The organism is Nostoc sp. (assembly GCF_036917555.1).
Classification (GTDB): Bacteria; Cyanobacteriota; Cyanobacteriia; order Cyanobacteriales; family Nostocaceae; genus Nostoc.
Map to the genome: position 1 here is coordinate 1 of NZ_JBALDD010000053.1, position 57671 is coordinate 57671.

The following is a 57671-nucleotide window of genomic DNA, read 5'->3' on the forward strand; positions in this document are numbered from 1 at the left end:
TCACGCTCTAATTTCACAAGCAGGTCTTTTCCCATAATTGTGATATTCCGCCTCAGATGTCACATTTGTCAATACCTCTTGACCTGAATCCTTACCTGAAAAGATGCATGATTGAGAGAGCCATATTCATTCAGCAGCGTGATTAATCTCAGATTTAGGAGGTGAAGTCAGGTAAATTCTCGGATTTACTAAGAATGAATAAACTTCCATCTCCTCCACGTCCAATTCTTAAGGTTTCATCTAAGTAAGTAATATCCAAGGTGGCAGTTCTGCCAGTAGGATTATTAGCTGGGACAACCTTAAATGGGTTAAGTTGAGGAGTATTAATGCCAACAATTTTCTCAATCGATAAATAGCGTTTATCAAAATAGACGTTTAGACGTTTATTCGCTATAGGCTCTAAATATTCTTTAGCTGGCTCAAAGCTAGCTGTCACTTTGACATATCCCGATACTAGCCCCAGAGGATGTTGAACTTTAGCTAGATTGAAAAACAATTTATTTGCAACATCAATCACTTGATAAACTTTACCCAGCTTTAATCCCAATGGAAGAGAAGCTAAAGAACGGATTTCTCTGGCTGTGGAGTATTGCAGTTGCCAAGCTCCTTCTAGCAAAGAAGTAGCGTAGAGAAGAGGATTGAGATTGGGATTGACGCTCTCCAATTCCGTCGTCAATTGTTCAATCTCTGCGGCTAAGGTTTTGTCTAGCTGCAAATCGGTAACGGGAGAGCCGTTGCTCTTGGTTTGGATATTCTCAAGCTTTGCTTGTAATTTTTCCTTAATTAAAATTTGGTTATTCAATGGTTAAAGATTTTCCTTTATATATCCTGTTTCTTTAGTTCAACTTTTATGCACTTCCTGCATAAAAGTTGGATTATCTAGATGAGATTAGTCAATGAGTTGTGGGGTGGGAATTTGCGTATCGATATCCGTTTGGGAAAAAGTAGGGAGCAACCAGCTGCTCTCACCCGCCTTGAATACTTTCGCAGGTTCAACATTCAATTCAATTGCACCAGTGGCTGGATTGGTTCTAGCAAGAGACTGTGTGCCATCGACAAACTTAACGGCGATTGCTTGGGTCAGTTCTTGTGGTTGAGCGTTTGGGCCTAAAACCACTTGAGAACCTGCGGGTAAGTAAATGCCATCGCAATCCCAATCATCATCGGTGATTGTTCCTGCGCCCAGAAAGTAGAGTTGGGTTGGAGATTTTTTTGGTTTATTGGCATAGACAGCCAAAGTTTTTCCAGTTTCATTGCGGCACTGTGCCCGCTTTCTAGCTGTTTCTATGACATATTTCTGAAACTGCAATTGTGCCAGTCGCTGCTGGAATTGCTCAGGTGTATAACCAGCTTGCTCAGGTGTATCCTTTACAGTTAGAAGTTGATTGAGCGCCTGAGTTACCTCAGCATAATCAGCCCCCTTAGTGAAATCTTTGCCTGCCCAAGAGGGTTGAGCAATTAGCAGGTTCACCATCAATACCAGAGCGACAAGAACAATTTTGAGAAACTGCATATATTTCTCCTTTTTTTGAAATTAGTATTCAGTACCACTGAAACTTTACCAGATTTCAAATCCTTGAAAATTTTGATGGCGATCGCACCAACAATAGCCATAAGATTAATTAATAGCTCTACAAGCTCTCCTCAATATCCACTAAACGGTGGTAACAGTTAATTAGTAAGTGATGGCTGATGTCAAACTCTTAACTGGGTGACGGCGATATTGCCGGAAAAACATACATCCACATCGCTGCCAGGAGTGCGATCGCGTTTGCCATATTCCCCTACATAATAAAAATCATCGCCTTCAATTCGATAGTTCACGGGCAAAGGTTTGGTACAGGCTTGGCAAAATACCACTTCAGGATCTGGTTCTCCTGGTTGCAGATGCGGCAGATTCACATTCCAGAAGCTTCCTGGTTCTAGGGGACGCTTGAGTAAATCCGCTAAAACTTCAGCAGTGAATTTGGCAGCCAGATTCCAATCAAAATTCTGTTTGGCTTTGCGATACTGAGAAATAGCAACTCCGGGAATACCGTGCATCGCGGCTTCCCGCACGGCGGCAACTGTGCCAGAAATATAGGCATCGACTCCCAAATTGCCCCCAGCGTTGATACCTGAAAGTACAAATTTGACATCTGCGGGGATTTGTGTTAAGGCAATTCTCACACAATCAGCGGGAGTACCTGCGATCGCATACTCAGTCTCAGAACGTCGCTGGAGGTTGATAGCACGAGTAGTAGTAACTTGATGTCCACAGCCAGACTGATGATCGGCAGGAGCAGCGATAATAGAATTTCTGCCATTTACAGCTTTAAGCAGCGCTTGGATACCGGGGGCATCAATGCCATCGTCGTTAGTTAAAATTATGGTCATGTATATATGATATTGATTTAGCTAAAATATCAGAAAAATGCAGATATCAACCATCACATAGACATCTACAGCAGAATTCAGAATGGGCTGCGCCCCGTTGCGCTAACAGGAGTTAAATAAACACGCTTTCTACCTGGGTAATAAACGAATCGTTTTGTACATCACCTACTTGAAATCTGCTGTATGTAAATTAAATATGCATTGTCTAGAACCCTTGTAGAGACCTAGTAATATAACGTCTTTACATTCTTTTTCACTCAGATATCTAATGAGTACGGCAGGAAAAGCTACTTGCAGATATGAAAAAATATGGCGTTGTTGAACCAAAATAGAAATCATGCGATATGATTTCTAGATGGTTTGCAAATTCCGCCCTAAGCATTTGGGTTAATTCCCAAAATGGGCGGTATTTCTTGTGAGTAGTAAGGGGTTTAGCGTCAGGTTAATGCTTGCAACCGCCCTCAGAACAAGTTTGTGTAATCAAAAATACCGTACAATATACATATTTGCTGGGAATATCAGAAATTTTACACTGAAGAAAATCGGGAACGAGGTGATTTTTGCAGTGGTTCTGTAGTATTTTTGGTGCAAGTCTGTCTTAGGGATCACATAATGAAACAGCTCCTCAAACAAGTTTTTAGCAGTCAAAAACACCTCATCCGGCTAATTCTACCTTTGATAACGGTTATTTTCGCAGCCTCGCTGTTTGCTACACCTGCTTTAGCTACAGGTGTGTATCAAATACCCAGCCTGACAGCAGGGAATGACACCTGGGTTTTGGATCAAGGTGAAGTCATCAGCCGTCTGAATGAAGGCAAAATTAGCAGCGCTTTTAAGGATTTGGCAAAGCAAACAGATAAGGAAGTCAGAATTGTTACTGTTCGCCGACTCGACTACGGCGAAACACCAGAAAGCTTTAGTAAAGAACTGTTTGAAAAATGGTTTCCGACAAAAGCAGCCCAAGCTAATCAAACTTTATTGGTTCTTGATACAGTTACCAATGGTACCGCCATTATTACTGGGGATCAAGTCAAGCCAATGCTTACTGACTCTATTGCCGAAAGTGTAGCTACTGAAACAGTAAGTGTACCGTTACGCAATGGTGACAAATACAATCAGGCATTTCTCGATGCAAGCGATCGCCTTGTCGCCGTTCTCTCTGGCAAAGCCGATCCAGGGCCACCCCAAATAACTAACACTGTGCAGGTTGGAGGCACTTTCAAGAAAGCAGAAGAAACCAACCAAGGTAACGCTACTGCTTGGGTAGTAGGATTGTTAATTGCCGCCACCGTTATCCCAATGGCAACTTACTATATCTATCAGATAAATCAGCCCTCATCTAATGGGTAATGGCAGAGTTAGGAGTGGGGTTAGGAGTTATGAATTTTAAACTCTTAACTTTTAACTCCTCACTCCTAACTTTAATCTTGAACATATTCTTGCCGTGTAACTAAAGCTACCTCAGCCCGGACAAATTCTCGACCTAAATAAGCTGCATGATCTAATTGAGTTGCCAAAGTGGGCTGAGTTTCTTCAAAAATTTTCACGCAAAGTTCTTTCGCCGTTCTCGCGCTAAAAACTGTCGTATGAGTTCGTTCTACCTTTTCTCGCGCCGGAATAACCTTTCCCGTTTCAGGATCGACAGCTAAACCGCGATCGTCAATCACATTTGTAAAATGCTTGGCATAAATTAACCCTGCGTCTTGATCTAAGTAAATAATGAAATATCCACCGGGATCAAGGTCAATATGACGCTGGGAAAGTTTATCATCAATTGCGGCTAAATCTTCAACTATTAAATCCATAAGCATTATAAAAAGAAATTTTCTTTTTTCAGGGTTTTTACACTCTATATCAAGTGTAATTCGTATCTTCCTTAGTCTTCTTGATATCTTTCAGATATTTTTGATTCCTTTTACTTAAAAGTAAATCAGAGAATTTACTATAAATTATACTTTTAGCGTCAACTGAGCCGCAACTAGACTAGTGGATGAATTTACTGAAGCCATAGTTAGAAAAAAACCATATACTCACTTTGAATGAAATTTCAAAGCCCTGCTAAAGGCTTACTTACTTCAGCTTATAATCATGAATTACATCCGAAAAATAGCGCTATTCATCGGGGTAGGAGCTACAGTTGCTGTGACTCCGTTTGCTGTTCAAGCTCAAACCTGCGCTAATTCAAGCCAAACACCATTGACTAAAAGCAGACTCGATCAAATTGCTACGAATCAAGGCATACCACTATCTGAAGTTGGAGTAAAATTTGAACGGTTTGCGCTGAGTACACTCAAACCAGGTGATCCGATTGCTTCCAACAGAAGACTTTTTCCTTCACCATTAAGGCAAATAAGAATTGGTATCGGTAATGTACAACCAGATGGGGTAGTTCCGCTTGTCGTTAACTTAATACCTTTTTTTAGTTTCACTTACCCGGATAGCGTCTTTTATGAGTCAAAGGCAGTACGCGGTACTTTATTGCCTCCAAGCTATGAAAAGTATCAAATTCTTGGTTTCCTAGATGTTCTCGACAGGAGTCCTGCAACAGCTAACAATGAAAACCCAGCGATTGTTTTTCTCACCACATCCGATGTCAGAACAATAAGTTCTAAAACAATTGCTGAAGCTACTAATAGGGATATTGGAGTTTGGCATTCCATAGGATGTGAAATTGCACCACCGTCTGGTAATCTTCAGATGGGCAAGACGGAATTATTAAATCCCATTGTGTATATCCTTCCAGGAAGAGTTCCAACAGATTATGGTGGCCCCGGAAACCCTGGTAGAATTTAAAACTATTTACCAAAATGTCAATATATTTTGTCAGAGAAAAAGGTTTCCCTCTAGAGCAGCGTAGAGGATTAGAAACAATTGATCGAAATCTTGTGTTTGTTCTTGTTCAAGCATCTGTAGAACAAGTTTCACAAGCATTTAGCACTTTAAAACAAATGAATGTCTGGGTACGCAATGCGTATGAATGCGAAATTGAAATTCAGAATGAAAGCACTTTTGTTTTTCAGCTGCGGGGACATCCCTGGAGCTTAATTTATAAACCCCACATATCGTCGATACGAATTTACTTAACAGAAGAAGATGCTAGGAACATTTCAGAATCTCTGAGTACTTCTGTTATTTACTACGCTGGCAGCGATACATGCGGCACTATTGAATACCATCTTTACAGTAATGGTATTCTACAAGAAAAACTTTCTTTTGAAGAGGAATTCAAATGCGAGTTTCAGTCTCAGCTTCGCCAATTAGAAGCTAAAAATATTGAAGATGCGTACACATTTACAATGAATTTCATCCGAGAACAGGACGCTTATATTCCCTGTGTAGTTGAGGTAGAAGAACTACTAGCAGGTCAACATACAACTTTACGTATCGAGGATTTGATGCTTAATGAGGTGGAACGAATGGATTACCTAGCACAACAATAAACTATTAGAATTAGGAGTAATCTAAAATGAAATTAGTAACAAAGCACCTGTCGATTATATTTGGTGTATGTTCTGCGTTTATCATCTTCCCTATAATTCTTGACTCTGTAGCGAAAGCTCAGGAACAGTCAGTTTGTCCATCGGGGCAGGTCAAAGATTCAAATGGTTTATGTAGTCCAAGCAGTCAAGGACAAAATTCAGGAACTATGGCGAGTGCACAAGAATTTTTCCGAAGTGGGCGTAAATTGGCTAAACAAGGTCAGTCTCAAGAAGCAATTGGTGAATACACGCGAGCAATCGAGCTTGATCCTAACTATGCCGAGGCTTATTTTTATAGAGGTAATACTCTGGCTTTAGAAGGACAACCACAAAAGGGAATTGAAGATTTCCAGAAAGCTGCTGCTATTTTCACTTCAAGAGGAGAATCAGAAAGGGCACAGGCAGTACACCAACACGAAGAAATTATTCGGCGAGGCATTCAAGAGGGTGAATTTTGACGAATGGTAGCAGAAATATCGTCTCGATCGCCAACAGTTTAATTTGACGATTTTGAAAATAAGGAAAGTATCTATTTGCCGAGTAAAGCTTAATTATTCGGCAAATGTTACGAAAGTAGTTCCTTTTCCTCAAGTATTTTTCTCACTAAATGGCAACTCTGCATTAATTGCCTCAATCTGCTGCTGTTCGAGTTGATTCACTTCCTTAATATAGGGAAGTAAAATTTTTCCTAAACGATTATTGTAAAAGCGATGCAAACTGTGATTGGGCATAGCGGGGAAACCACGCCGTTTTTTGTGTCGCCCACCTGCGCCAGGGTCAAAAATTTGGATGCCGTTAGCGATCGCCCACTCAATCGGTGCATAATAGCAAGCATCAAAATGTAAGCAATCTATTTCTTGAAAACTCCCCCAATAGCGTCCATAAAGTTTGTCACCTTTAAATAAACAAAAGGACATTCCTAAAGGATGAGAGTTATCTTCTTCGCTATATGCGGCAACAAACAAGACTCGATGGCGATAATCGGTGTGTAACTGCTCAAAAAACCTCCGTGTGAGATACTTGCTACCCCACCAGCCAAACTTATCACAGGTGTCAGCATAGAATTGGTGCATCAACGGAAACAAAGACTGAGGAATTTGATCGCCACTCAGTGGTTGCAATCGTAAACCTGCTTTCTCCACAGCTTTGCGTTCTCGTTTAATATTGCGGCGCTGATTGGCGTTAAACACCTTCAAGTAATCATCAAAAGTTTTAAAGCCAGCATTTTCCCAGATATAGCTGTGGTGCAGCCAAGTTGTAAAGCCATGCCGTTCTAGCATCGGACGCCATTGGGGATCGACGTAGAGAAAATGACACCCAGAAATCCGATTTTTGGAGCAAAAGGTGTCAATTTCATGCACCATCAGCGCTGTGATTTCATCCTCATCTTCTCCTGGGGCGATTAAGAACCGATAACCTTCAGCGGGAGTAAATGGTGTCATTCCCAGCAATTTTGGGTAATATTGGACTCCGATGCGATCGGCTAACTCTGCCCATTGGTGATCGAAAATAAATTCACCAGAACTATGTCCTTTAAGATAAAGTGGCGCCGCCGCAATCAGCGTTTTATCTCGCCACAGTGTCAAGTGATTTGGCAACCAACCAGTTTTAGCCGTAACACTCTGGGAAGTTTCGAGATTATTCAGCCACTCCCATTCTAAAAATGGCGTTTTGAGTGGCATTGCCAAAGCATTCCAGGCATTTTGGGGTACTTCAGCGATTTTGTTCGTCCAAACGACAGAATAGCGAGGCTTAAGTTGTTCCACCATCTTAGAGGAGTAGGGAGTAGAGAGTAGGGAGTGGGGGAGCAGAGGAGCAGAGGAAAATAATCAATGCCCAATGCCCAATAACTTAACTTAGCGTAATCTAATCTGCTGGTCGTTGCAGGCGATAGTGCAAAAACACTTCTTGCTCAACTGTATGAACTTCTATAAGTTGTAACTTAGGAGCCAAAGCAGGTAAAAATCCTTTCCCTTCGACGGGTGTAGGTGCAGTATTACCACCTAAAATCAGCGGACAGACAGTTAGCCATAATTCATCAATTAAATCTAATTCCAGTAAGGAAGCTACTAATTCACCTCCACCTAAGACCGCCAAGCGTGTTATATGTAGAGTGGCTAGTTGCTTCAAGGCTGCGAGAATGTCAATTTCTCGCGTTGGTGTTTCAAAAACCAGAATCTTCTCAAATTCTGAAGGGTACTCCTGTACTCCAATTCCCAGAGTTGAGTGAAGCGTCTGTAAGCGTTCTTTCCACGAAAATTCTCCTGATCTTGTGGTAAGTAGCCAGCGTCTAACTGGTTGCTTAAAAAAGTGAATTTCCGGATTAAGGTTTGCAGAGTTTGTAATCACTATATGAACTGGTTGCCGAGGCTTCCCTCCTTGCGCCCGGAGTTGCACTAGAGTTGGATCGGTTACAGTAAGTGTTGTTCCATAAGCGTCTAGAGTCCCAGCACCGAACAAAACGGCATCAGAGGCAGCAATTTGTTTTTCTAAGTGTGCTTTATCAACCCTTGAGCCAAACCGAGCAGGCGATCGCTTAAAATCTGCTATCTTGCCATCTGCACTCATTGCTAAAACAACTGTAGTATGAGGACGATGTTGCAACATTAAATTGATTTGATAGTTTTAATATTTACTTTAGTCGTGTGTAGATTTTCAAAAAAACTATATCGGCAAGCTACTGTTTTATAATTTCACCACTGTATTGATATGCAACACAAATCGCTTTTACATTTAGCATATACGAGTTTTGGTATACCACATTTCTTTTTGAATTATAGCAATTTGTTATTTTTAAACATTGAAAATAACATTCTGATAATTTAATAAAATATCTCATCTAGCTGGTTTAATTGCATATCTTTTGTATTGTAGATTGCAGGTGCAAAGTGAGACACTTGATGACTAATTCCCGCCAATCTTCCTTTCGTCGAATTTTAGTAACGAGAATATTGCTGCTGTTTGTTCCAGTTTTACTTGTAGGGGAAATTGTTGCCTTGAATAAGGCACGTACTAGTATATTGAGAACTGCACGGCAAAACTTAACAGAAAGCGCTATCAGCAAAGGGGACAGAATTGGAGATGCGATCGCAATCTTAAAAGCTAATTTGCTGAGTGTAACTAAAACAACGGTTATTCCGTCGGGTTCGCCTATACAAGAGCAAGGAATTCTCACGCAGTTAAGACAACAACTTCCAGCCAGTATTGAGTGCATCCAATTAACGAATCTCCTTAACCAGAAGATAATTGCTAGTAGCTGTGGGGATCGAGAAATTGGAGAATTGAGATTACCTTTACCTAGTGACGGAATTGATGTCAAAGCAATCTTCCCGCCAAAGGCAGGAATAACTGGAAAAAGAAACACACAAAATCAACTGCAAGTAGTTTTATCTGCGCCAGTTTCCGATAGCCGAAGAAATTCAGTTTACAGCTTAAGTATTCAGTCTGCATTGTACCAACAAACCAGAAATCCGCCGGGATCGCTCACGGGCACTATGGTAGTGATTGCTGAAGATGGCACAATTTTGGCACACCCATTCACAGATTGGGTGGGAACTAATATCAATCAGCACCCTGATGCTTCCCAAATCAAGAGCATAATTAAAAATGCAATTACGGGAAAAAACGATTCGATAAATTTGTCTTTTACACAGGGCAAAGAATTAGTTGCTGGCTATACAGCTATTACAAATCCACTCAACCAAGAGCAGCAGCAAAAATGGATAATTTTAGCTGTTACTAGTGTCGATAATGCGCTTTTTGGTTTAGAGGAAATCAAATTAATTCTTATCGTTTTGACAGTTGGTTTGATTGGCACAAGTTTGTTAACATCCCTATATTTAGCTCCTTACTTGGCCCGTCCTGTAGAAGAATTGCGAGACTATGCTCTCAATATTCACTCTCACCATGCTGCACAACCAGTTCCGCACAATTTTCAAATTCGGGAATTCAATCAACTGGCCCAAGCATTAGACCAAATGGTAGAACGGCTTAAAGCTGGATCGGAAGAACTAGAAACAGCTTGGAAAGAAGCAAAAAGTGCTAACCAGATTAAAAGCCAGTTTTTGGCTACAACTTCCCATGAATTGAGAAACCCATTAAATATTATTATTAACTGTATTCGCCTGGTTGAAGAGGGCTTATGTGATGACCGGGAAGAAGAAATGGAGTTTCTCAAACGAGCTGATGAAACAACAATTCACTTGCTAGGTATTATTAATGATTTACTCGACATTTCTAAAATCGAAGCAGGTAAGCTTTCGGTCGTTTCTACACCTATTGACCTCCGACAACTCTTGTTAGAAGTAATTAATTTACAATCAGTTAATGTTCAACAAAAGGGCTTGCAATTGAAATGTGAGTTAGCTCCCAAAGTGATACCAATTAAGGCAGATGCGGGAAAACTCAAGCAGGTGCTGATTAATGTTATTGGCAACGCCACCAAGTTCACTGATACTGGAAGCATCACCATTGCTACAGAAATTCAATCTAGTAATGGTAAATCTCAGGTGGTGGTAGCTGTGAAAGATACAGGTATAGGCATTGATCCAACTCAACAGCACAAACTATTTCGCCCCTTTGTAATGGTGAATGGCACTACGACACGTCAGTTTGAAGGTACTGGACTGGGACTAGCGATTTCACGAAACTTAATCGAACTCATGGGAGGTAGCATTACTCTTGAGAGTACGGGACTTCATCAAGGTACGACACTGAAAATTACCTTACCTTTGATTGATATCTCATTGTTAGGTGTTCCAAATAAAGAAGCAAATGTTGGGGATCTGGGATTCTCCTCTGGGAATGAAGCGGTAAAAGCAAGCCGCTACCCCAGCCTACAGGAGTTTGGGGGAAGTTCCTCTTTGGGGATCAATAAGTCTGTGAAAATAGAGATAGATAAAAAAAAGTTCCCGAAGTCCCAGTTGCTAGTTGGAAATGAGACTTGCGAGATTCGTCTTTCGCCCCTGCAAACTATTTTGGTAAGTCTTCCAAAAGGAGGAGTTTGTGCAAATGGGACTTTCAAGAGGTAATTGAGTCAAAAGTCCACATTCGTCAGTACTCCTGAAACTTTTGATCCTTGACGATGCGATCGCTCAAAAAAACAGGTTTACCGCCTTGGCTAAGAGATAATGTTAGAGCAGCAAGAATTTCTACTAACTCAGTGCCTACCCAGCCAGACGAAACCTCTGAGGGAGTATTTTTGAGAATAGAGACAACAAAGGAGGAGCAAACTCGCTGCAATGGTTCTCCTGGCTCTAATTCCAGCGCTATCTGTCTTTGATTTACAGGAATAAATTGATTGCCTTGCTGTTCAAACTCACCATGTAGCAGGGTTAGGGGTGATATTGACATTTCATCAAAAATCAAGCTGCCAAGGCTCCCCACAATTCCCAGGCGTCGCTGCTTATCAGGATTCAGCCAACATAAGTGAATATAAGCTTGAAAGCCATCTGGATATGTGAGTGTCAGCCATACTAGGTCAGCTAAACTTTGAGGCAAATGAGAATCTGTGCATAAACTCACCTCTGCTCCCTGTAGCCACACAGTACCCGTTGCTTGTACTTGCACAGGAATTTGACCCAGCCAAGCGTTAAAGATTGCAATATCGTGAATGGCTAAGTCCCACAGTGCATCAACATCTTGCCGGACAGGCCCTAAATGGGTGCGGGTAGCGTAACCATAGCGTAAATCACCCAATTTACCTGCTTGTACTACAGTTTTTCCTTGCTCAACTGCTGGGTGAAATAAATAAGTATGGTCAACCGCTAGTATCAAATGATGCTGTTCTGCTAAATAGCAAAGTTCCCGACATTCTGCTGGATTGAGAGTTAGGGGTTTTTCTGCCAAAACATGGTATCCCTGTTGGAGAGAGTCTTTAATTAAAGCATAGTGGGTGGTAGCAGGAGTTGCGATCGCCACTCCTGTCAAACTTGGCACTGTCTTTAAATCCTGCCACTGAGTTGTTAATAGTATATTTTCATCTAACTTAAACTGCTGCTTGACCGCCGCTAATCGTTCTGGATGGGGGTCTACTACAGCAACTACATGTACTTGGGGATGTGCTAAAAAATTCCGCAACAGATGCACTCCCCAACGCCCAACTCCGATGACAGCAATTTTAATTTTATTTGTCATTAGTTATTTGTCATTAGTTATTTGTCATTTGTCATTTGTATACAAGGGACTAGGGACAAATGACCACTGACAATCCACTGATTATCAGTTTATCAGCCGTATTTTGGGTTCAGGGTTTTTGCTGATTAGAAATTGCTAAAAAAGCTACTTTAGCTGCGGCTTGTTCTGCGGTTTTGATTGAGCGTCCCTTACCAACTCCTAGCATATTTCCGTGCAGCCACACTTCAGCCATGAAACGTTCTTGATTGCGATGCGGTTGAGTGACTTCCACAACCCGATACTCTGGTAAAACTTTAAATTGTGCCTGAGTCCATTCTTGGAGAGCAGCTTTGTAATTAAGTCTGGCAGGATCGAGGCGAATTTCTGTTGTTAGTTGGTGGAAGTGGGGATCTAGCCAAGAGCGAATCAATTCCAGATTTTGAGTACTTAAGTAAAGCGCACCCAGAACTGCTTCAAAAGCATCTGCCAATCGTGACTCTAGACCAACTTTATCAGCAGTAGCACTACCAGCGACTAGTAAGTATAACTCCAAACCATAAACTCTGGCCAATTGGGCGAGGATGCGATCGCTCACCAATACCGAACGAATTGCCGCAAAATCCCCGACTGGACAATCGGGATAATTTTCCCATAACACAACAGCCGACACCAGCCGCACCACTGCATCACCAACAAACTCTAGCTGTTCATAATTTGCCGAATCAGAGACAGTGGGATGAGTTAGCGCTAAATCCAGCAGTTCCCACTTTATAGGTGCTTCTAGCGACAAACCAAATTTTTGGACTAAACTTTCGAGTTGCCGTTGACGGCGTGGATAGGCAAGGGGCATTACATGATAAGGGGAAGAGGGCAGGGGGGCAGGGGAAGGCAACTAGTTATCTATCTTATATCCCTAAAGTTCTTGGACTATTAATCTAGCAACTTTTCGCTACTTCTCTCTATCTAGCTTCTCTTGGATAGCTTGACGACAAAATTCAGGAGGATCGTCCTTAGCTTTTACCTCTTCCTTCATTTCCTTGGTGATACGCAAATGTAGATATTCAGTTAGTGGTTGCTCTCTGTCTGTAGTGAATGGCTTTAAGTTATCTGGATTACCTTTATTTTTAGACATTGTATAGAAATACAAATAAAGTTTTTCTCCACGTGTATATCAGTAGAGAATGTTAAATCGATGGGCCTCTTAGCCTGAGAAACTTGTTGCCCACCGATTCCCACTTTTACAAGAGGTAACTCTATTTTATGTTCACGCGCACAGAATTAGAAGTTAAAAGCTTGAGAGCGTTACGCGATTTATGCCTGATACAGTACGGCATCCAAGCAATAGGAAACCCTGCTGATAAGGCATCCTATATTAACGCACTCCTGACTTTCCCTGTTATAGCCTGCAAGCAAGTGTCAGAGAATAAAGGATTGAAGTCTCCTATGCTTTCTCAAGTAGAAGCGCTAGAAGCAACATTAGAAGCGATGGGAACACCGACACCAGAGCAGTCAGCATTACTCAAGATGACGATGGAGGGAAGGAAACTAGAGTACCCAGCACGATACAGTCAAGAGAAACTGTTTGGACTCTATCGGGTTAAATGGCATCTGGATACAGCATTAGAGATCCTGGGAATGCTTTAAATGATGAATTAGCGATGTCTACGACGAGCTTCTCTACGAGACGCTACGCGAACGCTTACGCACAAAACCCGTACAAAAAATAATAGAGTACAAACCATGAAAGGTTCATACTCCATTGCAGGGGAGAGAGCAGGACATAAGCCGGGTTCTGTTCTCTTGCGAGGGCAGTTATCTATCTGGGACGCTTGTTACCAAACGCCTCAAGCGGCTCTCATTGAGCGGAACTGGTAAAAGACCAACCGTAGTTCCTATCGCCTTGCTCCCAACCGGGGTTTACCGAGCCAGCACCTCTCGATACTGCTGGTGCGCTCTTACCGCACCTTTGCACCCTTACCAGATCAATTAAAAATGTAAAATTAAAAATTAAAAATTACTCATTTTACATTTTTAATTTTTAATTTTTAATTGTCCTGGCGGTATCTTTCTGTGGCACTATCCTCACGATCGCTCGCACTGGACGTTATCCAGCAAGTTTGGTCTTTCGGGAGTCCGGACTTTCCTCAAACCAGTAACTATGACTGATCTGCAACCGCCTGCGCCTACTCTCTCCTTAGATCCAGTGTAATCTTGGATGGCATAGTGTGTCTGGTTGCTATTGCTTTTTTTTATTCCAAGGTAGAGCGTAAGTCCAAGGTAATTTTCTGACTGTGAAAGGACAATTTATAATACTAATGGGAGGAAAATCGCCACCTGGAGCTAGACCTAAACGCACCTCAGATATCCTAAGCACCAGTTGCAGGGAAAAGTCCAACTCCTTTTTTCTACTAATAAAGTCGTTATACAACTTTTTTTGCCCTTTTTGTAGCCCATTGATATCAATTAGTGGTTTTTTTGCTAAATAGGTTCCAGCAACTTGATCGCGCTGGAAAACGTCTTCTGCTGTCACTGTTTCAGAAAGTGTTTTCTTGGGAGCAATCAGGCTAGGACTTTGGGGTACTGCTAAGTCGCGGGTTAAGTCTGGTGATTTCCGAATTACGCGGCGCGATTGCTTACTATGTTCAACGACTAAAGAACTATTATCCCAGTCAACGTATACGGCAACATTATCAGATTTATTTTCAATGCTAATTCCTAAATCTTTCAAATCGTCAATTGGGTATGAGGATTTGAGTTTAAAGGAAATTCCAATTTTATCGTCGAGATTGTGTTCTTTGAGTTGCTCCTCAACGATTCCTTTTTTAAACTCAAATTTAACTTGGTCATCGATGGATTCAATCATGCGGTTGAAAACATAAGAAACACCGATAATATAAATCGTCAAAACTACTAAATTCTGGTCGCTACTCCTCATAACTCAAAAATCTCAACTCCCGGTGCTAATGAATGTATATTTGACTTGTTGCTAATCTACAATTTTTAATTGCGCTTAATTTCTACAGAATTTTGCAGCCAGCCTCTTCGCCAAAAAAAGAATAGCAAACCAAATGCGATCGCTAACATCACTGCCCAGCAAAGTGGATAGCCCCAATACCAATTCAGTTCAGGCATATTATATGGCGATTTTTCAGTATTGAAATTCATACCATATATTCCGGCAATAAAAGTCAGTGGAATAAAAATTGTTGAAACTATCGTTAGTACCTTCATGATTTCATTCATTTTATTACTCACTGCCGAAAGGTACACATCCATTAATCCAGATGCCAGTTCTCGGTAAGTTTCCACCATATCCATCACTTGCACCGTATGGTCATAACAATCTCGCAGGTAGATTCGCACTTCTTCACTAATAAGTTCACTACCATCTCGAATCAAGGAATTAATTGCATCTCGCTGGGGCCAGATAGCACGACGTAGTTGCAGTAATTCTCGCCTAATTTGATAAATGTTTTGTAGTGTTTTTGGAGTAGGTCTGACTATTACCTCCTCTTCTAACTCTTCAATTCGCTCTCCATAAAGCTCCAGCACTGGGAAAAAGCCATCAATAATTGCATCTAATACAGCGTAAGCTAAATAATCCGCTTCCTGTTTGCGAATAGTACCTTTGTTTTTTTCAATTCGCGATCGCACTCCTTCAAAACAATCATGTTCTGGTTCCTCTTGGACTGTCAGCAAATAATTTTTCCCTAATATCAAACTCACTTGCTCGCTGTAAAAACCACATGTTTTTTCTTTTGCTACTACCATCCGGGCAATGAATAGCAATTGGTCTTCATAATCCTCTATTTTGGGACGCTCTGGTACATTAACTATATCTTCTAAAACTAGAGGAGGTAACTTAAAAACCTTACCCAATCGTTGTAATATGTCTTGACTGCCTAAACCTTGTACGTCTACCCAAGAAATCGATTCCGCCTCCAGATAGGGGACACACTCCTCTGGAGTTTCTATTTGTTCGCGGATGAAATTGGTTTGGTTATAGTCAATCAAAAAAATTATCGGTGGTGGAGCATCTGCATCAATAAAAATGGTTCCAGGTATAGTTCCTGGTTGGTGATAGAACTCATCTTCATACGCCTTGGTGACTATTTTGGGAAGGCGACGCAGTTTTCGTGCCATGCAATATTACCTAATAGTGATTAGTCATTTGTCATTTGTCATTAGTAAATAACAAAGGACATAAGAATAACTTACACGTCATTTTACAAAAATTAATATAAAGACGGTAATTTCTAAATTAAGCAATTATTTAAGTTGCTAATTTGGTGATCAGCCAGATTTAATCTAACGAATCTCAATTACGTTAGCGTAGCGGTAGCGAGTCTGTGTTCGCTTTTAGCGTCTCGTAGAGAGCGTCATTACAAATTACGAATTGGTATAGCATATTGCCTTTGAATCAGCAATGCTACAAAAAAACAGTTTGCCTTGGTAAGACAAACTGCTGAAAAAATATTTATCTGGGTGAGCAGAAGTTAGAACATGCCCATGCCGCCCATGCCACCCATGCCGCCCATGCCACCCATACCGCCCATACCACCCATACCACCCATATCAGGGGCAGGAGCAGCGGATTTCTTCTCTGGCTTTTCAACAACGATCGCTTCGGTGGTTAAGACCAAACCAGCAATGGAACCAGCGTTTTGCAAAGCTGAACGCACGACTTTGGCAGGGTCGATAATACCAGCAGCAATCAAGTCTTCAAATTCGCCAGTAGCGGCGTTGTAACCAATGTTGAAGTCGCTATCCCGGACTTTCGAGACGATCACAGAACCTTCAGCACCAGCGTTGTCTGCTATTTGGCGTAAGGGAGCTTCTAGCGCTCGTTCGACAATATCAGCCCCAATTCTTTCTTCGTCATTTTGTAGGCTGTTTTTAATCGCTTCTACCGCCTTAGCTAAGTGAATTAAGGTTGTCCCACCACCAGGAACAATACCTTCTTCTACAGCAGCTTTAGTAGCATTCAGCGCGTCTTCAATCCGCAGTTTGCGGTCTTTGAGTTCGGTTTCGGTTGCCGCACCCACTTTAATCACTGCCACGCCACCAGCAAGCTTGGCGATGCGTTCTTGCAGTTTTTCTTGATCGTAGTCAGAATCGGTTTCTTCCAACTGCCTGCGAATTTGACCGATCCGTTTTTGTACTTCTGGCTTGGTGACACTGCCAGCGACAATTGTGGTGCTTTCTTTGTCAATGGTGATTTTGCGGGCAGTTCCCAGCGCTTCTAGAGAAGCGGTATCCAAGCTTAAGCCGATTTCTTCTGAAATCAACTGTCCATCGGTGAGAATAGCAATATCTTCTAACAAAGCTTTGCGGCGATCGCCAAACCCAGGCGCTTTAATTCCAGCCACAGCCAGTACACCCCGCGCTTTGTTCACCACCAAAGTTGCCAAAGCATCACCTTCGACATCTTCAGCAATAATTAGCAAAGGTTGACCAGAACGAGCAACTTTTTCCAAAATCGGCACTAAATCTTGGATGCTGCTGATTTTTTTATCTGTCACTAAAATCCGGGCGTTTTCAAATTCGACGATTTGCCGTTCGTTGTTGGTGACGAAGTAGGGAGAAATATAACCCCTGTCAATCTGCATCCCCTCAACTACTTCTAGTTCAGTCGTCAAGGATTTAGATTCTTCAACGGTAATTACACCATCTTTGGTGACTTTTTCCATTGCTTGAGCTAACATTTGACCAACTTCTTCATCGTTACCAGCAGAGACAGTGGCAACTTGAGCGATCGCACTTCCTTCTATTGGCTTGGCTATTTTGGCAATTTCCAGTACCAATGCCTCAATAGTTTTGTCGATCCCGCGTCTCAAGCTAACAGGGTTACTACCTGCCGCGACGTTCTTCAAACCTTCTCGAATTAAGGCTTGTGCTAAAACTGTGGCGGTGGTTGTACCATCTCCAGCGACATCTTTAGTTTTTGAGGCCACTTCCTGGATGAGTCTTGCACCAGTATTTTCCAAAGGATCTTCTAATTCAATTTCCTTGGCAACAGTGATACCATCGTTGACAATTTGAGGTGCGCCAAATTTTTTCTCTAAAAGGACATTACGACCTTTGGGCCCCAAGGTGATTTTTACGGCATCAGCAAGGGCGTTAACACCCCTTTCTAGAGATCGCCGCGATTCCTCATCAAATGCAATAATTTTCGCCATGTTTTATTTCTCCAGCGCTTCCATTAGACAATTTAGCACTCACAGCGCCAGAGTGCTAATCTCTCAAGCGGCTCAAGTTACAAATGGAAATAAAAAAATTGATTAATATACAGGTGATGCTCATATTAGATACTGGCAGTAATGCTTGAATTGGGAGATGAATCTAGACAACTCCCTTAAGTCCCTTGGTATTGCCGACCCTAGCGGCACCGGCTGGTTGGCAGTAGTATTTACGTTCCTCTTGGCTTGCCTTGTAACTTGGCGTTTAATTCCGACAGTACGCAAATTCGCCTTGCGGGTAGGTTGGGCTGACCAACCCAACGCACGGCGACTCAACCGAGAACCTTTACCTAATGCAGGGGGGCTGGCTATCTACGCGGGCGTGATTGCCGCGCTGGTATTAGCTAGCCTTTTACGACCGATCGAACTCCAAAACGTATTGGCTCAGGTGCTCACTATTCTGTTGGGGGGTTCGATATTAGTCCTTGTGGGCTTTATTGACGATCAGTTTGGCTTACCGCCCTCTGTTCGATTGTGGGCGCAAATTGTCACGGCACTGTTGCTCGTAGCAAATGGCATCAGCGTCAAAGTCCTGTTTGGCACTCCCATCGACTCGCTTCTGTCCATGTTGCTAACAGTACTATGGGTAGTAGGGATTACCAACGCCATCAACTTGATGGATGGTATGGATGGCCTGGCAGGAGGAATTAGCTTTATTACCGCCATGAGTTTGTTGGGCGTTGCAGCTCAATTTAACAATCGTGCCGCGGCAATCTTGGTACTCGCAGCTTTGGGAGGTGCTGCACTAGGATTTTTGCGCCATAATTTCCATCCATCACGAATTATTATGGGTGATGCCGGAGCATACTTTTTCGGTTATGTGTTGGCAGCAACTAGTATTTTAGGCAAACTGCAACAAAACACAATTTATGCGCTAATTCCTACGGTTTTATTTCTGTTGTTACCGGTGCTAGACACCACTCAAGTATTTGTGCGGCGGTTACTAGCAGGAAATAACCCTCTGAGTACTCCAGGCAAAGATCATCTGCACCACCGCTTACTTGCTTGGGGACTTTCCCAGCGCCATGCTGCGTTCACGCTTTGGTCAATTACCTTATTTTTCAACTTGCTGGCGATGAGAATACAAGGCATGAGTTTAGCTGTGATTATGACTACCGCCATTAGTATTATCATTCTTCTAGGTTTTACTGTCTGGCAAAGGATACGCCAACAGCCTTAGTTGCTTGTAGGGTGGGTTAAGTGATCGCCTTCACCCACCATCAAACACCAGGTACAACCAGTGCAAAACTAGTCCAAAGGCCAATTTGGCGGTCTTTTGGTGTTTTTTAAAGCTTCTTCCAACATCTGACGATTGGCATCTTGAGACATTTTTTTGGTCTTGTCCATCATCACCACAGCCACTTTTGTCAAACCAGTTGTTGTCCCTTGAGGAACTTTATCTATTCCCTCAAGACCAACACTAGTCACGAGTAGCAGTCCACTCAGTACGGTGGTGCTGACATATACTTTATGGGCTAAGTTAGCTTGCTGAGTCAATTTATCTTTCATTGCTTCAATTTCCTGTTGTACTCACCCTTTTAGTCAATCAAATCGCTTAAAAAGTGCAAAAATCTGATCAGGATCTGATCAGGAGCTAATTGAGTAGAGCGATCGCAGACAAGTAATGGTAAAAATCAAGGCTTCAAAAGAAGGAATTGAAGAAATTAACAAAAAGAGAGAGGAGGAGGGATGGACGACAGACCAAAATAGCGAAGCTCTGATTATTACTAGTCAGCAGGAATTCAAAAAAGCAGTAGATAAAATTACTGATGATACACCCTTGACCATTGAAAATATTGAAACTTTGGCAACAAATAAAATTTTTACTAGTGAATCAACAAATTTAGTTTGGGAATATATTAATGAATTAAAAAACAATAGTTTGAGAAAAATTGATAGTGAATATTTTGTGAAATTCATTAAATCAAAAGAAATTCATACTAAAGGAATTACATATAGAAACTGGAAAAATTTCTTGCATAAAGAAAGAAAACCAATTGATAAAGATGTCTTTATTGCTTTCTGCGAGGCATTAGGAATAGAAAATTGGCGTGATGTTGCTGAATTACCTCCTATTGAAAGGGAGTCTAATAATCAGCCTAATCTTTTGAAGGAAGGATTGAGTTCATTTAACCATAAAACACAAATTAAATTACTTAAGACAAACTTTAGCAATCGAAATAAGCCTTTTCTAGTTGCTAATACGTGTAAGTATAGTCGAACCTGGATGCTGAGACGGTTAGAGTTGGAGATTGAAAACATCAATAGACTAAAATGCAAGCCCTTTTTCTTATCAGGTTCTAGGCACTCTTTACCAAGTATTAATGAACTCTCATCTCGCTTTGAAAGACAATATCCTAGAACAAGGCTTGTTGAATCTTTGAAAAGAGAGAATTTACTTATTGTTATTGATGATCCTTATGACTGCAAGGAAATAATTAGTAATTTTTGGCTGCCTTTAGTTGAGAAATTAACTAAAACAAAAACTCCAGGTAGAATGTTCATGTTTTTGCTACCTAATAATCAAGCCAATGTGCAGCAAATAGAATCAACGCAAATTATCGAACTACCTCCAGCTAATCCATTTGAAGAAAAAGATAAAGAAGATATAGTTAATGTATTATTGGAGATTGGGGCAAAAATGCTAAAACCGTTGTCTCAAAATGACGCAGAAAGGATTGCCGACAGCTTAATCCAAAAAAGTAATGGCGATACACTAAAATTACTTCAAGAAATTTATAATCACTTTAAATGTAGACAAACTAAATTTGCTGATATATGGCAGAGATACCCATGAATCCAGAAATAATTAAGTATACCGGAAAAATTCACCCTGCTAATGGAGGTGAGTGGAATGAGCAATTACGACGCAATTTGTATGCTTATTACCCTAGTAATTCTCTGAAAGAAGCTGTAAATTTAGCAATCAAACTAAATCGGCCATTGCTGCTAGAAGGAGAACCAGGTTGTGGCAAAAGCGAACTTGCTCGTGCTGTTTTCTATGAATTTAGTAAACAATATACTAATTATGAATGGGATTATCGTCTTTGGAATGTGCAGTCAACTAGCAAAGCTCAAGATGGATTTTATAGCTACGACTATATTGGCAGGTTACAAGCTGCACAACTGGCAAAAGTAGAAATTAAAGACGATAAATCTGACCCAGCTAATCCGAAAGATTATCTTGAACTGGGGCCGTTAGGTCACGCTTTTAATAAATATTATTTAGATGAAAAAGAGAATCAAGAAAATCCTAAATATCGAACTATAGTTTTAATTGACGAAATTGATAAAGCTGATACAGATTTTCCCAATGACCTGTTACTGGCTTTAGAAGACCAATGTTTTGAAATCAAAGATTTGCGTCCTCCGAAATGGTTAGAAGCTAATCCTGAAGCACCACCGATAGTTTTTATTACATCTAATCAAGAAAAAGAACTACCTAATGCTTTTTTGCGGCGCTGCCTGTATCATTACATTGAGTTCCCCGATAATAAAGATGATCTCAAAAAAATTATTCAGGCAAGATTTAAATCACAACCACATAAGTTAGTCGATAAAGCCATTGAACGCTTTTTAGAATTGCGGTCTGAAATGAATGATGACAAAGAGGAAACAGCCAAAAAAGTTAGCACCAGTGAATTAATCGATTGGTTTACAGTTTTAAATGATTATCCTCCAGAAAAAGTTCTCAAAAAACTGGAAAACGAACGATATCCCTTTGGTAGTACATTGTTCAAGAGTCGCCAAGATAAAAGCGAATATGGGTTGTGAATAAGTGAGTCAAAAGTTAGAAACCGCGTCTACACAAACAAAACCCACCTTTGTGGGTTTAACTCTCAATTTTTTCTTACTGCTCGGAAGCGGACTTTGCCTCTATAGCCACAATTTATAATCATCAAGATTTGGTGCAAGATATTAAGATAACTGTTAAATGCAAAAAGCATGAGTGAACCGCCACTGCTAAATTTATTTTTACGACTGCGAGAAACTGGGTTGCCTTTAGGTATTGACCAGTATTATTTAGCAGTGGAAGCATTATTGCAGTCTATTGAAGCAGGATTAGATATTGCTGATAAACAAGCAGTAGCGCGGTTGTGTCAAACTATCTGGGTAAAATCTCGGCAACAACAGCGCCTTTTTGACCAGTGCTGGAATGAAATGATATCCCATCCGGCAAGACTGAGCAAATCTCCAATTATCGAGCCACCAATTCCAGAAGATACAGCACTTTCAAAGACAAGTTCACCTGAGAACAGTAAGCCACCAAGCGCAATTGATGAGCATCCAAATCAGCCAGAGAAAGAACCGGAATTATTAATCCCTACGCCTAGCGACGAGGCTATTGTTAAAGCTGTTTCTACAAAGCTAAAAGAAGGAGATTATTTTCCTGTCCGGCGTGAACAATTGCAACGAGGTTGGCGGTTACTGACGCAAAAGTTGCCAAGTAGTATTCCTAGTCAAATAGATATCCGTGAGACAGTTACAGATGTTGCCAAACGGGGGTTTTTTCTCAAACCTGTTTTAACTGCTCCAAAAATTCAGTATAGAGAAGTAGTATTGTTAATTGACCAAGAAGGCTCAATGGTTCCTTTTCATCCCTTCTGTCGTCAATTAGTAAAAATTTGGCAAGGAGCAAAAATTTACTATTTTCGCAATAGTCCGACTGAAGAACTTTACTATGATTCGCAATGTTGGCAAGGAGAATCTATCAAGTCTATTTTGAGCCGTTTTTCTCAAAAAAAGACTTTAGTTGTTGTTATAGTTAGCGATGCTGGGGCAGCACGTCGTCGGACAGTACCCTCAAGATGGGAGGAAACTGTTGACTTTTTGGCAATGCTCATACCTCGCGTCAACAGAGTAGCGTGGCTTAATCCTCTCCCGCGCTTTCACTGGCGAGATACCACTGCTAAATTTATTGCCGAGATAAGTTCATTAGTACCAATGTTTGCACTAGAGTCTGCTGAATATGGCCAAATGCTGCAATGGTTATTTGATGGTAAGCCAAGTATTAGAAATTTTTTAAAACAAGCAGAGAATAAAGCTAGTAAAAAAGAGCAATTTGGCAGTTTCAATATTTGGGAAATCGAAGAATATAATGCCAAGGGACAAATAGAAGCTTTTGGCATCATGTTTAGGGAAGCGCATTTGAATTTTGCCTATCATGCAGCTTTTTCCCTGGTTTTGACGCCAAATTTACTCTATTGTTTATGGTGGAAGTTTTTTAAAGAATCTGAAACACCTTGGTATGTTGTTGCTGATTTACTACTCTCAGATTTGTGCCGAGAAGTCGATACTGAACTGTATGAAATGGAGCGTGAAGTTCGCAATGAATTACTAAGGCTTTGCCAAGAACAGTTTGGCGAACAACGGCTTCAAGAACTTTCGCAATTTTTGATTGAATATATTAATCGCCAAGTTAAAAAACACCAACCAGATTCTTTATCATCTGATTTATTGCAGGTGCAGCAATGGACAGCTTTAGCTTATATCAAAAAAGGAGATGAAGCTGCCAAAGAACTAGCAGAGAAACTGCGTCAAGCGTATTTGGAAAATAACAAAGCAGAGTTGGTACGTTTGGCTGAAGTAATTGAAACTTTGGCAGAACCTTTAAGAGAAAAATATGAACCTTTGCTAGTTGTCGCTAAAATTTATGGTGCTTTGGTGCGTGGTGATGAAGCAGGAAAAGTAGCTGCTCAAAATCAATTGAAACAATTAGGTTTTGGAGAAAGTGTTAATGTCCAAGGAGTTGTGTTAGAGCGTCCAGATATTTTAGGTGAAATCCATACATACCCATTTTCCTTTGAAGTTGTGACTGTTAACCGTCGCGGTCAAATTATTAAACAGGTAACTAAACAAGCGAGATATTTTACTGAATATTTAGATGATAATATCAACCTGGAAATGGTGGCTATTCCTGGGGGCAAATTTAAAATGGGTTCACCGGATGGGGAAGGTGATGAGGATGAGCACCCCCAGCATGATGTAACTGTGCAACCATTTTTTATGGGGAAATATCCTGTAACTCAAGCTCAATGGCGAGTAGTGGCCAAATTGCCAAAAATTGAACGCGACTTGAAACCAGACCCATCACATTTTAAAGGTAACGATCTTCCTGTAGAGTGTGTTTCGTGGTATGATGCTGAGGAGTTTTGCAATAGGCTCTCTGAAAAAAGCAGACGACAATATCGTTTGCCCAGTGAAGCGGAGTGGGAATACGCCTGTAGTGCTGATACTACAACACCATTCCATTTTGGTGAGACAATTACTGGTAAGTTAGCGAATTATAATGCTAGTAAAACTTTTAGAGATGAACCTAAAGGAGAGCATCGAAAAAAAACTACATCAGTAAAAACCTTTACACCTAATGCTTTTGGTCTATTTGATATGCATGGCAATGTTTGGGAATGGTGTGCTGATGTTTGGCAGGATAACTATAAAGATGCGCCTAATGACGGTAGTAAACAGATTACTTTATTAGATAACAATAAGGATTATCGGGTGCTAAGGGGTGGTTCGTGGGGCAACAATCCTGAAGACTGTCGTTACGCTGACCGAGGTATGGGCAAACCTAACAGCTTCAACTTCCTGTACAGCTGCGGCTTTCGGTTGGTATACGCTGCTGTGGTGAGGGAGCTTTAGCACTTTACACTCTAGCAATTTTGCTCTTTACCCTCTTTAAGTGTAGCGGAGCCAAATGAGCTAACTTTTTGCAACTAAGTACTATTATAGAATGTGATTTATCTTTTATGACTATATCACAAAAGGAATGGAAGATTTACCAATTATTCAAAAAACCTAGAAAGTCGCAAAGGAAACTATTCTATGATTACTCAACATAACAAATTAAGCTTGCCGCGCTACTACAAATATTTTTATTTTTTCAGAGCAATAAAAGAGTATTAAACAGCAAAATAAGCGAAATTATTAAAATTCCTTACCTTGGTGAATAGAATGAAACTGTTGGTCAATTCACGAGAGGTTATACCCCCAATCCTAAAACCTCCCCTTCTTGCAAAACTATTTTTGCAAGAGGTCTATTGAGTCGAAGAGTTACCTAATTCTATTAGCTTTAGAGCATTAGGATTAGCATACAGGATAAATACTGGTATATTTGCCAAAATTTGTTGATAAGGAGAGGTTTACGAGCTATGAAGTTAGTTTTGAAGTTGAAAACTCGATTTTGAAGTTGAAAACTTGATTTTGAAGTTGAAAACTCGATTTACGAGAGTGAACTCAATACGGTTCTATACACAGTAGCTTAAAAAAGGCTTGTTCTGTCTCCTGTTTACCCCCTTTTTAACGGGGTTGCCACAGGCGGGGGATCTTAACCGAACCGTATTGAGAGTGAACTACTGAAATAAAATCGGTGCATTACGCCGAAAGCGTAACACAGGCTATGAAAATTGCTGTAGAGACGCGATTAATTGCGTCTCTACTCTTAACTCAGCACTATTCACGCCATTACCATACCGCCATCGACGTTAAAGACTTGTCCAGTGACGTAGGCGGCGGCGGGGTCGGCGGCGAGGAAGCGCACCATGCCAGCGACTTCTTCGGGCTGACCGAAGCGACTGAGTGGAATGTATTTGAGAATATCTTCGGAGTTGTTGAGATTGCTGGTCATGTCGGTGGTAATGAATCCAGGGGCGACGGCGTTAACGGTGATCCCACGAGAGGCAAGTTCTTTGGCAACGCTTTTGGTGAAGCCGATGACACCTGCTTTAGCAGCGCTGTAGTTTGATTGACCTGGGTTGCCCATTTGCCCAGCAACAGAGGTAATGTTGATAATCCGCCCCGATCGCTGCTTCAGCATAATTTTACTGGCGGCGCGTGTACATAAGAAAACACCAGTTAGATTTAGGTCTATCACTGCTTGCCAATCTTCTGGCTTCAAACGTAAAAGCAGTGTGTCGCGCGTAATACCTGCGTTGTTGACTAAAATATCCACACGGCGGAACTTTTCCATGACGGTGTTAACTAGTGCGTCTACTTGATCGCTTTTAGAAACGTCAGCTTGGATGGCGATCGCCTGACCTCCCGCATCTGTAATTTCTGTAACAACTGCCTCAGCAGCAGCACTTGAACTGGCATAATTGACAACTGCGATCGCTCCTTGTGAGGCTAATTCAATTGCGATCGCTCGGCCAATTCCTCTGGATGCACCTGTGACAATTGCGACTTTATCTTGTAATAGTGTCATTTAATGTTCCTCAATCTTAGAAATACTGCGCTAATTATCTTATGGCGATTTCGGGAACATCTGAATATTGTCTGAATAAAATCTAACTCTTGCGGGGTGATAATCTTGCTGTCATGATGCAAGTTAGATAGCTAATAGATAAAGTTATACGTCGTATTTAGCTAGATATAGCTATCCTGAATCAAACGCGCAGAAACAAGACCCCCGACTTCATAAAAGTTGTCAAGGATCTGCGGGTTGCAATTTTCACAAATTAAATAGGATTACTACATAACTCAATTAACACGAATTAACGTTTTACTATAATTAAATATCTATAGTTATTTCTCTGTGAATGTATCGATAACTTTAAGTAATATATTCGCCTGACTGGATAGACTAGAAAGTGTTGCATCTACACCCATCGTAGATATCACTCTTGTGAAAGCCTCTATAATTATTTGGCTGGTCAGGATAGGTTTAAATACATATTTCATCTAGATGCACAACCTCAAAGAATATACGGGTTTGATTATAATTATTTAAGATTTTTGGCTGGGAAATCATTTTATATTAACTAATCTAATCTTTTACCAACAAAAACTCATGAACCTATACCTATTTTATTTTCTAAGAACTACTATTGAAACAAACAATTGAAAATCGGTGTGTGTCACATGGCAACGAAAAAGCAATTTAACAGCTTTGAAGAGATGCTATCTGCTTCTGATGTACCTGTATTAGTAGATTTTTATGCTGACTGGTGTGGCCCCTGTCAAATGATGGTGCCAATTTTAGAGCAAGTCAATGCCCAACTTAAGGATCGCTTAAGGATTGTAAAAATCGACACAGAAAAATACACAGATTTAGCTACTGAGTATAAAATTGCTTCTCTTCCAACCTTAGTATTGTTTAAGCAGGGTAAGCCTGTAGAGCGGATAGAAGGAGTGATGCAAGCACCGCAGTTGGTGCAATATCTACAAACAAAGATTTAAGCTAACCTTAGAATTTTGATTTTGGTTCTTAGAGGCGCGAAATATTGCGTCTCTTTCAATAGATAGATAATAATGTCTGCCCAGATTAATCAAATCATCGTTTGGTTGAACTTTTAGGAGCTATAAGACTTTTATTTGATTGCGTGAAAAAACTCTGTATAACTAAGGTTGATTCCCTACTCCCTGCCTCTGGCGCTTGCGCTGTACTTTGAGTACCACGCAAATAAGTTTAAAAATAAAATCGGATTGCGATAAAACCTTAAGTAAATATTAAGCATATTTACTTATCTGTCTAGAGAAAGTAGTTTAGAAATTGAGAAAACTATATTGTATAGATATAACAAAGTATATTGACAAGTAAAACCATATATGAAAAGAAAGCAGCAAAGACCTGACAAACCCTATATTTGGGTGAATCTTGATTTTGATAAGGTTAAAAATAGAATAGATGCGGTGACTTGCCAGATTGAGCGGGTTATACAAAAGCACCACCTTTCAAATCAAACTCCTAAATCAGGTAAAATAAATAATTAGGTTATTTGTAGGGCGATATATACAATGAGCTATACCTACACAGTTCATTTTTAATTTAGCCTGCACTTCGCCCATTCGGTAAGCTCAGTCACCAACGTAGACATCAGATTAGTTTTGCACAACATATTTTGGGCAATGTGACTATATTTTTGTCAAAAACCAAACAATATTATTCGATAAACATCCACTGAATTTATACGTATTTATTAGTCATTATTTTATCCTCGACACTCCTTTTAAAGATGTGACTAATGGATAGCTAAAGCATCGGGGTGGCGTTCTTTATTGTTGATTTGTGCAAGAGGTCTGCTGTGAACTTTGTTATCCAATATCAAAATCCCCCAAGTTCTTGGGGGATTTTGAGTGCCTACTTCCAATCTCTTAAAATGTAAAAGTAGTCCGAAGTACACCTACAGTCGTAGTATCATTGTTGCTGTTACCTTCTGGGTTAAAGAGAACAAACGCACCAGGGGTAATGCTAATATTATCGGTAACTTGAAGGCGGTAATAGGCTTCTAAATGGTAAGGAGTCGCCCGATTGTCGCCTGTGGGCGTAAGTTGAGCAGAACCACCAGTATCACTACGGAAAAGCGGCTGACCAAAAAGAATCCCGGCAGTGTTTCCTGACTTGAATAAATCTTTGAAGTGAATTCCCGCCATCCAACTTGTAAAGGTGGTGGAAGCATCCACGGTATTGGAAGAAGCATCAACAAATATTGCTGCACCGTAGCCAGATAATGCTATTTTGGGAGACAATCGCCATGTTACCGTACCGCCAACAGAGTTGAGTGTAAGCGGTGTTCCAGCTGCAACCCCTGATAAAGCACCGATATCACTACTAACTAATCCTGTAGCCAAAATATTGATTTCGTGATAACTGTGGGCATAGTTTAAACCAATATCCAGAGCAGAACTTGGCTTGAAGGTTAACTGTGTGGCAATAATACTACTACCACTAAATAAACCTGCTCCCAAAGGTGTAGTAGAAACTCCTGGTACTGCTTCATTAGCAGATTTTTCGGGTAAATTGGCATTTACACTGCCGTATAAAGCTCTTAAATCAAAATTTGGCGAAATGTTAAAAATAAATCCCGCCGCCGATGCTAAACCAGTACCCGAAGTCCCCCCAGAAACCCGTAGCACAGGATTCAAGTTGCCAAAACGAGAAATTGACTCTTGTCCTTCACCATAAAAAGGCGTAATTGCTGGGAAAGCATCTGATGTTTCTGCCGCAGTTCCAGCAAACAAGGTTAATTTATTAGCGACGGGAAAGATATACAGCAATTTGTAAAGCTGAATACTGTTTGCGCCAACACCCGACAAAGTATTGACATTTAACCCCGGAAATTGCGGCTCAAAACTGGTACGAGCGCTACTTGCACTTAAAAGTGGCGCAGCTAATCCTAAACTTTGTTGCAGGCTACCCTGTCCATCGGCTCCACCCAAAAAGTTATAGGCTTGCAATCCAGTGATTAATGAATCTTTACCAGTAAAGCTAGTGGTGAGATTTAACCGCACTCTATTAACTAGGATGATGTTCGGGTCACTGTCATTAGGAGCGCCGCCGCTAGCACCAACACCAGCAATAATTACCTCACCATTCAGTTTGGTCGTAGTAGAAAACTGATTTGCTTCTATTTCTGCTGTGCGAGCTTCTACAGAATCTACTCGACCCCGCAATGTTGCCAATTCCGGTGCAAATTGCTCTTGTAGTTTCTGCAACGTGGCTAAATCTTCTTTATTGACCAAATCACCAGTTGCAGTCGCAATCAGTTCGTTGATTCGGTCTAAACAAGCATTTAAGCCAGCAGCAAATTCGTAGCGAGTCATGGCCCGATTACCACGATAGGTTTGATTGGGATAACCTGCGATACAACCATAGCGCTCGACTAAAGATTGGAGTGCCTGAAAAGCCCAATCATTCGGCTGTACATCAGACAATTGTGATACGGATGTTACTTGTGCAAGTTTGTATGAGGTTGAAGATAAACTTGCAGATTGTGGAATGATTGGCTGCCACAAGTTAACAGCAGAATCTACTCTTATATCTTGAATTTTTTGCTGTTGATTGACTGAGGGTAAGTTTTTTTGAATTTCATTAGCTATCAGCAATTTACTGGAGATATTATTTGTTAAATCGCTTTGATGAGAATAATTCTTTTCATAGCTGCCGTCCTTTTGATTAACAGCTACGTTTTTATCTGCAATTTTTAAATTAGGAAGGGCTTGCACAGGTGATAACCCAGCAATTAAACATAAAAATCCCATCCCACTAGCAAAAGCTAGTAGATATTTTGCCATCATGACTCCCAACACCTATAAAATAGTGGAAAAATTCATTGCGATTTTAAAATGGATTGATAAGTAAATTTAAAGTAGATTTAGCAAGAGAGTCTTGTTAACTTTAAATTTTGGATATCAGGATTTTTTCTGAATTAACTTACCAAAACATCAGCTTATATCGCAAGCATTAAATTATAGTAAATACTATTTTGGGAAAGAATTAACAATACATCATATTGATAGTTTTTATAATTACGATAGCAATCCTAAATGGTTTTTGAGCAATGCTTTACGTAAAATGCTTGATTCATAAGCCTTGCAAATTTTCTCTGTTCAAATATAAAAGATAATTGCTATATTGACAAAATAATAATTAAATAAGTCTGATTTTGTGATAACGAATATAGGTATTGAGCCAAGGATTTCGGTTCAATACCTAACAAAGAATAATTTACTCAAAAAAAATTAAGAGGTTGCGATCGCTGCTCAATTTGGGTACAGGCTAAAATCGGGAAGAAAACAGCATATTGTAATCCACGATTTCTCTAATTGAGATATTTCAAGTATTCAATCCCACCAATAACAAACAATGACCGCATCAGAATATCGGTGAACATCTTCACCTGAGAGGGCCCCTTCCAATCTAGCTCTCAGTCGGCGCTTCAGGCGCAAACCATAATCTTCATTCGTGCCATCACTTACCTCTACTGAATCAGCTCGCCATTTTTTGCCTAAGTCTAAAAGCTCTGACACTTTTGTGTCTTGGTTCTCTACTAAGGATGTACAGTGTATCGGCAGGATAGGCAATGAAATGGATGATGCTGGTTTCAGGCATGGGGCGATAGTTTGCCATTGCAAGTAGGGTATCAACCATACCACCAAAGCTTAAACCGTTTTCATCTGGTGCAAAGATTGGTTTTGTGAACAGAAAGCTTGACCATAAATTTCTGTGGTTGGAAAGGTCAGTAATTACCTCTTCGCCATCAAACTGATTGAACCGACGCTGCCAAACCAAAGCAGCAAAGAGTTCTTGCAGAGAACATGATTTTGCAATCGATTGGATTTTGCCTAAATCAAGCATCATGTTGACGGTAAGTAATATTTTTAACAAAACATTTGTAACTACCCTTGCAGTTTATTTACCCAGTGCCTGCTATTCTTATAGTTACTTCGGTCTGTCATAGCAGATAGATTATCCTCGATAATGTTTTATTTGTGAGCGCTCATCTACCATCGTGGTAGTGTGGGTGCTTTTACTTTATCAAGAAAGGCAGAAGGCAGAAGGCAGAAGGAATATTGCCCTCTGCCTCCTGCCTTCTTCATACAATGTCTGGTGTTTGGTACACTAAGCTGATAATGAAGCTTTAACTTGACCAAAACGGCGATCGCGATTTTGGTAGCTCAACAAAGCTTGATGAAATGCTTCTCTATTAAAATCTGGCCAAAGAATATCGGTGAAATACATTTCTGTATAAGCCATTTGCCACAAGAGAAAATTACTCAATCGCATCTCACCACTAGTACGAATCAGCAAATCGGGTTCTGGAGTATTTGTTGTGTAGAGGTGTTGTTCTACAAGACTTTCATTCACTTCTTGGGCACTGAGTTCGCCCTGTTGTACGAGTTGAGCTACTTGACGACAAACTCTGGTAATTTCGTTGCGGCTACCGTAATTGACTGCAACAGTAAAGTGGATTGCTTGATTGTTCAACGTCTCTGCCATTGAACGCTCCATTTCAGTCTGTAGAGACTTGGGTAAAGCCGATAAATCTCCAATAAAGGAGATTCGTACTCCTTCTTGATGCATTTGAGCTAACTCACGGTGTAGTAATCGCTCAAACAAATGCATCAGAAAATCCACTTCTTCAACGGGACGCTGCCAATTTTCTGTTGAGAAAGCGTAGGCTGTCAACGCTTTGATTCCCCAATATTTGCAGCAACGCAATAGTTCTTTGAGTGTCTTTGCTCCTTGGCGATGTCCAGCAATGCGTGGTAATCCTCGACTGGTTGCCCATCGTCCGTTACCATCCATGATCACAGCGATATGTTGGGGGATTTTTTGGGGATTTAAATCGGTGGGTAATTTTGATTTGTCACTTGTACTGAGCGAAGCTGAAGTATTTGTCATTTGTCATTTGTCCTTTGTTTTGACTAATTAGTTTCAAATAAATTTTGCAGATAGTCTGGTGTGAGGCTATTGTTCCAACTCCACAAGCGATGCATTGTGTAAGTGAAGGTGAAGAGGAGAGTTATTTTGTTGGTTAATGACCAAGCATTCCAGTTAAGAGTACCCATCATCCGCCGGAGAGTACGCATGAGGTTGTTGCGTTGATAGTTTTGCGATCGCGTTTTGATTAGCGTGCGTCCAATTCGCATTAACCCAGTATCAGGGAAAGTCCAGACTCCAAACCCCCAGAATTTGGTCATGTGGTTGATTTCATCCTGTGCTAATTCCTCTAGAACATCCTGGAGTGCACCAGTGGTATGAGCCATCAACCAAATATAAAGACAGGTAGCACCATATTCTGTGGTAATGCGATGTAAACCGTGGCGATATAAGTCTTCTTTGGCGTCATCTGTAGGGAGATAGCTTCTAACTGTCCGAAGTTTGGGGGTAATTTTCTCGCCTGTTAGTTGGGTGTAGATTTTGATTAATGCAGGTGTGTGCTGACGTTCTTCCTTTTCCCACAAACCAAGTTCCAGCAATTCGCCATCTTTACCGACTGTTCCACCAACAAACCGAGCCATCTGAGGATGCAATTTTTCCAAATATTGGCGACTGGTTTGGGTATAGCCGCGAATGGGAGCTTCTGTATCCATTGCACCGATCAATATAGATAAAAATACCTCTGCGTCTAAGCCGATAATTTGATTGCGGTTAATCGTCTGCCAATCAATGGGTTTCCAGGGACGCGGTTGAGGATTGGCAAACTGTATCGGTAAATCTTGCAGACGATCATGTAGTTTTTCGACTGCAATATATCTGTCTATCAGGGAACGAATGCGATGCTGTGTTTGCAAGTAATGAGGACAGGGATAGCTTTGACCTGCTAAGTCTTCTGTGATTGGGCTGAGGGTGTTAAGCATCTTTTTATACTTAAATTTTTATCTCTATGCCCAATAGCCTAAGCGATCGCACTATCGTTTGTCAGTCGGCTGAAGTCGGCAGTTTTATGTGATAAGGTTGCAAAAGTCGGGGAAAAAGCTGGTTTACAGATGTATCTATTTTTGCCAAAAAAATTTATTGAGTATGCTACTTTACGCTTCAACTCTCTATGTAAATGATGTTTGTAAGTATCTAGATTAGTATAAAACTGTTACAGACAACATAGTTATGACTATTGTAGTATATATGTATTGTATATAGTTTTCTTAAGTATGAAAGTCTACGATATATACTCAAAACGTCAAAAAATACTTATGGGAGAAGTCTCTGATGTTTATCAGTATGACGATATCCCTACTCCGCTTCGTGTACAGATAATTTATATTATGAGTGATGCTCTAGGAAAGCAGGAAAATGAAGAAACTTTAGATATGTATAAGTTGATTCACGATATCCTATGCCGTGAATATGGAAAATTGTCACTGGTACATAAAATTAGTTTAAGCCTAATAGATCACATTCATGATGTCAGAAATTTTATTTTGCAAAATGAAGAGATAAATCAGGTTATTGATGCCATAGAACTAACTTTTAGACTGATTGATAGATTTTATAGAGAACCGAATATCATTAAGTTCACTGAGCCAGAAATTACACCTGATGATGCTATTGAGGAATTGAACATTAGGTTTAGAGAACACGGAATAGGCTATCAGTATGAATCGGGTGAAATTATAAGAGTTGATTCTCAGATTATTCATGCTGAGGCAGTTAAGCCAGTTTTACACTTATTAAGTGATAGCAAATTTGAGGGAGCAAATGAGGAATTTTTGAAAGCACACGAACATTACAGACATGGACGCTATAAGGAATGTCTTGTTGACTGTCTCAAAGCTTTCGAGAGTACTATGAAAACTATTTGTAATATTCAAGGCTGGATTTATCAACCTGGGGATACGGCGAAAAATCTTATTAATGTTTGCTTACAGAACAATTTAATTAAACCTTACTTACAGACTCAATTTACCTCACTAAAATCAAATCTTGAAAGTGGAGTTCCTACTATGAGAAATAAAAATGCAGGTCATGGTCAAGGTTCTCAACCACTTACTGTACCACAACACTTTGCTGCTTACCAGCTTCACATGACGGCAAGCACAATTCTATTTTTGCTAGAAGCGGAGAAGGCGCTGCCTTAAAGCTAATGCTTGCCTTATTCTGGCAAATCTCCAAATTGCTGACGATAACGCTCAAGTTGTTGTTGTACTAATTCAAGCTGCTGGCGAGTTTGCTGTTCAGCTTCTTCTGGAGTTTGATAGCGCTTTCCTTGCTGGTCATACCAATACAAAACCTGACACTGGATATTACCAGATACGTATTGCCCTCTACCGATTCCCAAGCCGATTTCTGGCATCCAAAAGGGTTCACCAATTTGCAGCTGATAGCTACCATTTACTAAGCGATAAACTTCAAAAGGTTGGTGGCGATCGCGTTGCCAATACTCTGGATTGTAAATAATGTAGTACAGTACCCCTAACTTGGCATAAGTGTCTAATTTTTTGTCGTATTCGCCACCCGGAGTTAAGGAGACAATCTCTATAGCCAAGATAGGCACAATGTTGTTTTCTTCCCAAACAACATAGCTTTTACGAGATTTATCTGCTTTGCGGCGTTCTACACCTAAGCTCAAAAATCCATCTGGTACAATCGGCACAAGTGGACTAACCCCTGTGGTATGGTAAACACCCATATCCACACTGAAAAACCAGTCATTACGGTTTGCCCAAATATATTGCAGTAAAAAGAGAAGCAAATTGGGAATAAAGTTCTGGTCTTCGTTATCCACAGGGGTATCGTCTGAACAAGGAAGTTCAGCACTACTAGGCAATTGACGGGGGTCTGATTTCACCATAAGTAATGATGGTGCTGATGTTACCTAATGAGTTTTATTTTAATTAGATTAGAAGGCTTTATTCGGAAAAGTCGGGAAAAAAGTCGGATTTACAGAATCTTATCCGAAAACTTCAGCAACATAACTGTAGATTGATTTATAGTTGTCCTTAAAATCTGACCTACCCTCGTCGTTACACAATGGACGCTGAAGCAGCATTAGCATGGTTAGACGCCATAATTCCCCCTCAGACTGGGGAACAGTTGAGCGATTTGCAAAAAGTGATTCTTGTGCAAGTTTGGTTGGGTAGAAAATACTTGGATATCGCTGATTCTTACGGTTGTACGGAAGGACACGCCAAGGATGCTGGTTCTCAGTTATGGAAACTGCTTTCTAAAGTATTGCGAGAAAAGATAACTAAAAGTAATTGTCGCGCTACTTTGGAGCGAGTTCTGAGAAAAACTACTGCTATATCATCTAGTCTGATTGATTACTCCAGAACGCCACACCCCACCCCAAAATTAGAGGATACCAATTTTATTGGACGAACAGAAGCGATCGCTCACTTGAATACTTTGGTAAATCAAGGCTCGAAAGTCATTGTGATCCAAGGTGAAGGCGGTTTAGGAAAAACTACTCTAGCGCAGCAATATCTCCATCAGGGGTTTGACTTGGTTTTAGAACTGCTGATGGCGAAGGAAACGCAAAATATCACCCCCGCCGAACGAGTAGTAGAGGAATGGCTCAAACAAGATTTTGATCAAGAACCTGGGGTAGAATTTGGGGTTACATTGGGACGACTCAAGCGCGAACTCCATAATCGCCGGATTGGGGTGTTAATTGACAATCTTGAACCTGCATTAGATCGACAAGGTGGGCTGATTGCTTCTCACCGCAACTATGTAGAACTATTACGGGTGTTGGCTGATGCTAGAGTGCAATCTGTTACCTTGATTACCAGTCGCGATCGCCTTTGTGAACCTGGGCTAAATGTGAATCACTATCGGCTTCCTGGTTTGGATCAAAGTGCATGGCAACAGTTTTTTAGCAACCGTGGGTTAACTATCAACTCACCAACTTTGCAAATCATGCATCGCACTTATGGCGGTAATGCTAAAGCAATGGGAATTCTCTGTGGTTCGATTGTGGAGGATTTTGACGGTGACATGGTTCTTTATTGGCAAGAAAATCATGCTGATCCGTTAGCAGCAACCGACTTAAAAAATTTAGCGGTTAGTCAAATCAATCGCCTGCAAGCCCTCGACCCCCAAGCATATCGCCTGCTTTGTCGTTTGGGATGTTATCGTTACCAAGATATACCCACCATTCCATCTCAAGGATTGTTTTGTTTACTTTGGGATGTCCCACCTGATCAACATCGCCAAATCATTGCCTCATTGAGAAATCGGTCTTTGGTGGAGTGCGATAAAGGTGAATACTGGTTGCATCCGGTGATTCGTGCAGAGGCGATCGCACGTCTACGCCCCAGCGATGAATGGGAAATTGCCAACCACAAAGCCGCAGAATTCTGGACAACTAATGTTAAACAAATTGAAACCTTTAAGAATGCTTTGCAAGCTTTAGAAGCATATTATCACTACATAGAGATTCATGAATTTAAGTTAGCGGGTAAGGTCATTCTCAAAAGCCGGAATAATCAATGGCAGCAATTTTTGCCTCTTGGTAGTACGTTGTATCGTATGGGTTTAATTCAACCAATACTTGCGGCAATTAATCAAGTTGTTAATAATCTGGAAAATGACCAAAATCTCAGTGAGCTTTACAATATACTAGGTGATTTATATTGGATAACAGGTAAGATTAGTCAAGCGATCGCTTGTCAAGAAAAGACTATTATTCTGGCAACCCAAGCACTCAAATCACTTGTACCTCAGCCAGAAAATAAACATACAGTTTACTATTTGAGAATGCTAGAGGTAGATTCTTTATTAAGTATTGGTCTTTACAAAATAGATTTGTGGGAACTAGAGGCAGCTGCAAAGTTATTTCAACAAGTAATTTACTTAGCTCAAAATACCGAGCATCATCGCTGGGCAGAGAAAGCTTCAGTTTGTTTAGCTTTAGTATATTCTTATTTAGGTTCGCGTGATGCCTCATATCAATTAGCAGATGTAGTGTATCAAAATATTACGAACGAAAAACTGGTAGAACAGACTGGAAGATTTGTCTATTTTATGCAAATTTTGGGTCAAACCTACGTCAATTTAGGCGAATTTTCTCAGGCAAATCAGATATTCTATCAAGCTTTGACTTTTGCTGAAGAAAGTCATTATATGCAGGTAAAAGCAAAAACACTCAATGGTTTAGCAGAAATCCATCGACAACAAACAGATTTTGCATTAGCTTTTGTTAATCATACAGAAGCAATCGAACTTTTGGATAAAATAGGTGCTAAATGCGATCTAGCTGAAGCTTATTTTCAATTGGGTTTAACTAATCAAAAGATGACAAAATTTGATGAAAGTCAAATAAATTTCGATCGAGCAATTCAGCTATTTACTGAAATCAAAGCACCGAAACAAGTTGAAAAAATTTTAAAGTGTGCTACTCAAATCTGTGTCACCAATCGTAGATTGGAACCGATGTAAAAATCTTGGATTTAGTAGACGGCTCTGCAAACAAATCGACATAAATAATTAGTCGTGAACGGGCTTTTTTTTTGATAGCTTGTGATTCTTAGGATTGTTCGCCAGCACACTGAGCTGCTTGCAGGTCAGTTGATACCTCAGAGAATGCTTGGATTGGAGCTTTATTTGCGATGTCAAAGGTGCGCACTGGATTCGTCAGCGTTGGAGTTGTTGCTGAGAGCAGCGACAGATTGGAAAAAGTGGATGTACCTGCTTTCTTGGGCTTAAATATGCGATCGCTCATCTCACATCCTCAAGCATATTTTTGAATCAAATTATACAATTTGTTTAGTGGCGTAGTTTACCGCCGCAGGCATCGCTATCGACTTAAGTAGAAATTATTCTATGACAGCAGGTGTTTTGTGTGAGCGAGACTTATAATTCTAGAAAGCTGGGGCGTTCGCTTTTGAAGGTGAATGAATTGGGTTAAGTTAGATTTATCTTATCAAAAGAGAAATTATTATGTCTTCTGCTCAAGATTTAGGAATAATTTTAGAAGACACACCAGAAGATATTATATTTCCTCCTGGTGATTTATACAGTGATGAACCACCTTTGGAAACAGAACTTCACTTGCGGCAAATACTGCTGTTGATTCAGTGTTTGGAATGGTTATGGCAGGAGCATCAAGATTTCTACGCTTGCGGTAACATGACGATTTATTACAGTCTGCGTCAACGCAAGTCTGAGCAATTTAGAGGCCCCGACTTCTTTGTAGTTTTAAATACCCAACGCAAAATACGCAAAAGCTGGGTAGTTTGGGAAGAAGATGGCAAATACCCAAATGTGATTGTAGAGATTCTTTCTGACAAAACAGCCGCTACTGATAGAGGGTTAAAAAAGGAAATCTATCAAGATATTTGGCGGACTCCTGATTATTTTTGGTTTGATCCAGTAAGTTTAGAATTTAAAGGATTTCATTTATTAGATGGCTGTTATCAAGAACTGCAAGCAAATGAAGCAGGTTGGCTATGGAGTCAGCAATTGCAGTTATATTTGGGAGTTTATCAATCCAAGTTGCGCTTTTTCACTCCCGATCGACAACTGACACCCACGCCAGAAGAAGTAGCACACCAAGAACAGCAACAGCCTCAACAAGCCGAGCAGCAACTTGCCCAAATGGAGTCCATGCTTGCTCACTATCGGGAAAGATTTGGTGAATTACCAGAGTAATTTTGTTTGCTATGGTAGTTGACGTAGGTACAGCCTGTCCTAGACATCCCTATGGCGAATCATATTCCCCAAACTGATTCTTTTGCAGTGGACTTTCAGCGCCATCTACCCGCGCCCGGACAATATAAGTTCCTGGTTTTACATTTTTGACCGGAATCGTGATTGCATCAGTGTCTTGGGTAACATTGTGATTCTGCGTCACTTGATAGAGAAAAAGGTTGATTTGGGCACGCTCGTCAACTTCAACTGAAATTCAATTGGGCGGTAGAGCAGTTACAATCACATCACCAACACTAGCAGCGATCGGATCGCTGACTAAACCATTTTCCAGCAGACTTTTAGTACTGCAGTCACTGCGGCTATAGAGAGCATGTTACTCATCCTGATTCCTTATGGCAATAGCACATATTAATCATGTACGCCAGAGTACATTAATAGAATATATTTTGCAAAACTTTAAGTCATGTTGTCACAAAGACTATTAGCACGGCAGACAAAAGTGCATTGTCAACTATTAGTACAGCACGGCATAAATCCACTTACAATCTCAATTGAAAAGACTTGGCAATGCTCAAAATTCCATTATTAAAAGTAGGTAAGTTTCCACTCCAAGCTACCCAACACTAGGACTTTTAAAACATCCTCTTAATTAAGATTTTAAATAATTAAAACTAAAGTGCCTATGACTACTAACCCAGTTCCTAAAATTATCTTCCAGTTTAATGTTTCTCCCAAAAAAATGACTGAAAACAATAAAACTAATACCAAGCTTGATTTATCAATTGGTGCAACAAGGGAAGCTTTTCCTGCTTGTAAGGCTTGGAAGTAAAAAATCCATGATAACCCTGTAGATACTCCAGATAATAATAAGAAAATCATGGTTTTTTGGGATATAGCTAAGATATTAACTACGTTTCCCTGAAAAAATACAATCCCCCAAGCAACTACTAAGATGACAACAGTTCGGATTGCTGTTGCTAAATTAGCATTCACATTTTCTATCCCAATTTTGGCAAAGATAGTTGTCAATGCTGCAAAGCCAGCTGACAATAATGCATATATCCACCATGTTGTGGTGTTGCTTTCCATCTTATCTCCTGATTCACTAGTCAAAATTAGCAGTGTAATTTAAGAAGAGTGTTAAATTGAATTACTTGTCTGTCAAGTTTGACTTGCTAGGTTCGTAGTTTGCGCTTTACCGTTTCACTCTCTTAGTCACTCAGCACTACCGAAGCTGACGATTCTCGTCGAACTTGCGCTAATTACAGGAACAAATTTCAACTGCTATAGGTCTTAAGTTTAAATATTTTATCAAATTTATCGCATTACTTTAAGTTACTAATATGTTAAGCTGAAATAATATAACTACTAGTAGCATATATTACTAATATTCATCTAAGGTATGAAGCAATCATATTTGTAATAATAGTATTATCTCTGAATAAAGTTAACACTGAAAGTAACTAGGATGGGTTGCCTCAGATGAAATCCCCACCTTCTTCAAATTCTTGGAATGGTCGCTTCGTAGGTGATAACCAGCGATACCGTTTAGACAGACGGTTAGGCGGAGGTGGCATGGGAGAAGTTTTCTTAGCAACGGATACCCGTGTCGGTCAGCAGGTAACGTTGAAGTTGCTCAAAGATACGTTAGTGGCATCACTCGAAATGAGAAAGCGTTTTGAGCGGGAGGTGGCAGTTTGTGCTGCTTTGCAAAGCGACCACATTGTTAAGATTAGTGATTGTGGTGTAACCCCGGAAGGTTTTCCATTTTACGTCATGGAATATTTGCGGGGGCAAACCCTTGGGCAATTACTGCTGCGCCAAAAACGGCTGTCTGTTGAGCGGACGGTGAAGATTATGGCGCAAGTTTGTAAGGGTTTACAGCTTGCCCATCAAGGAGTGACTCTCCAGCGGGATGGCGGAAAAACCACTGAACATATTCAGGTAATTCATCGCGACCTGAAACCAGATAATATATTTTTGATGCCGACAGATTTGGGAGAGTGGGTGAAGGTTTTGGATTTTGGTGTTGCCAAAATTCGTAGTGAATCTTCAGAAAATTCTAATATTACAAATATAACTAGTACATTTATCGGTACATTTCGTTACGCACCTCCCGAACAAATCCAAAGCGATCAAAACCTGGACGCTAGAGGTGATATTTACAGCTTAGGGATTATCCTTTATGAAATGCTGAGTGCAGCCGACCCCTTTGGAATCAGCATTAAGGGTAGTCATGTTAGTGAGGCTTCTTGGGTATTAGCTCATGCTTATGAGCCACCAAAACCACTGCGATCGCAACCAGGATGTGAAAATTTACCCGTACAATTAGAAGCGGTGGTGATGAAATGCCTCCAAAAGAACCCAGCTAACCGATTGGCAACGGTAGAAGAACTGAATCAAGCTTTACAAGCTGCTGCAAAATTTGTCACAGATAATACTAGTGTACCCGGACAAATTACTGGGCGATCGCAAGCTTCTTCTAATCAAGGCTCAAATCACGAAACTGTTCCCAGACAATCAAACGACGACACGATTGTGCGTCCTCCATCTGCTTCCAATCAAGGCTCAAATCACGAAACTGTTCCTAGACAATCGAACGACGACACGATTGTGCGTCCTCCATCTGCTTTCAATCAAGGCTCAAATCACGAAACTGTTCCCAGACCATTTAACCCGATTAAGCAAAACCAATCTGAGCAAACCGTTCCTCCCATTCAGGCTGGACAGAACCAAGGTTCAAACCACGAAACCGTTCCCAGACCATTTAACCCAGTTGAGCAAAATCAACGGAGTCCTGTGAATAATCAGAACGCCAGCAAACCTGATGTGACATTATATCAACCACGACCAGGATCTAATCAAGGTGGTCAACAAGTACCACCAGATAAGACGTTGTTTCAGCCGCGACCAGCATCTAATCAAAGTAGACCACCAGTTCCACCAGATAAGACGTTGTTTCAGCCGCGACCAGCATCTAATCAAAGTAAACCACCAGTGCAACCAGATGTGACGTTGTATCAGCCACGACCTGCATCTAATCAAAGCAGACCACAAGCACGAACGGATGATACTATTTACCAACCAAGGTTAAGTGAGCAGCTAACTACGAGAATTAATCCCAATTTTTTGCGAATTCTGGGGGTGGTATTGGCCATTGGGCTGACTTTAGCAGTAGTAACCTATATATATACTCAATCGCAATCTCGTAAACAGCCAAACACCCAGCAAAATTTACCTAACAGCGATCAGCGCATTCAAAACTAATCAGCTAATCAGTTATCAGTAAGTCACCTGAGGGGGTCTACGAAACAATAAGCTTTTCAGCTTTTAGACGACCCTCTCAGTTTACACTTCTTAACAAATTAACTATGTTCATCCCAAACAACGGGAAAGGAATAATCTGAAAACGCCGAGAAATTACGATTTTCGCTGCGCGTTTCTTCATCCAGAACTTTCACAACTTTGTTATAAATGTCTTGTGCTTGTTGCGGAGAATCACCGATGCTGGTTAATCCCATCTTGCCAAACTGTGAAAGGCAACCCATCAGATGAAACACTGTACCAGTTTCTGTACCGCTGTCGAAGTGCAATCTGTGGTGAGCAATAATATCCATTAAATCATTAGGTAATAATCCCTGATAGCGCTCTTTTTGCAGATTATCAGTGGCAATGTAATATTTTGGACGACCTTGTTGACTATAAAATAAACCCGTAGAAAGGTCATAGCGGCCGTTCGTTAATAATTTCAGGGTCATGAATGGATGAGTTGTACCGCCTTTACGTAGGTTAATTTCGATCGCCTGAATATCCCACTCTCCGTTACCCTTGTCAACGGCAATAAAATCTAATCCAAATCGCTCTAAAGTGCCTTTCTCTGCTAATTTTTTGCCGACTTGAAGTCCTAATTGCTGTAATTGCAATCGATATCTTTCATCAGCAGGAAACCGACAACCAAGGTAAATTTGACCGTCTGGGCCTCCAAGAATTTGGTCGTGAGTTGAAAGGATTTCCACTTCGCCCTGGGGTGTGATCCGTCCTTGGACACTGGGCGATCGCTTAATTTCCCCTTCCACAAATGCTTCAGCGATTGCACCTAACTCAGGCATTTTTCCCAAAAAACTATCCCAAGTTTCTTGTTTTGCTTGAAAGCGCATTGTTGATAAGCGATCGCTAATTGCTGCTATCCTTTCAGCATGAGTACCAATGTTTGGCGCTAAATTCTCTATCGGTCTAAGATCCAACAATGCATTCCCCTCTCCAGAAATGCCCTCGTTAAGTTTTACTACTACCCGTTTTAATGTTGGTTGGCGTTCCCACAAATCAACGGTAGCTTCTGCCATATCTGTGTGGTTCCAAACTTTTTCGCTGCCATCTGGATGCGGTATTCCGCTTTCTTTGAAGATTTGCCGACTACCACTTTTTGTCCCCCAAATCTGTAAATCTGGTGCAGCAGCATACAGTGGCACACCTAATTTTAAAGACAATTCGCCTTCCCAGTAGGTAGAGTTGTAGCAGATCATAAATGATTTGTCTAGCCTCAAAGATTGACGAATCCGCTCTAGCAGCCGGGGGCGTTCTAAAATCTTTTGGCTCAGAGGCTTAAGGGAGGAATCGTAAGTAGAAAGTAGCAGTAAGCGATTGCGAGCATGAGAAAAGGGAATTCCTGGCAACAGTTGCAGATAATAATCAATGATACTAGGATGCAGTGGTACTGATGTTACATAAATCAGTCGAGTCTGGGGATTCTGCAACCGAATTAAGGAAAATAGTAATCTTTCTTCATAATGCTCGCAGCCTTCAATTTTTTGGAGTTCGCCCTGGTCGATACTCAGGGAAGGAATAATTAAAATATCTGCTTCACTATTGTCAAATAGTTCACTCGTTTTCCAGCGATCGCGCAGGGTTAATTGTAAGTGCCGAAACTTTTCAACTTGTTCTAACTCAGAAATATTTAATGTTGCCATAAACCCTGCCCTCTAATGATCTCAATGTAGCGCACCACACAGCCTTTTGGAAAATGTATAGTCGCCGTGTCAAGATTCAGGTAGTTTTGTAAAAAATTTCTAGAAGTCCACAAGGATCAATCAAACTTTTAGCTCCCCCTAAAACCCTGACTTCTTTAATTTCTTTTCAGTCTTAAGGTTGAGCTAATTGCAGCTTACTTTACCTCTAGGGGGCGATAAAGTACAGCAATATAATAGTTAATTTGAAGGTAGATGAGAAAGATAAATTACTCATCATATAGACTTGTGTACTTATTCTCATAGTCAGGTGTGAGGATAAATAATCTAAGTTGCGTACAGTTGCTAGGAATAAGTAAATTTGGCAAACATCCAGGATAGAAATGCCTAAAATTGCAAATTGCTAGTGAGAGTCAAAGCAAAAAATAAACCTTGGGTTGAATTTTCGATCCAAGGTTTATTTATGAAATAGGGAATAGGAGAAATGCGAAAGATGGAATCTAACTAATTCTCAATTCCCAATGCCCAATGCCCCATTCAATATACAATTATCAAGGTAAAACAGATGGCTAAATCAAAAGAGCAAAAAGAGAAAAAAGAGCAAAAATTACAACCGCCACAGGAGCAAGAAACACCAGGTGTTGAATCAGAAATGACACCAAAACCCAAAGCAGATGATGCTCAGTATCGGGGTAGTGGTAAGTTACAAGATAAAGTAGCATTGATTACGGGTGCAGATAGTGGGATTGGTCGTGCTGTTGCGATCGCATTTGCAAAAGAAGGTGCAGATGTGGCTATTCTTTACCTTAACGAACACGATGATGCCAAAGAAACAAAACATTTGGTAGAAAAACAAGGGCGTCGTGCAGTAACCATCGCAGGTGATATTGGCAATGAAACTTTTTGTCAGCAAGCCATCCAACAAACAGTTGGTGAATTTGGCAAACTTGATATTCTCATCAACAACGCTGCTGAACAACATCCAAAAGAAAGTATTGAAGAAATCACTGAAGAACAACTAGAGCGAACTTTCCGCACTAATATCTTCTCGATGTTTTTCCTGACTAAAGCTGCACTCAAGCATTTGCAAGCGGGCAGTTCTATCATCAATACCACATCGGTAACAGCTTATAAAGGTAGTCCACAACTATTAGATTACTCCTCTACAAAAGGTGCGATCGTTGCTTTTACTCGCTCCTTATCAAAAAATTTGGTATCAAAAGGAATTCGCGTTAATGCTGTCGCGCCAGGGCCAATTTGGACACCTTTAATTCCCTCAACTTTTCCCGAAGAGAAAGTTGAAACTTTTGGGAAACAAGTACCAATGGAACGAGCTGGACAACCTGAAGAAGTTGCTCCTAGCTACGTATATTTAGCCTCTGATGATAGTTCTTATGTCTCTGGACAAGTGTTACATGTCAATGGTGGAGATGTTGTCAATGGGTAATTAAAATAGTTATGAGTTATGAGTGAAGAGTTAGGAATTAAGAGTTATAAACAATATATTTTAAACTTACAACTTTTAATTTTTAACTCCTAATTCTAAACTTATAACTCTACCCTCATGGTCATCCATTGGAGGGATGATTTAATGTCGAAATATTGATAATCTGTCTAACAGCGTACATTTAATAAATAATAACTACGTCTATGGCATCTCTTACACCACTGCATGGCACAGAATTAGTAGATTGTGCTAGAGCAAATGCCAAACAAGGGATTGAAACCGCTGCTTATCAATGTGGCTATGGTCAAGACCTGAATAAATTTGCCCAAGAACTCAGACAAGCTTGTGAAGAAATGAATTTACAAGTGAAGGAACTCAGCGGATTGATTACTGAGCAGGACTTGATACTGCAATTAGGTACTGGCGAAATTGTTGCTCCAGATACAGAATCAGAATTGTAAAAGTTAAGTTAGTCATTTGTCCTTTGTCTTTTGTCATTTGTAGTGTGTTATTCACTAATGACTCTTTTCATAACTTTAAAATTACCCGCGCCAAATTGAAATAAATCAAAACGCCTACGACATCAACTGCTGTGGTAATAAATGGTGCTGACATTAATGCCGGATCTAAACGCAGATAGCGAAATAGAAATGGCAGTGCTGAACCGGAGATCGAAGCTAAAATAGAAATAGCTACCAAACTAGTGCCTACAGCGATCGCTACTTCTAATCGTCCTTGCAGAAAATAAGCCCAGACAGTAGCGATCGTACCTAACATTCCTCCCAATAATGCCCCAGCGATCGCTTCCCGGCCGATTACCTGCAATGCACCAAGCGATCGGATTTCATCGGTGTTCATCCCGCGAATCACCACTGTGGAAGATTGAGCGCCTACATTACCCCCAGTACCAGTCAACAAGGGGATAAAGGCCGTCAGTGTGACAACTTTTGCTAAAAGATCCTCTTGCGACTTAATAATTGTGCCTGTGACGGTATTGGTTACAAGTAAGACCAATAACCAGACAACTCGCTTCCGAGCAATTTCCAGCAAATTCATTTGAAAATAATTGTCGCCCCCCGACTGCACACCACCACCCAAGGCATAGATATCCTCGGTGGTTTCTTGTTGTAGAATATCAATCACATCATCCACCGTAACAATGCCTACTAAAAGCTGTTCTCGATCCACCACAGGCACAGCCAAAAAATCATATCTTTGGATTAATCTTGCAACTTCTTCTTGGTCTGTATCAGTGTAGACAAACACCACATCACGGGTCATAATTTCGCCAATAATTTGCTCAGGCTGAGACGTTACTAATTCCCGCAACGATACAATCCCCGTTAAGCGTCTTGCTGCATCCATGACATAAAGATAATAAATCATCTCACTGGCATTAGCTAAGTTGCGAATTCGCTCTAGAGCTTGAGATACTGTCAAGTTTTCTTTCAGCGAGATTAACTCTAGCGTCATAATTCGCCCAGCTGTATCAGCTTCATAACCCAATAGTTGGGCTGTAGCTTGACGTTCTGCTGGACTCAGTTGTTCTAGCAAGCGATTGACAACTTTCGCCGGTAATTCATCAAATAACCTAGCTCGGTCATCCGGCGACATTTGATCGACAATATCGCAGACTTCCTGGCTTTTTAGTTCTTCAATTAACCGTTCTTGAACACTGTAGTCGAGATATTCATAAACTTCGATCGCCTCATCCTTAGAAAGCAAGCGAAAAGCCAAAGCGTGCATTGCTTCTGGTAAACCCTCAATCGCCTCGGCGATATCCGCAGGCTGCACGGGTACGAGAATAGATTTTGCTCCCTGCAAGTCTCCTGCTTCCAGGAGCATTTGCAGCTGAGTCCGCACTAAATCTCGCAATTCCCTGCGTGAGAGATTCTGGATGGTAGAGTTTAAATTGTTTGTCTCAGTCAAAGTCCACTTTCCTCAGCCAGTTTGAACAAGGTTGCTGCCCCTAGTCTAGGGGAAAGTGGGATGTGCAACGTCAAACTTGTAATTTTTCTGACTTGGAGTAAATTGAAAACTTTTGTAAATGAACCAAAGAGTAGGGTTTTGGACGCTGACAATTCTTTGCTCGCGGCGTCTCGTTGGCGTAGCCTCTCATGGAGAAACTGTCGCGTAGCGATTCGCAGGATAATCCACCCGCAACAAAGTTACTCAAAAAGTACGATTATTTCTTGATTCCAGCGGATTGTGTTTCCTAGCTTAAATGCATGAATGGTGAGGCTCTTGCAAAAGTTTTTGCTCCACTGATTTTAGGTTATTACTATATTTCTGCTGGTTCTGGTAAAAATACGTAAAGTAATAGTCAAAATGAAGTATAGATAAATATTAATTGTTCAAATCTTTAAATATTAAAATTTTTCTTTACCAAATTTTTATATAGTTAATAAATCTGTAAATAAAACACATTAAATTATCCGGTACTTTGGCAATTTTTATTTAAAAATCATCAAAACTTTTATATTCCTTTAAATAAGGATATATCAATGTGAATATTTAAACAAAGTTCCATAAACAAGATAGACATAACACTGCGATCTATTGTCAAATATGTAGAAGTAAAAGAATACTTAAGTAATCTATGTAAAGTTATTGAATTTGACTAATTACGTATGTACCTGCTTTTCTTGAGCATCGCTTGCCTCAACGAATATGCATCTACACATCAGTGAGATTAGAGGCTCTCAAGAATTCAGAAATTTGTTGAAATAAAACAAAGACTAATATGTTCTTCAACTAGTTATTCATAATTAGCAATTACTAAATATATATATTTATAGGTCAATCAATGATGAGCTTATTAATATATCTATCTCAAGCTTTATGATGCATTCTTTGTTGAAAATATTCATCAATGCAAAACTAATCCTGAAACATTAATTATGGCATCAAATCAAAACTTATCAACATCTGTAAGTCCAGTAATTACTACTAAATCATCTCTAGAAAGTATTGATCAGGGACAAACCAGCATTTCTGCTCGGTCTAGCCTACTCTCTCAAGGAGATGGACTCAAGGCAGAGTATTACGACAACATCGACTTCACCAACCTGAAGGTAACTCGTACAGACCCAACGTTGAACTTTAACTGGCGCGCTAGTTCTCCCGATCCGTCGATTGGTGCAGATACCTTCTCAGCGCGCTGGACAGGTCAGGTAGAAGCCAAGTACAGCGAAACTTACAAGTTCTACACCACTGCTGATGATGGTGTGCGACTGTGGGTGAATGGTCAACAAATCATCAATCAGTTTATCGATCAACCTGCCACCGAATCCACTGGCTCGATCGCATTGGTTGCAGGTCAAAAGTACGATATTAAACTTGAGTACTATGAAAATAAATCCAATGCCGTTTCTCAACTGCGTTGGTCAAGTACCTCTCAGGCGAAGGAAATCATTCCCCAGTCCCAACTGTATAGTAATGTCAGCACACCTAGTAGTGGCAATGGACTTAAAGGAGAGTACTACGACAACATTAACTTCACTAACCTGAAGGTAACTAGCACAGATCCGACGGTGAACTTTAACTGGCGCGCTGATTCTCCCGCTCCGTCGATTGATGCAGATACCTTCTCAGTGCGGTGGACAGGTCAGGTAGAAGCCAAGTACAGTGAAACTTACAAGTTCTACACCACTGCTGATGATGGTGTGCGACTGTGGGTGAATGGTCAACAAATCATCGATAAGTTTATCGATCAACCTGCCACCGAATCCGCTGGCTCGATCGCATTGGTTGCAGGTCAGAAGTACGATATTAAACTTGAGTACTACGAAAATCAAGGCAATGCCGTTTCTCAACTGCGTTGGTCAAGCACCTCTCAGGCCAAAGAAATCATTCCTCAGTCTCAACTTTATTCACCACTTCTTCAGACCACTATCACCTTAGGCTCGTCTTCGATGACTGTGAACGAAGGCAGTGATAGTGTTACCGTTAAAATACTTAGAAGCGGAGATGTAAGTAGTACGTCTTCAATCAAGTATGCGACTATAGCTAATACTGCTACAAAAGGAGTTGACTATGGGAATGAAGGCGTTGAAAGTGCTGGAACACTTATTTTTGCACCGGGACAAAGCAGCACACAGGTGTCCATTCCGATCAATGATGATTCCTCAATAGAAGCAGATGAAACCTTTAATTTTGTCATCGATCAAGCAGAGGGGGCAACACTAGGAGTCCAAAGAACTCTCTCAATTACGATTCAAGACAACGATCGCTCCGGCCTCGATTTCAGTCAGCCAGTAGTTAATGAGGGTGATGGTACTGCTAAGGTGACAGTTACACGGGGCAACGCTTCGGCGGCTGCTAGCGTCAACTACATAACCCAAGATGGGACTGCTAAAGCTGGATCTGACTACCAGACTGTATCTGGAAGCTTGAGTTTTGTAGCTGGACAAACCAGCAACACCATTGTTATCCCCATTCTTAATGACAATGTTGGGGAATCAAATGAAACATTTGCTTTGAAGTTCAGTAACCCAGTTGGAGTGCAGCTAACAAATCAACAGACAAGTATCACTATTATTGATAATGACTCTGGTAACTTTGCTTTAGATACAGTAACTTCTGGTTTGAATCAACCCACAGCTTTTGAATGGACACCTGATGGTAACAGCATGTTCATTGCCCAGAAAAATGGGGTAGTGCGAGTCATGAAAAACGGTACCTTATTATCAACACCATTTACTGATATTCGCGGACAGGTAAATGATACGCGCGATCGCGGTCTATTAGGCATTGCCGTACATCCAGATTTTGGCAAAAGTCCAAACGGCAACAACTATGTTTACCTGTTGTATACCTACGATCCACCAGAAACTAGTGTAAACAATCCCAAGAACAATCCCAATAGCACATTGGACGATCCTGACCAGAATGGAAATCGTACTGCACGGCTAAGTCGCTTTAAGGCTGATCCCAACACTAATTACACTACTGCTATTGCTGGCAGCGAAGTTGTGCTACTCGGCACAAATGGCACTTGGGCGAATATTAACAAGCCAGATGGAAATAGTACAAATGTCTCACTTGGCTATGCACCATCAGGAATTCTTAACAAAGATACTGGTAAGCCGTTTACCAGTTTGCAGGATTATCTTAATAATCTCGATAAAGTCCAAAATATCCAGAATTTTATAGCCAATGATAGTGAATCTCACTCAGTTGGTTCTGTGCGTTTTGGTACTGATGGTTCTCTGTTTGTTAGCTTAGGAGATGGTACTTCCTACAATGGGATAGACCCCCGAGCAATTCGCGTCCAGGATAAGAATAATCTGTCCGGCAAGATTCTGCGGATTGACCCGATTACTGGTCAAGGCTTATCAAGCAATCCTTTCTACAACGGTGACGCCGATAGCAATATTTCCAAAGTTTATGACTTAGGTCTGCGTAATCCCTTCCGTTTCACAATTGATAAGAAGACCAATACCCCCGTAATTGGTGATGTTGGCTTAGGTACTTACGAAGAAGTCAATGTCGGAAAACCAGGGGCTAACTTTGGCTGGCCATTCTATGAAGGTGGCCTTGATGCAAATGGTAATACCATCAGTCTAAAACAACCATCCTACGCTACTTTAGATGCAGCAAAAGCCTTCTATAATAGTGGCTCAACTGTTACAGAACCATTGTACACTTACAAGCATTTTGGTTCTAATTCGATCCTCGTGGGTGACTTTTATACAGGTAATACTTTCCCTTCAATCTATCAAAATGCCTTATTCATTGGTGATTTCAGTCAAGGAACTATCGATGCTTTGATATTAGATAGTCAGGGCAAAGTTGCCTCAGTTAAGCGGTTTGCTTCCCAAGCAGACAGGCCTAATCTAGGACTGCCTACACAAATTACTACTGGCCCTGATGGTAATCTGTATTACGCAAACTTGACTGGAGGCGAGATTGATCGTTTCCGACCTGTTTAGAGATAAATACAGTTTAGAATCAGCAACAAAACCTTGATGTCAAGACGCGATTTTTCGCGTCTTGAAAGACCAATTATCCTTAACCCAAACGTATTGGTTTAGAGATGACATAGAAATTATCAGTTATCAGCGAACAGTTATCCGACCGTTCGCTGATTTTGCTTAAGATAACTTTGTCAGAAATCCCAACAATTTTTTGGTATTTGATGTTAAGAGGGTTCGACGATAAGCATCAGCTGCTTTTTTAATAGCTTCGGCTTGAGTGGGATAAGGATGAATTACACTGCTTAACTTGCTCAAACCAATCTTATTCACCATTGCCGTAGTCACTTCTGAAATCATCTCACCCGCGTGACTGGCGACAATAGTTGCACCGATAATTTCATCAGACCCTTTTTTATGGTGGATTTTGAGAAATCCTAACTCTTCACCATCTGCGATCGCTCGATCTACACTACTAAAAGGTATGTTGATTGTCGTCACTTCAATACCCAATTTCTGCGCCTCATGTTCGGATAACCCTACGTGGGCAATTTCTGGGTCAGTATAAGTTACCCACGGCATTACCAAACTACTAAGTTTGGTGCGTCCCAAGCCAAAGGGAGAAAACAGGGTATTCTTAATTACAATCCGTGCTGCTGCATCAGCTGCATGGGTAAACTTCCAGTTCATGCAGATATCGCCAGCTGCATAAATTTTGGGATTGGTCGTCTGGAGATAATCATTTACCTTCACGCCTTGGTGCTTGTCGTATTCCACCCCCACTGATTCTAAATTCAAACCTTCCACATTTGGCGATCGCCCCGCACCGACTAAAATTTCATCGACTGTCACCGAATCTCGATGACCATTGGTGGAAAAATAAAGCCGTTTCCCCTGGGTGACAGTTACCACTTCTTCCAACTTGGAATTGAGTACTACGCGAATTCCTTCGTTAATCAAAACCTTTTGGAGAATATTAGCGGCTTCAGCGTCTTCTTTGTTCAGGAGATGAGAACCGCTATGGAAAAGCACTACCTCACAACCCAAACGTCGGAAAGCCTGCGCTAATTCGCAACCAATGGGGCCGCCACCAATCACCGCCAAATGTTCCGGTCGTTGAATCAGCGAAAAAACCGTCTCATTAGTTAGATAACCCGCCTGTTCAATTCCCGGAATCGACAGTTGTGCAGGTCTTGTGCCAGTTGCAATCACAGCTTTTTTAAACTTGAGGGTTTTGTCGCCAACTTCGACGGTATTTTTACTTGCAAATCGACCGCTACCCAAAAAGACATCGACACCCAAGTTTTGAAACCGTTCCGCCGAGTCATTATGGCTGATATCAGCCCTGATTCGCCGCATCCTGGCCATAACTTTGGAAAAATCAACATCAATATTATGTTGGGGAATATTAACTCCCAAACCTTTAGCATCCCAGATTTCGCCAACGACGCGGGCAGACCGAATAATCGTTTTAGATGGTACGCAACCAACATTTAAGCAATCTCCACCCATGAGATGCTTTTCAATCAACGCTACCTTTAAACCCAAATCTAGTCCCGCAGCACCCGCCGCCACGACTAATCCCGCCGTACCAGCACCAATTACTACCAAGTCGTAAACATCGGCGGGTTGAGGATTAACCCAATTTGGCGGATGGACGGAAGACACCAACTTTTGATTATACTCATCCATTGGGCGAACTGTGACTATCTCTAAATCTGAATTGGTCATTGGCAAAACCTCTTTTAAAATTAAGAATCCCGATTAATTTAGGCGGCTCAGTCTTTTATTTTTTATGGTTGTTTAATAAGGAATACAGCCTTTGAATTGTTTTGTCCGTTTGGGAATTGACAGATACGATTGAAGCTTTTCTATATAAACGTTTGATCAATCAATAATTTACAGCAATTTGCAGTTTAATAGACCACAGTAAGGCCATATATCTGTCCCCCCTTACAATTCCTCTTCTAAAGCTTTGCGTGCAATCCGGGTTATATAAACTGTAACGGCGACTGTCGCAAACAAACCTAAAATGCGAATTGCCCATTGTAAAGTCGGGTTGGTAGGTTGAGCCTCAGTGCCAATCATCGCCAGATTACCTGCAAGGGAACCAATATAAACATACATGATGGTTCCAGGAATCATGCCTAGAGAGCCGATGAAGTAATCTTGAAGTAAAACTCCCGTGATGCCAAAGGCATAGTTGAGCAAATTGAAAGGAAATATCGGGGACAGTCGCGTTAACAGGACAATTTTTAATCCTTCTTTACCTACCACTTGGTCAATGGCGGCAAATTTTTTGTTATCTGCGATTTTACCAGCAACCCAACCCCTTGCTAAATAACGTCCAACCAGAAAAGCAGCAGTAGCGCCAAGGGTTGCACCGATAAACACGTAGAGAGAACCCCAAACTGCGCCAAAAATTACACCAGATCCCAAGGTGAGAATAGAACCTGGGAAAAAAGCAACAGTAGCGATAATATAAAGAGCAATAAAAGCTATGGCTCCCAGCGCACCCAGGCTATCAATCCACTGCAAGGCTTCGCGTAAAATTGCTTGGGGATTGAAAGAATTTGAATTTGCCGATTCTTGTGCCAAAACCGGGTCTGTGTTTAATGAGAAACTGCCCGCCAATATTAGTAATATTAATACACTGAGACTAAAAAACTCCTGCAAGTTTCTGGCATCAATACTTTTAAATATCTGAATGATTATTAGTTTTTTCATGGGTTGTGATTTCTTCTATTGCCATACTTTGAGTTAATGCTTTCTGAGCAATTTTTGTGATATACACAGTTACAGCAACGGTAGCAATCAATCCAACTACTCGCATTATCCATTGCCAGACTTGAGTTTCTGGAGTAATTGGTTGATGAGAGGTGTTAATCATGGCAAGATTACCAGCTAAAGAACCAATATAAACGTACATTACAGTACCGGGAATAATGCCGAAAGAACCTAATATATAGTCTTTGAGAGAAACCTGTGTTATCCCAAAAGCATAATTTAATAAATTGAAGGGAAAGATAGGTGAGAGACGAGTTAGCAAAACAATTTTCCATCCTTCTTTAGCAACTGCTAAATCAATCGCTTTAAATTTAGGATGTTTTTCCATTTGTCGAGAAACCCAATCGCGCGACAGGTAGCGTCCAATGAGAAAAGCCAAGGTTGCTCCGATTGTTGCAGCAATTAGCACATATATTGAACCCCAAAATACTCCAAACAGACAACCACCTTTGAGAGTTAGGAGAGAACCCGGTATAAACAGTAATGTTGCCAAGTTGTAAATAACTATGTAGGCAATAGGCCCTGAAGCACCAAGACTGTGAACCCAAATGACTAAGGTTTGTAAAAGTCCCTGAAAGTTTAACTGTTTAGCAGCAATTATGAGAGTGACAATCAGGCAACTTAGGAGTAATAGTTTGAGTTTGGAATTTAATAAACGCTTGTTCATTTTTATAAGTTTCACCCTCAGAAGCTCGATGTTGACCTTCTGAAGCTCGATGTTGACCTTCTGAAGCTCGATGTTGACCTTCTGAAGCTCATTGTTGACCTTCTAAGGCTTGATGTTGACCTTCTGAAGCTCAACTTTGAAACTTATACCAATTACAATTAATGATTGCAACACATCCTTGGGTGAAGACGCGATGAATCGCGTCTCTACAAATGGTCTATTTGTCGCATTCTTTTTTCCAATTGGTATTACACGTCGAATCTAATGCCACTAAGATATACTAACTACATGAGAAACAGCTTAAAGCCTCTTAAATTTTTCTCGGCGATACCAGCTACAAATTCGCTCAGGTGAAACGCCGAGCAAATAAGCAATAATTACTATTTGATTAAGTAAGGTAGTTTTCAATACTCCCTTTTGCAACCATCTACGAGCTGAGGTGACAACTGGTGTGGGAATAATTACAACGCGTCCGATGCGTTTTAAACGACGCATGAGTTCAAAGTCTTCCATGATGGGCAATTCGGGAAAACTGCCTATTTGCTGAAATACTTCCTTTGTTAAAAAAATTGCTTGGTCGCCATAGGGCATTTGATAAAAATGCGATCGCACATTTACCCCCCACTCTACCCATCGTAAACTTAAAAGTGACGCATCAATCCGCAACTTAAATGCACCAGCCACAGTCCCAGGTTGTTGTAGCGCTGTGCAAATCATTTCATCAAACGCAGCAGGTAAACGAGTGTCTGCATGGAGAAATAGCAGAATCTCACCGCTAGCCGCTATAGCACCCGCGTTCATTTGCACAGCACGACCGGGAAATGATGAGATAACTTTGACATTTAAAGACTGAGCGATCGCTACAGTATCATCACTAGAGCCACCATCGACTACAATGACTTCTATATTTAGATTGGCTTGAGTAGTAGCAATGGCTTTTTTAATATTCCCCGCTTCATTAATAGCCGGAATAATAATCGAAATTTTGGCTGCGTCAATACTCTCACTCATGATTGCTGAGTTTTCTTTTCCGGTTGGTCAGGAAATGAACACTCTACCGTTACCTTAAGATTACTTTCAGCCGTGCCTTTAGTTACGTAAGGTATACCTGCTTCACCGCCAACTTTGATGCCAAATTCTAGAGTGACTTTATCAATATTAGCAACAGGGATTTTCTTAAAAGCATTAAGTGAATAAACAGTGTAAGCCCGAATTGTACCTTCAATTGCTTGGAAATTTTGCACTATCTGTTTTTGTGCAGCATCAGCATCCCATCCCTTATCAATTAGTGCTTCTTCTTCTCCCTCTGGAGAAACTTCGGTAATGACTGGCAAAGCATCTACATTATCTGTGGCTTCAATGTAAATAATCGTGCCATCTTCTAACTGAATAGGTGTGAGTTGAGTCATGGGATAAATCTCGCCTAAAAGAATTGCGTGTAGGGTAGCCCATCTGTGCTAACCTACAAATTTTTACGGAAAATGCGGTAAATTTCTTGTAGAAGCTGGAAATAATTCGGCACAACTATCATAGGGCTTTGCAGGATGAGTCGAGACGCTTTGGTGGTGGGAATTAATACGTATGACCGCTTAAAGAGTTTCAACGCACCAGCTGCCGATGGTGAAGCGATCGCTCAAATCTTACAACAATATGGGGAATTTCGGGTAACGCGGCTACCAGCAGTCAAAGACAAGGAAAATGAGACAATTCGCATTGGTAAGCAAACTAAAGTTAGTTTAACTCAGTTAGAAAGAGCGATCGTCCAATTATTTAAGCCAGATGGGAAGCCACCAGACACAGCGCTACTCTATTTTTCCGGTCATGGATTGCGGAAAAATCTAGGGATTCAGGAAGGTTATTTAGCGACGAGTGAAGTTAACCCCGATGCGGGTAATTGGGGATTATCTCTACAATGGCTGCGACGACTGCTGCAAGAAAGTGAAGTAAGACAACAAATTGTGATTTTGGATTGCTGCTATAGCGGAGAGGTGCTAAATTTTGCAGAGGCAGATCCAGGCGATCGGGGTAAAGGGAGAGACAGGTGTTTTATTGCGGCTTCTCGTGATTTTGAAGTCGCTTTTGAAGATATTAACAGCCAACACAGCGTACTAACTGCTGCACTGCTGAAAGGTTTGGAACCAAAACAAGACCGTTGGGTGAGTAACTACACTTTAGTAGACTTGCTCAATCAAGAACATCACCCCTTCCCCCAGCGTCCCATTTTTGCTAACTCTGGTGAAGCAATTAATCTCACCCGCAAATGGAATTCCTCTCCTGTTAACTCCACAGTACAGATATCAGCTATTTGTCCTTACAAAGGATTGTCTTATTTTGATTGCACAGAAGCAGATGCCAACTTATTTTATGGCAGAACAGCGTTAACCGACGAATTATTAGAAAAAGTGCGCTCTGGTAACTTCCTCGCTGTGTTGGGAGCATCAGGAAGTGGTAAGTCTAGTGTTGTGAGAGCGGGTTTACTTTATCAATTAAAGTTAGGACGCAGGTTATCAGGTAGCGATACTTGGCAGTTTAAAATATTTCGACCAGGGATTAACCCCTTACAAAATTTAGCACTGGCATTTGTAGAATCAGAATTATCAGATATTGAACGCGCGTCACAATTAGCAAAAGCTGAAGAATTAATTGCCAAAGGCGCAGTTGGTTTAGGACAGTTGATTACTGCTGCACAAACTCAGCGCATAGTGCTAGTGGTAGATCAGTTTGAGGAAGCTTTTACTCAATGTCAAGACATTACAAAGCGACAGCAGTTTTTTGCATGTTTACTAGGTGCTTTGCAACGGAATGACAATAAACTCTGCCTAATAATCACAATGCGGGCTGATTTTTTTGGCAAATGTCTCGAACAAGAGT

General features: G+C 40.8%; 49 protein-coding genes and 1 other RNA gene (1 of these 50 running past the window's edge). 21 read left to right on the plus strand and 29 right to left on the minus strand.

Features of this window, described 5'->3' with window-relative positions:
- Positions 1–154: 154 nt before the first annotated feature.
- From V7K60_RS20355 to surE, 3 genes are all read right to left on the minus strand, one after another.
- Complete coding sequence (locus tag V7K60_RS20355; RefSeq protein WP_334927755.1) at positions 155–802, minus strand: PAP/fibrillin family protein; 648 nt, start codon at positions 800–802, stop codon at positions 155–157.
- Positions 803–889: 87 nt separating this feature from the next.
- Complete coding sequence (locus tag V7K60_RS20360; protein WP_334927757.1) at positions 890–1513, minus strand: hypothetical protein; 624 nt, start codon at positions 1511–1513, stop codon at positions 890–892.
- 182 nt (positions 1514–1695) lie between these two features.
- Positions 1696–2376: a 5'/3'-nucleotidase SurE gene (surE, locus tag V7K60_RS20365; RefSeq protein ID WP_334927758.1), complete on the minus strand. Its 681-nt coding sequence runs from the start codon at positions 2374–2376 to the stop codon at positions 1696–1698.
- Between the two features lie 612 nt (positions 2377–2988).
- On the opposite strand from surE, the gene psb32 reads away from it, so the two are divergent.
- Positions 2989–3726: a photosystem II repair protein Psb32 gene (gene psb32 / locus V7K60_RS20370; RefSeq protein ID WP_334927760.1), complete on the plus strand. Its 738-nt coding sequence runs from the start codon at positions 2989–2991 to the stop codon at positions 3724–3726.
- Positions 3727–3797: 71 nt separating this feature from the next.
- Here psb32 and V7K60_RS20375 read toward each other — a convergent pair whose 3' ends face one another.
- Positions 3798–4181 (minus strand): DUF4346 domain-containing protein, encoded by a 384-nt coding sequence (locus V7K60_RS20375; RefSeq protein ID WP_334927762.1) that lies wholly within the window; start codon positions 4179–4181, stop codon positions 3798–3800.
- Between the two features lie 283 nt (positions 4182–4464).
- Here V7K60_RS20375 and V7K60_RS20380 point away from each other — a divergent pair, with 283 nt between their 5' ends.
- Genes V7K60_RS20380 through V7K60_RS20390 form a run of 3 tightly spaced genes read left to right on the plus strand, consistent with a single transcriptional unit; the run spans position 4465 to position 6313 of the window.
- The gene (locus V7K60_RS20380; RefSeq protein ID WP_334927764.1) at positions 4465–5169 is read left to right on the plus strand and encodes a hypothetical protein; all 705 of its coding nucleotides are present in this window, start codon (positions 4465–4467) and stop codon (positions 5167–5169) included.
- Between the two features lie 14 nt (positions 5170–5183).
- Complete coding sequence (locus V7K60_RS20385; RefSeq protein WP_334927766.1) at positions 5184–5816, plus strand: hypothetical protein; 633 nt, start codon at positions 5184–5186, stop codon at positions 5814–5816.
- A gap of 26 nt (positions 5817–5842) precedes the next feature.
- On the plus strand, positions 5843–6313 hold the full coding sequence (locus V7K60_RS20390) for a tetratricopeptide repeat protein (protein ID WP_334927768.1): 471 nt from the start codon (positions 5843–5845) through the stop codon (positions 6311–6313).
- Positions 6314–6442: 129 nt separating this feature from the next.
- On the opposite strand, the gene V7K60_RS20395 is transcribed toward V7K60_RS20390, so the two are convergent.
- Both V7K60_RS20395 and V7K60_RS20400 read right to left on the minus strand, forming a co-directional pair.
- Complete coding sequence (locus V7K60_RS20395; protein WP_334927770.1) at positions 6443–7624, minus strand: GNAT family N-acetyltransferase; 1182 nt, start codon at positions 7622–7624, stop codon at positions 6443–6445.
- 97 nt (positions 7625–7721) lie between these two features.
- Positions 7722–8462, minus strand: a complete 741-nt coding sequence (locus tag V7K60_RS20400; protein ID WP_334927771.1) for a RibD family protein — start codon at positions 8460–8462, stop codon at positions 7722–7724.
- Between the two features lie 293 nt (positions 8463–8755).
- Between V7K60_RS20400 and V7K60_RS20405 the strand changes: the two genes are divergently transcribed.
- Positions 8756–10885: an ATP-binding protein gene (locus V7K60_RS20405; protein WP_334927773.1), complete on the plus strand. Its 2130-nt coding sequence runs from the start codon at positions 8756–8758 to the stop codon at positions 10883–10885.
- A gap of 22 nt (positions 10886–10907) precedes the next feature.
- On the opposite strand, the gene V7K60_RS20410 is transcribed toward V7K60_RS20405, so the two are convergent.
- The 3 genes from V7K60_RS20410 to V7K60_RS20420 all read right to left on the minus strand — a co-directional run bounded on the left by V7K60_RS20410 (position 10908) and on the right by V7K60_RS20420 (position 13101).
- Positions 10908–11990 (minus strand): Gfo/Idh/MocA family protein, encoded by a 1083-nt coding sequence (locus tag V7K60_RS20410; RefSeq protein ID WP_334927775.1) that lies wholly within the window; start codon positions 11988–11990, stop codon positions 10908–10910.
- A gap of 109 nt (positions 11991–12099) precedes the next feature.
- Positions 12100–12819, minus strand: coding sequence for a ribonuclease III (gene rnc, locus V7K60_RS20415; protein ID WP_334825892.1), 720 nt, complete (start codon positions 12817–12819; stop codon positions 12100–12102).
- Between the two features lie 99 nt (positions 12820–12918).
- Positions 12919–13101 carry a hypothetical protein gene (locus V7K60_RS20420; protein WP_334927777.1) on the minus strand — a complete coding sequence of 61 codons (183 nt, stop codon included), beginning with the start codon at positions 13099–13101 and terminating at the stop codon, positions 12919–12921.
- 128 nt (positions 13102–13229) lie between these two features.
- Here V7K60_RS20420 and V7K60_RS20425 point away from each other — a divergent pair, with 128 nt between their 5' ends.
- A complete protein-coding gene (locus tag V7K60_RS20425; protein ID WP_334927779.1) occupies positions 13230–13613 on the plus strand; it encodes a hypothetical protein in 384 nt (127 codons plus the stop codon).
- A gap of 122 nt (positions 13614–13735) precedes the next feature.
- On the opposite strand, the gene rnpB is transcribed toward V7K60_RS20425, so the two are convergent.
- The 4 genes from rnpB to groL all read right to left on the minus strand — a co-directional run bounded on the left by rnpB (position 13736) and on the right by groL (position 18148).
- Positions 13736–14159: RNase P RNA component class A (gene rnpB / locus V7K60_RS20430), an RNA gene on the minus strand.
- A 46-nt stretch (positions 14160–14205) separates the two neighbouring features.
- Positions 14206–14904, minus strand: a complete 699-nt coding sequence (locus V7K60_RS20435) for a hypothetical protein (RefSeq protein ID WP_334927781.1) — start codon at positions 14902–14904, stop codon at positions 14206–14208.
- 65 nt (positions 14905–14969) lie between these two features.
- Positions 14970–16112: a magnesium/cobalt transporter CorA gene (gene corA / locus V7K60_RS20440; protein WP_334927783.1), complete on the minus strand. Its 1143-nt coding sequence runs from the start codon at positions 16110–16112 to the stop codon at positions 14970–14972.
- 353 nt (positions 16113–16465) lie between these two features.
- Complete coding sequence (gene groL / locus V7K60_RS20445) at positions 16466–18148, minus strand: chaperonin GroEL (protein ID WP_334927785.1); 1683 nt, start codon at positions 18146–18148, stop codon at positions 16466–16468.
- 157 nt (positions 18149–18305) lie between these two features.
- On the opposite strand from groL, the gene V7K60_RS20450 reads away from it, so the two are divergent.
- A complete protein-coding gene (locus V7K60_RS20450) occupies positions 18306–19388 on the plus strand; it encodes an MraY family glycosyltransferase (protein ID WP_334927787.1) in 1083 nt (360 codons plus the stop codon).
- Between the two features lie 68 nt (positions 19389–19456).
- Here the strand turns inward: V7K60_RS20450 and V7K60_RS20455 are convergent, their stop codons facing one another.
- Complete coding sequence (locus V7K60_RS20455) at positions 19457–19717, minus strand: hypothetical protein (protein ID WP_334927789.1); 261 nt, start codon at positions 19715–19717, stop codon at positions 19457–19459.
- 115 nt (positions 19718–19832) lie between these two features.
- Between V7K60_RS20455 and V7K60_RS20460 the strand changes: the two genes are divergently transcribed.
- The 3 genes from V7K60_RS20460 to V7K60_RS20470 all read left to right on the plus strand — a co-directional run bounded on the left by V7K60_RS20460 (position 19833) and on the right by V7K60_RS20470 (position 24850).
- The gene (locus V7K60_RS20460) at positions 19833–21005 is read left to right on the plus strand and encodes a hypothetical protein (protein ID WP_334927791.1); all 1173 of its coding nucleotides are present in this window, start codon (positions 19833–19835) and stop codon (positions 21003–21005) included.
- The gene (locus V7K60_RS20465) at positions 21002–21982 is read left to right on the plus strand and encodes an AAA family ATPase (protein ID WP_334927793.1); all 981 of its coding nucleotides are present in this window, start codon (positions 21002–21004) and stop codon (positions 21980–21982) included. Before V7K60_RS20460 ends, V7K60_RS20465 begins: the two co-directional genes overlap by 4 nt.
- Positions 21983–22153: 171 nt before the next feature.
- Positions 22154–24850: an SUMF1/EgtB/PvdO family nonheme iron enzyme gene (locus V7K60_RS20470; RefSeq protein ID WP_334927795.1), complete on the plus strand. Its 2697-nt coding sequence runs from the start codon at positions 22154–22156 to the stop codon at positions 24848–24850.
- An 814-nt stretch (positions 24851–25664) separates the two neighbouring features.
- On the opposite strand, the gene fabG is transcribed toward V7K60_RS20470, so the two are convergent.
- Positions 25665–26411, minus strand: coding sequence for a 3-oxoacyl-[acyl-carrier-protein] reductase (fabG, locus tag V7K60_RS20475; protein ID WP_334927797.1), 747 nt, complete (start codon positions 26409–26411; stop codon positions 25665–25667).
- Between the two features lie 656 nt (positions 26412–27067).
- Here fabG and trxA point away from each other — a divergent pair.
- Both trxA and V7K60_RS20485 read left to right on the plus strand, forming a co-directional pair.
- Positions 27068–27385: a thioredoxin gene (trxA, locus tag V7K60_RS20480; protein ID WP_292818787.1), complete on the plus strand. Its 318-nt coding sequence runs from the start codon at positions 27068–27070 to the stop codon at positions 27383–27385.
- 369 nt (positions 27386–27754) lie between these two features.
- Positions 27755–27919, plus strand: coding sequence for a hypothetical protein (locus V7K60_RS20485; RefSeq protein WP_334927799.1), 165 nt, complete (start codon positions 27755–27757; stop codon positions 27917–27919).
- 381 nt (positions 27920–28300) lie between these two features.
- Here the strand turns inward: V7K60_RS20485 and V7K60_RS20490 are convergent, their stop codons facing one another.
- The 4 genes from V7K60_RS20490 to V7K60_RS20505 form a co-directional block, all read right to left on the minus strand.
- Positions 28301–30220, minus strand: coding sequence for an iron uptake porin (locus tag V7K60_RS20490; RefSeq protein ID WP_334927922.1), 1920 nt, complete (start codon positions 30218–30220; stop codon positions 28301–28303).
- A 694-nt stretch (positions 30221–30914) separates the two neighbouring features.
- The gene (locus V7K60_RS20495) at positions 30915–31286 is read right to left on the minus strand and encodes a hypothetical protein (RefSeq protein ID WP_334927801.1); all 372 of its coding nucleotides are present in this window, start codon (positions 31284–31286) and stop codon (positions 30915–30917) included.
- Between the two features lie 261 nt (positions 31287–31547).
- On the minus strand, positions 31548–32330 hold the full coding sequence (locus tag V7K60_RS20500) for an isoprenyl transferase (RefSeq protein WP_334927802.1): 783 nt from the start codon (positions 32328–32330) through the stop codon (positions 31548–31550).
- Between the two features lie 23 nt (positions 32331–32353).
- Entirely contained in the window at positions 32354–33289 is a 936-nt protein-coding gene (locus V7K60_RS20505; RefSeq protein WP_334927804.1) for a ferritin-like domain-containing protein, read from the minus strand.
- Positions 33290–33580: 291 nt separating this feature from the next.
- Here V7K60_RS20505 and V7K60_RS20510 point away from each other — a divergent pair, with 291 nt between their 5' ends.
- Positions 33581–34507, plus strand: coding sequence for an STM4504/CBY_0614 family protein (locus V7K60_RS20510; RefSeq protein WP_334927806.1), 927 nt, complete (start codon positions 33581–33583; stop codon positions 34505–34507).
- 14 nt (positions 34508–34521) lie between these two features.
- Here V7K60_RS20510 and V7K60_RS20515 read toward each other — a convergent pair whose 3' ends face one another.
- Entirely contained in the window at positions 34522–35220 is a 699-nt protein-coding gene (locus V7K60_RS20515; RefSeq protein ID WP_334927808.1) for a Uma2 family endonuclease, read from the minus strand.
- Positions 35221–35399: 179 nt separating this feature from the next.
- Between V7K60_RS20515 and V7K60_RS20520 the strand changes: the two genes are divergently transcribed.
- From V7K60_RS20520 to V7K60_RS20530, 3 genes are all read left to right on the plus strand, one after another.
- Positions 35400–37808 (plus strand): NB-ARC domain-containing protein, encoded by a 2409-nt coding sequence (locus V7K60_RS20520; protein WP_334927810.1) that lies wholly within the window; start codon positions 35400–35402, stop codon positions 37806–37808.
- Between the two features lie 170 nt (positions 37809–37978).
- A complete protein-coding gene (locus V7K60_RS20525) occupies positions 37979–38116 on the plus strand; it encodes a hypothetical protein (protein ID WP_334927812.1) in 138 nt (45 codons plus the stop codon).
- A 193-nt stretch (positions 38117–38309) separates the two neighbouring features.
- Positions 38310–39020: a Uma2 family endonuclease gene (locus tag V7K60_RS20530; RefSeq protein WP_334927814.1), complete on the plus strand. Its 711-nt coding sequence runs from the start codon at positions 38310–38312 to the stop codon at positions 39018–39020.
- A 49-nt stretch (positions 39021–39069) separates the two neighbouring features.
- On the opposite strand, the gene V7K60_RS20535 is transcribed toward V7K60_RS20530, so the two are convergent.
- Positions 39070–39222 (minus strand): hypothetical protein, encoded by a 153-nt coding sequence (locus tag V7K60_RS20535; RefSeq protein WP_334927816.1) that lies wholly within the window; start codon positions 39220–39222, stop codon positions 39070–39072.
- Between the two features lie 455 nt (positions 39223–39677).
- Positions 39678–40109: an EamA family transporter gene (locus V7K60_RS20540; RefSeq protein WP_334824509.1), complete on the minus strand. Its 432-nt coding sequence runs from the start codon at positions 40107–40109 to the stop codon at positions 39678–39680.
- Positions 40110–40502: 393 nt separating this feature from the next.
- Here V7K60_RS20540 and V7K60_RS20545 point away from each other — a divergent pair, with 393 nt between their 5' ends.
- On the plus strand, positions 40503–42287 hold the full coding sequence (locus V7K60_RS20545) for a serine/threonine protein kinase (protein ID WP_334927818.1): 1785 nt from the start codon (positions 40503–40505) through the stop codon (positions 42285–42287).
- 98 nt (positions 42288–42385) lie between these two features.
- Here V7K60_RS20545 and V7K60_RS20550 read toward each other — a convergent pair whose 3' ends face one another.
- Positions 42386–43987: a peptide ligase PGM1-related protein gene (locus V7K60_RS20550; RefSeq protein WP_334927820.1), complete on the minus strand. Its 1602-nt coding sequence runs from the start codon at positions 43985–43987 to the stop codon at positions 42386–42388.
- Positions 43988–44549: 562 nt separating this feature from the next.
- On the opposite strand from V7K60_RS20550, the gene V7K60_RS20555 reads away from it, so the two are divergent.
- Both V7K60_RS20555 and V7K60_RS20560 read left to right on the plus strand, forming a co-directional pair.
- Entirely contained in the window at positions 44550–45431 is an 882-nt protein-coding gene (locus V7K60_RS20555) for an SDR family oxidoreductase (RefSeq protein ID WP_334927822.1), read from the plus strand.
- 203 nt (positions 45432–45634) lie between these two features.
- Positions 45635–45892: a hypothetical protein gene (locus V7K60_RS20560; RefSeq protein ID WP_292731336.1), complete on the plus strand. Its 258-nt coding sequence runs from the start codon at positions 45635–45637 to the stop codon at positions 45890–45892.
- A gap of 67 nt (positions 45893–45959) precedes the next feature.
- Here V7K60_RS20560 and mgtE read toward each other — a convergent pair whose 3' ends face one another.
- Positions 45960–47360: a magnesium transporter gene (mgtE, locus tag V7K60_RS20565; RefSeq protein ID WP_334927824.1), complete on the minus strand. Its 1401-nt coding sequence runs from the start codon at positions 47358–47360 to the stop codon at positions 45960–45962.
- Positions 47361–48331: 971 nt separating this feature from the next.
- Between mgtE and V7K60_RS20570 the strand changes: the two genes are divergently transcribed.
- A complete protein-coding gene (locus V7K60_RS20570) occupies positions 48332–51364 on the plus strand; it encodes a PA14 domain-containing protein (RefSeq protein ID WP_334927826.1) in 3033 nt (1010 codons plus the stop codon).
- Between the two features lie 162 nt (positions 51365–51526).
- On the opposite strand, the gene V7K60_RS20575 is transcribed toward V7K60_RS20570, so the two are convergent.
- The 5 genes from V7K60_RS20575 to V7K60_RS20595 all read right to left on the minus strand — a co-directional run bounded on the left by V7K60_RS20575 (position 51527) and on the right by V7K60_RS20595 (position 56209).
- Positions 51527–53077, minus strand: coding sequence for a mercuric reductase (locus tag V7K60_RS20575; protein ID WP_334927828.1), 1551 nt, complete (start codon positions 53075–53077; stop codon positions 51527–51529).
- Between the two features lie 222 nt (positions 53078–53299).
- Positions 53300–54073 carry a TVP38/TMEM64 family protein gene (locus V7K60_RS20580; protein WP_334927830.1) on the minus strand — a complete coding sequence of 258 codons (774 nt, stop codon included), beginning with the start codon at positions 54071–54073 and terminating at the stop codon, positions 53300–53302.
- Positions 54042–54800: a TVP38/TMEM64 family protein gene (locus V7K60_RS20585; RefSeq protein ID WP_334927832.1), complete on the minus strand. Its 759-nt coding sequence runs from the start codon at positions 54798–54800 to the stop codon at positions 54042–54044. The genes V7K60_RS20580 and V7K60_RS20585 overlap by 32 nt, the downstream gene beginning before the upstream one ends.
- Before the next feature lie 300 nt (positions 54801–55100).
- Positions 55101–55811, minus strand: coding sequence for a TIGR04283 family arsenosugar biosynthesis glycosyltransferase (locus V7K60_RS20590; RefSeq protein ID WP_334927834.1), 711 nt, complete (start codon positions 55809–55811; stop codon positions 55101–55103).
- On the minus strand, positions 55808–56209 hold the full coding sequence (locus V7K60_RS20595) for a CU044_2847 family protein (RefSeq protein ID WP_334927836.1): 402 nt from the start codon (positions 56207–56209) through the stop codon (positions 55808–55810). The genes V7K60_RS20590 and V7K60_RS20595 overlap by 4 nt, the downstream gene beginning before the upstream one ends.
- Before the next feature lie 135 nt (positions 56210–56344).
- Here V7K60_RS20595 and V7K60_RS20600 point away from each other — a divergent pair, with 135 nt between their 5' ends.
- A protein-coding gene (locus V7K60_RS20600) for an nSTAND1 domain-containing NTPase (RefSeq protein WP_334927838.1) crosses the window boundary here: on the plus strand, positions 56345–57671 show its 5' end (the start). Its footprint extends 1394 nt past the window's final position; the window shows 1327 of its 2721 coding nt (coding positions 1–1327); the start codon lies at positions 56345–56347; its stop codon lies off the right edge, out of view.

Excerpts from the sequence above, each read along its gene's own strand:
- V7K60_RS20540 (WP_334824509.1), bottom strand. The coding sequence starts at position 40,109 with ATGGAAAGCAACACCACAACATGGTGGATATATGCATTATTGTCAGCT.
- V7K60_RS20570 (WP_334927826.1), top strand. The coding sequence starts at position 48,332 with ATGGCATCAAATCAAAACTTATCAACATCTGTAAGTCCAGTAATTACT.
- V7K60_RS20505 (WP_334927804.1), bottom strand. The coding sequence starts at position 33,289 with ATGCTTAACACCCTCAGCCCAATCACAGAAGACTTAGCAGGTCAAAGC.
- V7K60_RS20470 (WP_334927795.1), top strand. The coding sequence starts at position 22,154 with ATGAGTGAACCGCCACTGCTAAATTTATTTTTACGACTGCGAGAAACT.
- V7K60_RS20400 (WP_334927771.1), bottom strand. The coding sequence starts at position 8,462 with ATGTTGCAACATCGTCCTCATACTACAGTTGTTTTAGCAATGAGTGCA.
- V7K60_RS20455 (WP_334927789.1), bottom strand. The coding sequence starts at position 19,717 with ATGAAAGATAAATTGACTCAGCAAGCTAACTTAGCCCATAAAGTATAT.
- V7K60_RS20395 (WP_334927770.1), bottom strand. The coding sequence starts at position 7,624 with ATGGTGGAACAACTTAAGCCTCGCTATTCTGTCGTTTGGACGAACAAA.
- V7K60_RS20530 (WP_334927814.1), top strand. The coding sequence starts at position 38,310 with ATGTCTTCTGCTCAAGATTTAGGAATAATTTTAGAAGACACACCAGAA.
- V7K60_RS20405 (WP_334927773.1), top strand. The coding sequence starts at position 8,756 with ATGACTAATTCCCGCCAATCTTCCTTTCGTCGAATTTTAGTAACGAGA.
- V7K60_RS20550 (WP_334927820.1), bottom strand. The coding sequence starts at position 43,987 with ATGGCAACATTAAATATTTCTGAGTTAGAACAAGTTGAAAAGTTTCGG.
- V7K60_RS20450 (WP_334927787.1), top strand. The coding sequence starts at position 18,306 with ATGAATCTAGACAACTCCCTTAAGTCCCTTGGTATTGCCGACCCTAGC.
- V7K60_RS20435 (WP_334927781.1), bottom strand. The coding sequence starts at position 14,904 with ATGAGGAGTAGCGACCAGAATTTAGTAGTTTTGACGATTTATATTATC.
- V7K60_RS20500 (WP_334927802.1), bottom strand. The coding sequence starts at position 32,330 with ATGACAAATACTTCAGCTTCGCTCAGTACAAGTGACAAATCAAAATTA.
- V7K60_RS20375 (WP_334927762.1), bottom strand. The coding sequence starts at position 4,181 with ATGGATTTAATAGTTGAAGATTTAGCCGCAATTGATGATAAACTTTCC.
- V7K60_RS20595 (WP_334927836.1), bottom strand. The coding sequence starts at position 56,209 with ATGACTCAACTCACACCTATTCAGTTAGAAGATGGCACGATTATTTAC.
- V7K60_RS20520 (WP_334927810.1), top strand. The coding sequence starts at position 35,400 with ATGGACGCTGAAGCAGCATTAGCATGGTTAGACGCCATAATTCCCCCT.
- V7K60_RS20585 (WP_334927832.1), bottom strand. The coding sequence starts at position 54,800 with ATGAACAAGCGTTTATTAAATTCCAAACTCAAACTATTACTCCTAAGT.
- rnc (WP_334825892.1), bottom strand. The coding sequence starts at position 12,819 with ATGCCCCTTGCCTATCCACGCCGTCAACGGCAACTCGAAAGTTTAGTC.
- V7K60_RS20510 (WP_334927806.1), top strand. The coding sequence starts at position 33,581 with ATGAAAGTCTACGATATATACTCAAAACGTCAAAAAATACTTATGGGA.
- V7K60_RS20485 (WP_334927799.1), top strand. The coding sequence starts at position 27,755 with ATGAAAAGAAAGCAGCAAAGACCTGACAAACCCTATATTTGGGTGAAT.
- V7K60_RS20590 (WP_334927834.1), bottom strand. The coding sequence starts at position 55,811 with ATGAGTGAGAGTATTGACGCAGCCAAAATTTCGATTATTATTCCGGCT.
- V7K60_RS20490 (WP_334927922.1), bottom strand. The coding sequence starts at position 30,220 with ATGGCAAAATATCTACTAGCTTTTGCTAGTGGGATGGGATTTTTATGT.
- V7K60_RS20390 (WP_334927768.1), top strand. The coding sequence starts at position 5,843 with ATGAAATTAGTAACAAAGCACCTGTCGATTATATTTGGTGTATGTTCT.
- V7K60_RS20515 (WP_334927808.1), bottom strand. The coding sequence starts at position 35,220 with ATGGTGAAATCAGACCCCCGTCAATTGCCTAGTAGTGCTGAACTTCCT.
- V7K60_RS20495 (WP_334927801.1), bottom strand. The coding sequence starts at position 31,286 with ATGATGCTTGATTTAGGCAAAATCCAATCGATTGCAAAATCATGTTCT.
- V7K60_RS20560 (WP_292731336.1), top strand. The coding sequence starts at position 45,635 with ATGGCATCTCTTACACCACTGCATGGCACAGAATTAGTAGATTGTGCT.
- surE (WP_334927758.1), bottom strand. The coding sequence starts at position 2,376 with ATGACCATAATTTTAACTAACGACGATGGCATTGATGCCCCCGGTATC.
- V7K60_RS20360 (WP_334927757.1), bottom strand. The coding sequence starts at position 1,513 with ATGCAGTTTCTCAAAATTGTTCTTGTCGCTCTGGTATTGATGGTGAAC.
- V7K60_RS20380 (WP_334927764.1), top strand. The coding sequence starts at position 4,465 with ATGAATTACATCCGAAAAATAGCGCTATTCATCGGGGTAGGAGCTACA.
- V7K60_RS20410 (WP_334927775.1), bottom strand. The coding sequence starts at position 11,990 with ATGACAAATAAAATTAAAATTGCTGTCATCGGAGTTGGGCGTTGGGGA.
- V7K60_RS20420 (WP_334927777.1), bottom strand. The coding sequence starts at position 13,101 with ATGTCTAAAAATAAAGGTAATCCAGATAACTTAAAGCCATTCACTACA.
- fabG (WP_334927797.1), bottom strand. The coding sequence starts at position 26,411 with ATGACACTATTACAAGATAAAGTCGCAATTGTCACAGGTGCATCCAGA.
- psb32 (WP_334927760.1), top strand. The coding sequence starts at position 2,989 with ATGAAACAGCTCCTCAAACAAGTTTTTAGCAGTCAAAAACACCTCATC.
- V7K60_RS20575 (WP_334927828.1), bottom strand. The coding sequence starts at position 53,077 with ATGACCAATTCAGATTTAGAGATAGTCACAGTTCGCCCAATGGATGAG.
- V7K60_RS20385 (WP_334927766.1), top strand. The coding sequence starts at position 5,184 with ATGTCAATATATTTTGTCAGAGAAAAAGGTTTCCCTCTAGAGCAGCGT.
- V7K60_RS20460 (WP_334927791.1), top strand. The coding sequence starts at position 19,833 with ATGGTAAAAATCAAGGCTTCAAAAGAAGGAATTGAAGAAATTAACAAA.
- trxA (WP_292818787.1), top strand. The coding sequence starts at position 27,068 with ATGGCAACGAAAAAGCAATTTAACAGCTTTGAAGAGATGCTATCTGCT.
- V7K60_RS20580 (WP_334927830.1), bottom strand. The coding sequence starts at position 54,073 with ATGAAAAAACTAATAATCATTCAGATATTTAAAAGTATTGATGCCAGA.
- corA (WP_334927783.1), bottom strand. The coding sequence starts at position 16,112 with ATGGCACGAAAACTGCGTCGCCTTCCCAAAATAGTCACCAAGGCGTAT.
- V7K60_RS20465 (WP_334927793.1), top strand. The coding sequence starts at position 21,002 with ATGAATCCAGAAATAATTAAGTATACCGGAAAAATTCACCCTGCTAAT.
- V7K60_RS20545 (WP_334927818.1), top strand. The coding sequence starts at position 40,503 with ATGAAATCCCCACCTTCTTCAAATTCTTGGAATGGTCGCTTCGTAGGT.
- V7K60_RS20525 (WP_334927812.1), top strand. The coding sequence starts at position 37,979 with ATGTCAAAGGTGCGCACTGGATTCGTCAGCGTTGGAGTTGTTGCTGAG.
- groL (WP_334927785.1), bottom strand. The coding sequence starts at position 18,148 with ATGGCGAAAATTATTGCATTTGATGAGGAATCGCGGCGATCTCTAGAA.
- V7K60_RS20425 (WP_334927779.1), top strand. The coding sequence starts at position 13,230 with ATGTTCACGCGCACAGAATTAGAAGTTAAAAGCTTGAGAGCGTTACGC.
- V7K60_RS20555 (WP_334927822.1), top strand. The coding sequence starts at position 44,550 with ATGGCTAAATCAAAAGAGCAAAAAGAGAAAAAAGAGCAAAAATTACAA.